The sequence below is a fragment of the Bacillus sp. CCNWLW194 genome (genome assembly GCF_037120585.1).
Classification (GTDB): domain Bacteria; phylum Bacillota; class Bacilli; order Bacillales; family Bacillaceae_G; genus Bacillus_A; species Bacillus_A basilensis.
In genome coordinates this window covers 1-57671 of the sequence record NZ_JBBBBL010000007.1, presented here as the reverse complement: position 1 = coordinate 57671, position 57671 = coordinate 1, and the positions used below count along the sequence as shown (strand labels likewise).

Annotated in this window: 48 protein-coding genes, 3 pseudogenes and 1 riboswitch; of the genes and pseudogenes, 37 read left to right on the top strand and 14 right to left on the bottom strand. The window is 35.0% G+C overall.

The genetic code is table 11. The features are described 5' to 3' along the window. The first annotated feature begins 14 nt into the window (after positions 1-14). Positions 15-1451: an MBL fold metallo-hydrolase gene (locus V7S50_RS17055; protein ID WP_242254409.1), complete on the top strand. Its 1437-nt coding sequence runs from the start codon at positions 15-17 to the stop codon at positions 1449-1451. A 655-nt stretch (positions 1452-2106) separates the two neighbouring features. Further along, positions 2107-2532, top strand: coding sequence for a DUF4879 domain-containing protein (locus V7S50_RS17050; RefSeq protein ID WP_048530324.1), 426 nt, complete (start codon positions 2107-2109; stop codon positions 2530-2532). Positions 2533-2815: 283 nt separating this feature from the next. Here V7S50_RS17050 and V7S50_RS17045 read toward each other — a convergent pair whose 3' ends face one another. Next, complete coding sequence (locus V7S50_RS17045) at positions 2816-3847, bottom strand: S66 family peptidase (protein WP_242254406.1); 1032 nt, start codon at positions 3845-3847, stop codon at positions 2816-2818. Positions 3848-4136: 289 nt separating this feature from the next. Here V7S50_RS17045 and V7S50_RS17040 point away from each other — a divergent pair, with 289 nt between their 5' ends. Beyond that, positions 4137-4778, top strand: coding sequence for a hypothetical protein (locus V7S50_RS17040; protein ID WP_242254404.1), 642 nt, complete (start codon positions 4137-4139; stop codon positions 4776-4778). A gap of 193 nt (positions 4779-4971) precedes the next feature. On the opposite strand, the gene V7S50_RS17035 is transcribed toward V7S50_RS17040, so the two are convergent. Then, on the bottom strand, positions 4972-5226 hold the full coding sequence (locus V7S50_RS17035; RefSeq protein WP_242254402.1) for a SunI/YnzG family protein: 255 nt from the start codon (positions 5224-5226) through the stop codon (positions 4972-4974). A gap of 277 nt (positions 5227-5503) precedes the next feature. Between V7S50_RS17035 and V7S50_RS17030 the strand changes: the two are divergent. The 4 genes and pseudogenes from V7S50_RS17030 to V7S50_RS17015 all read left to right on the top strand — a co-directional run. Then, positions 5504-5770: pseudogene (locus tag V7S50_RS17030) on the top strand (2TM domain-containing protein); the annotation flags it as partial. Between the two features lie 352 nt (positions 5771-6122). Continuing rightward, positions 6123-6962: a YitT family protein gene (locus tag V7S50_RS17025; protein WP_063222304.1), complete on the top strand. Its 840-nt coding sequence runs from the start codon at positions 6123-6125 to the stop codon at positions 6960-6962. A 152-nt stretch (positions 6963-7114) separates the two neighbouring features. After that, positions 7115-7792, top strand: coding sequence for a response regulator transcription factor (locus V7S50_RS17020; protein WP_000781967.1), 678 nt, complete (start codon positions 7115-7117; stop codon positions 7790-7792). A gap of 1 nt (position 7793) precedes the next feature. Next, entirely contained in the window at positions 7794-9170 is a 1377-nt protein-coding gene (locus V7S50_RS17015) for a sensor histidine kinase (RefSeq protein WP_242254398.1), read from the top strand. Between the two features lie 143 nt (positions 9171-9313). On the opposite strand, the gene V7S50_RS17010 is transcribed toward V7S50_RS17015, so the two are convergent. Further along, entirely contained in the window at positions 9314-10573 is a 1260-nt protein-coding gene (locus V7S50_RS17010; protein ID WP_336376458.1) for an MFS transporter, read from the bottom strand. Positions 10574-10642: 69 nt separating this feature from the next. Beyond that, the gene (locus V7S50_RS17005; RefSeq protein ID WP_242254394.1) at positions 10643-11269 is read right to left on the bottom strand and encodes an ArsR/SmtB family transcription factor; all 627 of its coding nucleotides are present in this window, start codon (positions 11267-11269) and stop codon (positions 10643-10645) included. Positions 11270-11450: 181 nt separating this feature from the next. Between V7S50_RS17005 and V7S50_RS17000 the strand changes: the two genes are divergently transcribed. Next, on the top strand, positions 11451-12515 hold the full coding sequence (locus V7S50_RS17000) for an ABC transporter permease (protein WP_242254392.1): 1065 nt from the start codon (positions 11451-11453) through the stop codon (positions 12513-12515). Beyond that, positions 12515-13186, top strand: a complete 672-nt coding sequence (locus V7S50_RS16995) for an ABC transporter ATP-binding protein (protein WP_242254391.1) — start codon at positions 12515-12517, stop codon at positions 13184-13186. The genes V7S50_RS17000 and V7S50_RS16995 overlap by 1 nt, the downstream gene beginning before the upstream one ends. Before the next feature lie 64 nt (positions 13187-13250). Here V7S50_RS16995 and V7S50_RS16990 read toward each other — a convergent pair whose 3' ends face one another. After that, positions 13251-14369, bottom strand: coding sequence for an LPXTG cell wall anchor domain-containing protein (locus tag V7S50_RS16990; RefSeq protein ID WP_242254390.1), 1119 nt, complete (start codon positions 14367-14369; stop codon positions 13251-13253). A 150-nt stretch (positions 14370-14519) separates the two neighbouring features. Beyond that, on the bottom strand, positions 14520-15098 hold the full coding sequence (locus V7S50_RS16985; protein ID WP_242254388.1) for an AAA family ATPase: 579 nt from the start codon (positions 15096-15098) through the stop codon (positions 14520-14522). A 203-nt stretch (positions 15099-15301) separates the two neighbouring features. Here V7S50_RS16985 and V7S50_RS16980 point away from each other — a divergent pair, with 203 nt between their 5' ends. From V7S50_RS16980 to V7S50_RS16965, 4 genes and pseudogenes are all read left to right on the top strand, one after another. Beyond that, entirely contained in the window at positions 15302-16222 is a 921-nt protein-coding gene (locus tag V7S50_RS16980) for a class I SAM-dependent methyltransferase (protein WP_242254386.1), read from the top strand. A 211-nt stretch (positions 16223-16433) separates the two neighbouring features. Continuing rightward, complete coding sequence (locus V7S50_RS16975; protein WP_242254385.1) at positions 16434-17975, top strand: serine hydrolase domain-containing protein; 1542 nt, start codon at positions 16434-16436, stop codon at positions 17973-17975. Between the two features lie 195 nt (positions 17976-18170). Further along, a pseudogene (locus tag V7S50_RS16970) lies at positions 18171-19392 on the top strand (DUF4073 domain-containing protein). A gap of 299 nt (positions 19393-19691) precedes the next feature. Further along, positions 19692-20687 carry a D-cysteine desulfhydrase gene (locus tag V7S50_RS16965; RefSeq protein WP_242254381.1) on the top strand — a complete coding sequence of 332 codons (996 nt, stop codon included), beginning with the start codon at positions 19692-19694 and terminating at the stop codon, positions 20685-20687. A 175-nt stretch (positions 20688-20862) separates the two neighbouring features. On the opposite strand, the gene V7S50_RS16960 is transcribed toward V7S50_RS16965, so the two are convergent. Further along, positions 20863-21153, bottom strand: coding sequence for a hypothetical protein (locus V7S50_RS16960; RefSeq protein ID WP_242254380.1), 291 nt, complete (start codon positions 21151-21153; stop codon positions 20863-20865). A gap of 100 nt (positions 21154-21253) precedes the next feature. Between V7S50_RS16960 and V7S50_RS16955 the strand changes: the two genes are divergently transcribed. The 3 genes from V7S50_RS16955 (at position 21254) to V7S50_RS16945 (ending at position 24632) form a co-directional block, all read left to right on the top strand. Continuing rightward, positions 21254-21673 carry a hypothetical protein gene (locus tag V7S50_RS16955; protein WP_242254378.1) on the top strand — a complete coding sequence of 140 codons (420 nt, stop codon included), beginning with the start codon at positions 21254-21256 and terminating at the stop codon, positions 21671-21673. Between the two features lie 933 nt (positions 21674-22606). Beyond that, positions 22607-24052, top strand: a complete 1446-nt coding sequence (locus V7S50_RS16950; RefSeq protein ID WP_242254376.1) for a L,D-transpeptidase family protein — start codon at positions 22607-22609, stop codon at positions 24050-24052. Between the two features lie 364 nt (positions 24053-24416). Next, the gene (locus V7S50_RS16945) at positions 24417-24632 is read left to right on the top strand and encodes a hypothetical protein (protein WP_063222288.1); all 216 of its coding nucleotides are present in this window, start codon (positions 24417-24419) and stop codon (positions 24630-24632) included. Between the two features lie 192 nt (positions 24633-24824). Here V7S50_RS16945 and V7S50_RS16940 read toward each other — a convergent pair whose 3' ends face one another. Both V7S50_RS16940 and V7S50_RS16935 read right to left on the bottom strand, forming a co-directional pair. Further along, complete coding sequence (locus V7S50_RS16940; protein WP_242254374.1) at positions 24825-26198, bottom strand: sensor histidine kinase; 1374 nt, start codon at positions 26196-26198, stop codon at positions 24825-24827. Next, positions 26195-26869, bottom strand: a complete 675-nt coding sequence (locus V7S50_RS16935; RefSeq protein WP_242254372.1) for a response regulator transcription factor — start codon at positions 26867-26869, stop codon at positions 26195-26197. The genes V7S50_RS16940 and V7S50_RS16935 overlap by 4 nt, the downstream gene beginning before the upstream one ends. 176 nt (positions 26870-27045) lie before the next feature. Between V7S50_RS16935 and V7S50_RS16930 the strand changes: the two genes are divergently transcribed. The 7 genes and pseudogenes from V7S50_RS16930 (at position 27046) to V7S50_RS16900 (ending at position 34184) form a co-directional block, all read left to right on the top strand. Continuing rightward, positions 27046-27516 (top strand): hypothetical protein, encoded by a 471-nt coding sequence (locus V7S50_RS16930; protein WP_242254370.1) that lies wholly within the window; start codon positions 27046-27048, stop codon positions 27514-27516. A 20-nt stretch (positions 27517-27536) separates the two neighbouring features. Further along, positions 27537-27860 carry a PepSY domain-containing protein gene (locus tag V7S50_RS16925; protein ID WP_242254369.1) on the top strand — a complete coding sequence of 108 codons (324 nt, stop codon included), beginning with the start codon at positions 27537-27539 and terminating at the stop codon, positions 27858-27860. 881 nt (positions 27861-28741) lie between these two features. Further along, positions 28742-28998: pseudogene (locus V7S50_RS16920) on the top strand (serine hydrolase domain-containing protein); the annotation flags it as partial. Between the two features lie 90 nt (positions 28999-29088). Continuing rightward, complete coding sequence (locus V7S50_RS16915; protein ID WP_242254367.1) at positions 29089-31164, top strand: serine hydrolase domain-containing protein; 2076 nt, start codon at positions 29089-29091, stop codon at positions 31162-31164. Positions 31165-31579: 415 nt separating this feature from the next. Beyond that, on the top strand, positions 31580-32866 hold the full coding sequence (locus tag V7S50_RS16910) for an APC family permease (RefSeq protein ID WP_242254357.1): 1287 nt from the start codon (positions 31580-31582) through the stop codon (positions 32864-32866). Next, positions 32850-33446, top strand: coding sequence for a bifunctional transcriptional activator/DNA repair enzyme AdaA (locus V7S50_RS16905; protein WP_242254355.1), 597 nt, complete (start codon positions 32850-32852; stop codon positions 33444-33446). Before V7S50_RS16910 ends, V7S50_RS16905 begins: the two co-directional genes overlap by 17 nt. Before the next feature lie 264 nt (positions 33447-33710). Then, a complete protein-coding gene (locus V7S50_RS16900) occupies positions 33711-34184 on the top strand; it encodes a DUF1203 domain-containing protein (RefSeq protein ID WP_242254353.1) in 474 nt (157 codons plus the stop codon). Positions 34185-34515: 331 nt separating this feature from the next. Here V7S50_RS16900 and V7S50_RS16890 read toward each other — a convergent pair whose 3' ends face one another. After that, positions 34516-34893, bottom strand: a complete 378-nt coding sequence (locus V7S50_RS16890) for a hypothetical protein (RefSeq protein ID WP_063222280.1) — start codon at positions 34891-34893, stop codon at positions 34516-34518. Between the two features lie 284 nt (positions 34894-35177). Here V7S50_RS16890 and V7S50_RS16885 point away from each other — a divergent pair, with 284 nt between their 5' ends. Next, positions 35178-35564, top strand: coding sequence for a DUF1259 domain-containing protein (locus V7S50_RS16885; RefSeq protein WP_242254351.1), 387 nt, complete (start codon positions 35178-35180; stop codon positions 35562-35564). Positions 35565-35805: 241 nt separating this feature from the next. Here the strand turns inward: V7S50_RS16885 and V7S50_RS16880 are convergent, their stop codons facing one another. Continuing rightward, complete coding sequence (locus V7S50_RS16880) at positions 35806-36408, bottom strand: hypothetical protein (protein WP_242254349.1); 603 nt, start codon at positions 36406-36408, stop codon at positions 35806-35808. A 440-nt stretch (positions 36409-36848) separates the two neighbouring features. On the opposite strand from V7S50_RS16880, the gene V7S50_RS16875 reads away from it, so the two are divergent. From V7S50_RS16875 to V7S50_RS16845, 7 genes are all read left to right on the top strand, one after another. Then, positions 36849-38327, top strand: coding sequence for a DHA2 family efflux MFS transporter permease subunit (locus V7S50_RS16875; protein WP_242254347.1), 1479 nt, complete (start codon positions 36849-36851; stop codon positions 38325-38327). 496 nt (positions 38328-38823) lie between these two features. After that, entirely contained in the window at positions 38824-42021 is a 3198-nt protein-coding gene (gene cypD / locus V7S50_RS16870) for a bifunctional P-450/NADPH--P450 reductase (protein ID WP_242254344.1), read from the top strand. A gap of 295 nt (positions 42022-42316) precedes the next feature. Continuing rightward, positions 42317-42736 carry a MarR family winged helix-turn-helix transcriptional regulator gene (locus tag V7S50_RS16865; protein WP_242254342.1) on the top strand — a complete coding sequence of 140 codons (420 nt, stop codon included), beginning with the start codon at positions 42317-42319 and terminating at the stop codon, positions 42734-42736. Positions 42737-43058: 322 nt separating this feature from the next. Next, positions 43059-43409, top strand: coding sequence for a DoxX family protein (locus tag V7S50_RS16860; protein ID WP_071757969.1), 351 nt, complete (start codon positions 43059-43061; stop codon positions 43407-43409). A gap of 188 nt (positions 43410-43597) precedes the next feature. Then, positions 43598-43903 carry a monooxygenase gene (locus tag V7S50_RS16855; RefSeq protein WP_000323771.1) on the top strand — a complete coding sequence of 102 codons (306 nt, stop codon included), beginning with the start codon at positions 43598-43600 and terminating at the stop codon, positions 43901-43903. 653 nt (positions 43904-44556) lie between these two features. Then, positions 44557-44961: a BlaI/MecI/CopY family transcriptional regulator gene (locus V7S50_RS16850; protein ID WP_375296232.1), complete on the top strand. Its 405-nt coding sequence runs from the start codon at positions 44557-44559 to the stop codon at positions 44959-44961. Beyond that, the gene (locus V7S50_RS16845; RefSeq protein WP_242254338.1) at positions 44961-46820 is read left to right on the top strand and encodes a M56 family metallopeptidase; all 1860 of its coding nucleotides are present in this window, start codon (positions 44961-44963) and stop codon (positions 46818-46820) included. Before V7S50_RS16850 ends, V7S50_RS16845 begins: the two co-directional genes overlap by 1 nt. A 145-nt stretch (positions 46821-46965) precedes the next feature. Here V7S50_RS16845 and V7S50_RS16840 read toward each other — a convergent pair whose 3' ends face one another. Together V7S50_RS16840 and V7S50_RS16835 are read right to left on the bottom strand one after the other, a co-directional pair. Beyond that, positions 46966-47163 (bottom strand): hypothetical protein, encoded by a 198-nt coding sequence (locus V7S50_RS16840; RefSeq protein WP_242254336.1) that lies wholly within the window; start codon positions 47161-47163, stop codon positions 46966-46968. Positions 47164-47298: 135 nt separating this feature from the next. Further along, positions 47299-47691 carry a VOC family protein gene (locus V7S50_RS16835; RefSeq protein ID WP_242254334.1) on the bottom strand — a complete coding sequence of 131 codons (393 nt, stop codon included), beginning with the start codon at positions 47689-47691 and terminating at the stop codon, positions 47299-47301. A 113-nt stretch (positions 47692-47804) separates the two neighbouring features. Here V7S50_RS16835 and V7S50_RS16830 point away from each other — a divergent pair, with 113 nt between their 5' ends. After that, positions 47805-50114: an AAA domain-containing protein gene (locus V7S50_RS16830; protein WP_242254326.1), complete on the top strand. Its 2310-nt coding sequence runs from the start codon at positions 47805-47807 to the stop codon at positions 50112-50114. Between the two features lie 75 nt (positions 50115-50189). After that, a riboswitch (SAM riboswitch) is annotated at positions 50190-50291 on the top strand. A gap of 88 nt (positions 50292-50379) precedes the next feature. Further along, positions 50380-51585: a M20 family metallopeptidase gene (locus tag V7S50_RS16825; RefSeq protein ID WP_242254325.1), complete on the top strand. Its 1206-nt coding sequence runs from the start codon at positions 50380-50382 to the stop codon at positions 51583-51585. Between the two features lie 168 nt (positions 51586-51753). Here the strand turns inward: V7S50_RS16825 and V7S50_RS16820 are convergent, their stop codons facing one another. Next, entirely contained in the window at positions 51754-52194 is a 441-nt protein-coding gene (locus V7S50_RS16820) for an Lrp/AsnC family transcriptional regulator (RefSeq protein WP_001178571.1), read from the bottom strand. A 168-nt stretch (positions 52195-52362) separates the two neighbouring features. On the opposite strand from V7S50_RS16820, the gene V7S50_RS16815 reads away from it, so the two are divergent. The 4 genes from V7S50_RS16815 to V7S50_RS16800 all read left to right on the top strand — a co-directional run bounded on the left by V7S50_RS16815 (position 52363) and on the right by V7S50_RS16800 (position 57516). Continuing rightward, positions 52363-53127, top strand: a complete 765-nt coding sequence (locus tag V7S50_RS16815) for an SDR family oxidoreductase (RefSeq protein ID WP_242254324.1) — start codon at positions 52363-52365, stop codon at positions 53125-53127. A gap of 374 nt (positions 53128-53501) precedes the next feature. Further along, complete coding sequence (locus V7S50_RS16810; protein ID WP_213744444.1) at positions 53502-54068, top strand: TetR/AcrR family transcriptional regulator; 567 nt, start codon at positions 53502-53504, stop codon at positions 54066-54068. 58 nt (positions 54069-54126) lie between these two features. After that, a complete protein-coding gene (locus V7S50_RS16805) occupies positions 54127-55983 on the top strand; it encodes an alpha/beta fold hydrolase (protein WP_242254323.1) in 1857 nt (618 codons plus the stop codon). Positions 55984-56301: 318 nt separating this feature from the next. Next, positions 56302-57516, top strand: coding sequence for an MFS transporter (locus V7S50_RS16800; protein ID WP_242254320.1), 1215 nt, complete (start codon positions 56302-56304; stop codon positions 57514-57516). The last annotated feature ends 155 nt before the right edge of the window (positions 57517-57671 follow it).

The following is a 57671-nucleotide window of genomic DNA, read 5'->3' as shown; positions in this document are numbered from 1 at the left end:
TGGAGGGAATAGCTATGCTTTTAAAATATTTTTATGATGAAAAATTAGCACATGCTTCCTATTTAGTCGGTTGTCAAAAGGAAGGTGTAGCAATTGTAATTGATCCGGGTCGCTATATAGAACAATATATAGAATTTGCTAAGAAAGAGGGGATGGAAGTAATTGCTGTGGCTGAAACTCACATTCATGCAGATTTTCTTTCTGGGTCTAGAGAACTTTCTACTCTTTATCATGCCAATTTATATGTATCTGATGAAGGTGATTGTGATTGGAAATATCAATATCTTAACGAAGGTCGATATAATTTGGTTAGAGAGGGGACAGAGTTTAAAGTAGGTCATATAAAATTTAATGTAATTCACACACCAGGGCATACACCTGAAAGTATTTCTTTTTTAGTAACTGATACAAGTCAAAATAACTATACGAATGATAAGCCAATAGGAATATTCACAGGTGATTTTATATTTGTTGGAGATATAGGAAGACCCGATTTATTAGAAACTGCTGTAGGTATGAAAGATACCGCAAAAATAGGAGCGAAACAATTATTTGATTCTATACAAAAAATAAAAATACTCCCTGATTATTTGCAAATATGGCCATCACATGGTGCAGGAAGCGCATGTGGAAAAGCATTAGGAGCAATTCCGACTTCTACTTTAGGTTATGAAAAGATGTTCAATTGGGCATTTCAGTGTAATGAAGAAAGTGATTTTGTATCGACTTTATTGACGGGGCAGCCAGAGCCTCCAAGTTATTTTTCTTTAATGAAGAATTTAAATAAGTATGGTCCTCCAATTCGTAAGAAAAAAGAAGTTTTTGCTATTAAAACAGTAGAAGAACTTCAAGAAGTTATGAGAAGTGTTCAGCAAATAGTTGATATAAGAGAGGTAGAGAGTTTTGCTTCTGGTCACATCGAGAAATCAATTAACATACCGTATAACAATTCCTTCACAACCTGGTGTGGATGGTTACTAGATTATAAAACAGAAACTTTAATCATTCTAGATGAGGAAAAGGTTAGAGTGGAGGAGGTTATTAGGGACTTTGAATCTATTGGGCTAGATAATATTATTGCTTTTGCACCCTTACAAGTAATACAAAGACTTGATAGATTTGAAAGTTACAAAGAAAAAACATCGATTGAATTATATCCGCATATAAAGGATGGTAGCGTTAAGATTATCGATGTACGTAGTAAAAAAGAGTGGGAGGACGGTCATCTTCAAGATGCAATACATATCCCCCTAGGAAATTTATTTAAGCAGCTAGATTGCATACCAAAAGATTGCCCATTAGTTTTACAATGTCGAACCGGATTGCGTTCCGCTATAGCAGCTAGTATTTTACAAAGAGCTGGTATAAAGGAAGTGGTGAATCTAAAGGGAGGATTTCTTGCATGGAAAAAAGAAGAGCTTCCTTATACAACTTGTAGTATCAATGTGTAGGGAAATGATTCTTACTAATTTAAAATGGGTCATGATACACTTTACAATCAAGGAGAAGAAATAGAATTGAAGTGAAATGAAATTCAAGCCACATTTTACAGTTGAAATAGAAGAATTTTAAAGAGCTGAAATATAAAAAACACCTTATAGCTATAAGGTGTTTTTTATACCTCTTAAAATGACTTAAGATATGTTTACTTGAGTTCATTAGGTAGTTAGAGTTAGAGGTTAATAGACTATCTTTAACGAAAAATGTTGAGTAGTTCCCTTTTATTATACATTAATATATATAAATGAAAATGAATTCTTGCATCTTCAATCCTTTTCTTATTTAATACAACCTTGAATTTTATTTTTTCTCTCGTTTCTTTTCTTCATCTTGTAGTATGCCCCTAGTGATGATGTTCATACTAAGGCATGGACAGATGAATCAAAATAAAAATCATATAGATTCATAGGTTAGAAGCGTATAGGAACAAACAATATGATCTGTTCCTATTTTTTATTAATAAATAATTGGATGTCATATAATTGCAGAAACATAAGATAGAATATTCTCATTAATATTTCTACAGTTTTAAACTATATACATATAAAGGTAATAGGATTATATTTGCAATGAAAGAGAAAACAATAGATGGAAGGGGATGTTTTTATGTTTAAAAAAGCAGCGCTTGGTATTTCATCTTTGGCAATTACTGCGTTTGTCGGATTAGGAATGGCACCAGAAGCTTCTGCTGGACCTGCAGCACCACTTACTTCACTAAACGTTGTACAAGTAGAATCTGAGCAGGGCGGAGTAGAAACGATTAATCCAAACAGTTTTAGCACAACACGTGACCACGGGGGAAAATACTTATATATTACTACGAAGGAAATGGGATATGGTCAAAATCCATTTGCGAAAATGAATGGTTTTAATGTGAAAAGTATTGGCTCTACTATAATTGGTGGAAAACCAATTGTTGGTTGGTATTATAAGTGGGATGCCTCAGGACATCAGCAAGGAACATTTGAATATCAAAAAACATCTATTAACGCTCCATTTAATACAATGCGAACATCAATCTATATCAAATAAATATTGTGCACAGCTATAGGGTTATGACACGCAACATGAAATTTATAAAATTGAATTCATTTATATGATAAGTAAGAGTCTTCCTTAATGGAAAGACTCTTATTTTATTGTAATGATTATGTGAAGGGGGGAAGACAGAAATTCTAAAGCGATATTTAACATAAAAAAATAAACTAAATTTTCTTGAATACCTATGAAAAGAATAAATTTTCGTTCTGGGAGAACTTCAAAATGTTAGCTTGATAGCGATGTGAATGGAACCCTCACTGATTAAAGTTTCACTTTATTCCACGCCACTTTCCAAAATAGAGAAAGCTCCATTTCCACAATTAATTTCTGCCATCGCACCGTAAGGTAAAATAAACTTCGGTTCAGTATGGCCAAAATTTAAATTATAAAGAATTGGCAAATTTTCTAAATGATGTTCCTTCATAACCTGCAGTATTTCATGTTTATATTCTTCATAATACATTTCGTCTTGTGGCTTACCAAAAATAATTCCTTTTGCTTTTTGCAGAATGCCTTGCGCTGCATAATTTCGTAACCAATATTTTATATAACTTGGTTCTGGATGATCTTCAGAAGTTTCAAAGAAGAGAATACTATCCTCCCAATGTTTTTTCTCAGGCCAAAGCTCCGTTCCTTTTGCAAATTCCAATACTTCTATACACCCACCAATTAAACGCCCATGTACAGTGGTAGAGCCTTGAAGTACCTCATATCCATTGTTTTGCTGCATCGTACGCCTTGTATCCTTATTTATTTCTATCCATTCTAAACGCTCACTCGTCCATTCATGAGCTGGTTGAATCTCGCCAATCGTTTCAGTTGAAAAGAGAGTTCGATTTATCATTTCAACTGTATATGGATCCATCTCTACATTTTCGGCAAAGTCGGTCAAAATTGCCGGACCGTATAAAGAGGAAAGACCTGCTTTATGACAAAATAAATGTGAAATAGTAACGTCAGAGTATCCCATAAAAATTTTCGGGTTTTCACGTATTACATTAAAATCTATATAGGGAAGTAGGCGAATGCTATCTTCACCGCCAATATTCGCAATAATTGCTTTCACGCGGGAATCTTTAAATGCTGTCATTAAGTCTTCTGTACGAGCTTGTGGGTTGTTATAAATGAATTCACTACCTTTTAAACTATTTGGCATAGGAACAACCGTAAGACCAAAAACTTCTTCTAATCTTTTTACTCCTTGCTCATATCGCCATCTTATTTCAGAATCACCTGCACCGCCCCATGAAGGACTTACTGTCGCCACAATATCTCCTGCTTGTAACCTCTTTGGTTTTATTAACATGTGAACACCGCTCCTACATAATGTAATGGACTACGATTATACAACCTGTAGTATTGAAAAATATGATGCATGACATTAGTTTCTTCATCATCAATCCGTTTACCTGCTGGGATTCAAGAATTCAGTCTTAGTGTTGAATATAGGAATAATCGATTTATATTTGAAAATTACAGTATGCAACATTGCATAAGAAAGATGGTTGCTATTTTGACCAACCTGTAACTATAATAGTTACAGGTTGGTCGTATCCAATCAAAAATAAAATCATCATGAATGGAGATGTTTCATAATGGGTATGAAAAAAATAATTTTAGCAGGTGCTTTAGGAATTGCAGCATTATCAGGAACAAATTTACCAGGATTAGAAGTAACAAAAGCGAGTGCAGCTTCTATTGAATCGAATTTCTCGACGTTAGAAGGACGAGTAGTAGAAGTAGATAACGGTGTGATTGTAGTAAAATCTAAGCAATACGAAGAACCTGTTAGTGTATATATAGATTCTCTTTCAAACGTGAAAGTAGGAGATGAAGTAAAAGCTACTGGATCTATGATGCGTAATTTTACAGAATATATGGTTGCAACTGCAATTGAAAATACAACAAACAAGTTAGGTATGCACATGAAAGAAGATGGCTCACCTGATTATGTAATTGGAGAAGTATCAAAAGTAGGAACGATGGAAGATGAGGGAGAAGGTGCTACTAAATATGTCGTAGTGGAGTATCCATCCCTAAACGGGAAGAAAGTGATTATTGATGTTTTCTTAACGAAGGGACAAGTATTTAATGCGGGTGAGAAAGTGAAAATTGATATGAAGTATGTGGGCTGGGGCGGAAGTTCTATTAACTGGAACACAACGGATCATATCGAAAAAGTGCATGAAGTAAAGAGCAACGTTGAAAATAATGATGATGTTTGGATTTGGTCTTAATTAGAGTTCTGTAAATAACAAATGTATCATGCAGTACCCATCGAATTATCATATGTATGATAATTCGATGGGTACTTTTTCTTTATTTTATATTCGGGGCTAAGGTACATCATTGTATCTATAATAATTTTAAAAATGCGGGTATACAGTTGAATTGAACAACCTCATACAGACAAGTGTTTTAGCCTACTGCTTATGCATCGATTTTATTCAAAATTGCGACTCTGTTCGTCGTAAATAATAGATAATTTTGTTTTACTGTTCTGATTAAAATCCGGTCTGTTGTAGCGTATGCTGTTCCAATTCGGATTACGTTTTCTTCTTCTACACCAGCATAGGTTTCATCTTCTGTAACTTCAATAATTTCACTTAATGGAATTTGAACCTTAGCTAGTTGCCATGAAATAATTAATTCTTCATCTGTTTTTTTAACATCGATACCTAGCATGTTACCAAAACCTTTCTGTATTAAAATGTCACTATTAATTTTATTATACAGATTTAAAGGTTTTATTTCTATTATGAAATTTGATTTTTCAATTTTTTCACAAGGTATCGTACTACGAACAAAAAAAGGTATCCACTGGCATCTGCAATCTTTCTACAATGAAGACGATCTTTTTTATTTTGTAAATTTTTGAGAATAAGGGATTTCCGATTAGAATATGATGTTTAAATCGGAGCGAATTTAAAAAATACAATAATGAAAGAGGTGTTTATATAAGGAGCGAGATGAGAATTATTTACGAGCTAAAAAAAGAGTGGAGAATTTGAAAGCGTTTTATATTCATTTAGCGGTATATACACTAGTTAACTTAATGCTTTTTTTTATAAATATAAGCTCTGATTCAAGTAAATTATGGTTTTTATATCCACTTGCAGGTTGGGGGATCGGTATCGTTATACATGGTTTGACAACTTTTCCATTTGGGATATTCGGAAAAGAGTGGGAAGAACGAAAGATTAAAGAATATATGGAGAAAGATAAGTGAATTTATTTCTGGAATGTATGAATATAAAATCTCATATAAATTTCTATGATCAAACGCTTGATGCGAAGTCTATTTTATAGCTTCGCTTATTTGCTTTGTATTCGAAGTTTTTGCGAGTGAGAGTATTTATATTCATTTTTTAGGCTGAATTGCATGTGAAATCAAAACTTTATTTGTAGCGCATAATAAATACAGTTGTTATCCTTTTTTAATTACATGTCGATATAGGATAAAGTTGATTTATCATTCTATATTAAAATAAAAATAAACCACTGTTCGATTTGAATATTCCACGATATAATGGTGAGAGTTTATATCTGAAGAAATATTTGCATAAGAAGTGAGGTACTGTATGAAAAAAAGAACGACAGACATTATTTTTATTATTATTGGTGCATTCCTTTTTGCTTTAGGTGTCAATTTGTTTGTTATCCCGAATGAGTTCGGTGAAGGCGGGGTAACAGGTATCACGATTATTACTTACTACTTATTTGAGTGGTCACCAGGTTTAGTCAACTTAATATTAAATGCGATTTTGTTAATAGCTGGTTATAAATTTTTAAATAAGATTACAACAATTTATACGATTATCGCTGTAGTTACAAACTCGCTATTTCTTCATTTAACAGAAGGATGGACGATTGCTTCTGATGAAATGCTCGTAAATGCCATTTTCGGTGGAATATTTATCGGTTGCGGGATTGGTCTCATCATTCGCGTTGGTGGAACGACAGCAGGTACTACCATCTTAGCGAGGATGACACATAAATACTTAGGCTGGAGCATTAGTTATGGTCTACTGTTCTTCGATCTAATCGTTGCGTTTTCATCTTATTTCATCATTGGTGCAGAAAAACTGATGCTGACAATTATTATGTTATATGTAGGAACGAAAGTGATGGAATTTGTAATTGAAGGGTTAAATCCGAAAAAGGCCATTACGATTATTTCTGATAATCCGGATGAAATTGCCGGGAAGGTGACAACCTTAATGGGCAGAGGGGTTACCGTGTATTCTGGTCATGGCTATTACACGAAAACGCCGAAGGACATTCTTTATGTTGTTATTAATAAGCAAGAAGTAGTGAAGCTAAAGAGGATTGTTCAAACTACGGATCCGGCTGCGTTCATCGCTATACACGATGTTCGTGATGTGTTCGGAGAAGGATTTGTTGATATTTCGAAGGCTTAAAAATTGTTTTTGATTAAAATAATCTAAATACTAAAACGTGAGAATCTATTTTGAATCATCTTTTTTCAAAATAGATTCTTTTTCTTTTTCTTGCAAAAAATCCAATTGTTTCTTAATGTAGTGATGTAGAAGGATGAACAAGAGAGGGTTTAATGAAGATGATACATATTTTATTAGCTGATGATGATAAGCATATTAGAGAATTATTACATTATCATTTACAAAAAGAGGGGTTTAAAGTTTTTGAGGCTGAAGATGGAAAGGTAGCGCAAGAAGTATTAGAGAAGGAAAATATTCATCTTGCGATCGTAGACATAATGATGCCTTTTGTTGATGGCTATACGTTATGTGAAGAAATACGGAAGTATCATGATATTCCTGTTATTTTATTAACGGCGAAAGATCAGTTAGTGGATAAAGAAAAAGGATTCATTTCTGGTACGGACGATTATATTGTAAAACCATTTGAACCGGCTGAAGTAATTTTTCGTATGAAAGCTTTATTACGTCGTTATCAAATGTTGAGTGCTGACATGATTACACTCCACGGAACGACTATTGATCGTAAAGGTGTTGAAGTAAAGTGTAACGGTCAGACAATTTTGCTTCCATTAAAGGAATTTGAATTATTATCACAATTAGCTAGCTATCCTGGGAGAACATTTTCAAGAGAAGAATTAATTGAGTTAGTATGGGGAATGGATTTTGAAGGGGATGAACGAACGGTTGATGTTCATGTGAAGCGACTAAGAGATCGTTTCTCCAAACGAACGGATGATTTCCAAATTACAACGGTGCGCGGACTCGGGTATAAGTTGGAGTTGAAATAAAATGAAATCACTATATTCTAGATTTGTTTTTATGACAGTCGGTATTATGCTACTTAGTAGTATTATTGGATTTTTATTAACGAACGTATATTATCAGGTGAAGTTAAAACCGTACAATAGCGAAAAGATTTTAAAGTATGCGAAAGAAGTTAAATCGTTATATGAAAAGCAAAGTGAAGAAAATCAAGAGGCGTACTTACATTCTATTGCAAAGTTAGGGTATGAAATTTATATTGTCGATGATCAAAAGAATGGAAAGCGTATCGGCAATGCGTTTCGTAAGACGACGATAAGTGATGATACCGTCCGTAAAGTATTGCGAGGGGAGACGTTTAATGGTGTCTCTACGTATCCAACGCGTCTCTTTATTACAGGATTTTTCGATAACGAATTAATTAATAGTGTCGGTGTACCGGTAAAACACGGTGATAAACAGTACGCATTATTTATTCGTCCTGACATTCAGAATCAATTTGGTGAAATGCGAATTTTTCTAGCGGTATTACTTGGGTTTATCGTTTTATTAAGTATCATTTTTATAGCGATTGCAGCAGGGTATATTGTTCGTCCAATTCGTAAATTTACGAACGCTACGCAAAAAATTGCGAGTGGGGAATATGAAATTGAATTAGACGTAAAACGAAAAGATGAGATTGGTACGTTATCTACAAGCTTCCAAAAGATGACGAAAAGTATTAAAGAACTAGATGAAATGAGACAAGAATTCGTTTCGAACGTTTCACATGAATTCCAGTCACCGCTTTCTTCCATACAAGGTTTTTCGAAGACGTTGCAAACAGAAAAGATGAGCGTGGAAGAAAGAAACCATTACTTACAAATTATTGAGGGTGAAAGTAAGCGGATGTCTAGTTTATGTAAACAGTTACTTACGCTAGCTTCTTTAGATAAAGAGGAAAAGGTTCTACAAATAAGAGAATTCAATCTACAGAAGCAAATTAAAGACGTCATTTTTATGCTCGAATGGAAATGGCGCGAGAAAGATATCGCCGTTGAATTTGATGTGCCAGATATCACTATAAAAGGTGATGAAAACTTACTTCATCAAGTATGGAGTAATATTTTCACGAATAGTATTAAGTTTTCAAACGATGCTGGGACGATTGAGTTTTTCGTCGAAGAGTTAGAGTCTAGTGTCATTATCTCTATATCTGATAACGGAATCGGTATGGAAAAAGAAGAAATGGATCGTATTTTTGACCGTTTTTACAAAGTAGATATAGCAAGGGCAAGAAACGTAGAAGGTAGCGGTTTAGGGTTATCGATTGTGCAGAAGATTGTTGAACTGCATAAGGGAACTGTTTCAGTATATAGCACAAAAGGGGAAGGGACGACTGTTCGGGTGGAACTTCCGAAATAGATGGAAGAGGCTGTTTGGGAACAGCCTCTTTTTTGTCGTTTTTTGTTGGTAAGTCGATATAATCGAAAAATCGCTGATATAATTCGAGTTACGCTGATATATTTAAAAAATCGCTGATATTAATTTCATGTACTGTATTTCTGCTATAAAGCCGCACCTTTCCCGCGCTCTTCCTTAAACCGAACTCCAAAAGTATCCGCTGTAATTTCATCAGCTTTCGGCAATGAACGTAATTTCGGATGAAGTAGCCATACTAGAGAAATGAATAAAATCCCGATGCTAGCGAGCGCGAAAATGAGTTGGCTACTAAATACATTTGCGGTGTATCCGCCAATTAAAGAACCGAACGGCATAGCAATTGTGCCCATACTTCGCATGACTGAATTGATCCGTCCAATATATTGATTTGGAATTACAATTTGACTAATTGTCGCAAATAAGATGTTCGTGGCTCCAATTGGAATCCAAGCTAGGCCGAATAAGAAAATAGATAGCCATTGAAACGGTACGATCGTAGAGAGAAACCAAAAGAAAGCGCCAGCCGCAAAGCTAATAATGGAGACGTGGCCAACATTACGTTTGCCAACCCATGAACTGAAGAGTGCTCCAATTAAACTGCCGGCGGATATAGCTGCTAAAAAGAAGCCATATAATTTCACGCCTCCTAAAGAATCAGCGAAAGAAGAGAGTATCGCCATCGTCATACCGATAGAAAAATTAGCGACAACTGAGCTGATTAAGAAGACGCCCATTAAGGAACGAAAGACGATTGAAAAGCCTTCTTTTAAATCTGAGAAATATTGTTTAGTTGAAAGTGATGTGCCCGTTTCGGTTTGCGTTGGCATTTTTAATGAAAAGAACAAAAGGGCAGTAATCGCGAATGTTAAGGAGTCGACCACATATAAAGTAATGGCACCAAGTAGTGCTACTAATATTCCAGAAAGAGTCGTACAAATTAAATCAATACCTTGATACGCAAATGAAAAGAGAGAGTTTCCTTTTAATAATTGTGTTTTATGCAGTAGAAGTGGTAAAGCTTTCGATTGTGCGGGATAGGCGAATTGTTCGATAAAGGCTACGATGGGCATAATGATGAGTAGTAGTTGGACTGTTAATAGGTCGAAGTAGTGTGTAATAGGGATGATTAAAATAAGAATGCATTGCAAAACTTGTGTGATGACGAGGGTGTTTTTGATTGACCATCTATCAACGAATGGACCGGTAAGAAATTGTAATGCAGAAGGTAATAACGTAAGGAAACCAGCTAATCCAGAATAAAAAGGATTACCACTCAGCTTATATACGAGCCACATCGCTGCTACATAATACAAGCTATCTCCTATGTTTGTAAAAATTCTCCCTAAAAATAATAAGAGGAAATTCCGGTTTTTCAATATGTCCATTTAATCTACTCCTTTATAATAAATTTATTCGGTAAAATAAATTTGACCGTTTATGTAAAAAAAATCGTGTTACGATTTTTCTTCTTCTTTCACAAATCGTTGCATTGCTCGTTCATCGATTTGTAGTGCAGTGGTAGAAATGTAATACGATTTACTATTTGGATCGTTTTCCGCGTCTTTTGTGATTTCATTTAATTCAGCCATCAATTCATAAAACTTTTTCACCCACACTTGAAATTGTTCCGGCGTAGCATCAAACTCCCAGCAGGATGAAACGTAATTCCACTCAGCCGGGTCTTCGCTTACTTTTCGTAATGTAAAAGCTTCTTCTGGTGCAGCGAGAATATGGCTTTTCGTCATTTCTGTCATTTGTAAAAAGATTTGGCGACCTGACTCGCTTAACATTTCTAAATGAGGTAATAGATCTGCAGCAGGTGTGAAGCCTTTCGCGACAGATTGATAAAACTTTTGAACGATGCCATTTTTTTCTTCTGTATATACGATTTCTATAAAACCATTTTTCTCTAATTCTTTTAAATGATAATGAATTTTCGCCCTTGGAATGCCGAATTTCTCAGATAGTAATTGTCCTGTATAAGGACGTTCGCATAGACGCATCATCATTTCGACACGTAGTGGGTCGCTTATTGCTTTTAGTTGGCTATAAGTAGTTAGTGTGAACATGGGCTTCAACATAATCAACTCCTCAAATGAAATTACTCGGTCAAGATTATTTGACTGAATTGTATCAAGGATTTTGTTTATTTTCAATACTTTCTGAAAATTTAATCTTTCTTCTGTAATCTTCTGTTCATATTCCGTTCATATTTCTTTTTTATGATAAGTGCATAGAAAGAAAGAGGAAGGAGCGAGCGAAATGTTTTTAGCTCTGCGTGAATTGAAACAATCAAAATTAAGATACGGATTAATCGGACTGATTATGGTGTTATTATCATTTTTAGTCCTTGTTATTTCAGGATTAGCAAATGGATTATCATATGATAATGCTTCATCGATTCAAAATATGGAGGCAAATAAGTTCGTTTTAGCAGATGATGCGGAAAATAAATTACTCCGTTCACAAATTAAGAAAGACGATGTAGATAACGTAGTCAATCAAGTAGGCGAGAAAGAGGCAGTTCCGTTTCGCGTGAAAGTTTCAACGTACGAAAAGAAAGATAGTTCGAAAAAGGTTGATATTGCCATTTTCTCAAGTGAACGCGATACATTTTTAGAACCGAACATTGTAAAAGGTGAGAAATTAAGTACAGCAAACAATGAAATGGTTGCTGACGAATCCATTAAAGAAAAAGGAATCGATATTGGGGATACAATTATTGATCCTGTTTCAAAGAAAGAATTTAAAATCGTTGGATTTACGAAAGACCAAATGTTTAGCCATACACCAGTCGTATATGTAAATGAAGATGTATGGGGGGCTATCTCACAACCAAACCAAAAAGATTATAGTGCAATTGCGCTTAATACAGATAAAGAGATTAAAAATGCTCATGTTATTGATAAAAAAGAAGTACTACAAAGTATTCCAGGGTTTAAAGAAGAGCAAGGAACATTAACGATGATTATTGCGTTCTTACTTGTAATCGCTGCGTTATTAATCGGTGTATTTTTCTACGTTATTACACTACAAAAAACACAGCAATTAGGCGTATTAAAAGCAATTGGTACAAAGAATTCTTATTTAGCAAATAGCTTAGTCGTACAGGCGTTATTTTTATCAGTCGTTGCGATGGTAATTAGTATTGTTCTTGTACAAGGGTTAGAAACAATTTTACCAGCAGGTATGCCGTTCTTATTAACAACACCGATGATTGCACAATATGCAGCAATCTTTATCGTCATTAGTATTTTAGGAACACTTATTTCGTTATACCAAGTATTAAAAGTTGATGCGCTAGAAGCAATTGGAGGCGGGATGTAATGACTTCATTATTAAAATTAGACAAAGTAAGTAAAGTGTACGGAGAAGGGGATACAGAAGTAACAGCCCTTCATCCGATATCGCTTGATGTGAAAGCCGGAGAATTTATCGGAATCGTCGGTCCTTCTGGATCAGGGAAAAGTACGTTATTATCAATCGCGGGTGCTTTATTATCACCGTCAAAAGGGGATATTTACATTCGTGAGCAAAATATTACGCAGTTATCGGAAAAGGAAATGACAGACATTCGTTTGAAAAAAATCGGATTCATTTTCCAATTTGCAAATCTTGTTCCATATTTAAATGTGAAAGAACAATTGCTTTACATTGCAAAGCTGAAAAAAGAAAGTAAACAAGAATCAGAAAAGCGTGCGGATCATTTATTAACGGCATTTGGATTAGGAGAAAGAAAAAATCATTATCCAAATCAACTATCTGGTGGGGAAAAACAAAGGGTGGCAATCGCTCGAGCTTTCATGAACAACCCAGATTTAATATTAGCAGATGAACCAACGGCAAGCTTAGACTCAAAACGCGCACGTGAAGTCGTTGAAATGATGAAACGCGAAGTGAAAGAGAGCCAAAAAGCAGCCATTATGATTACACATGATGAAAGAATGCTTGATGTATGTGATCGTATATTGACGCTTCGAGATGGACAGTTAATATAAAGAAAAAGGCCAACCGTACATGCGGTTGGCCTTTGTATAATTGTTTTTAAGAAGTATAATGGCTTTATTTTGAGAATAACGTTTTAATTCTATTTCGTGTTACTAATAAAATCCCGCCTAATACAGATAACATACCTAAAGTCATATTATTTGATTGCTCACTACCAGCGTTAGGAAGTTCTCTAGCATTGTTGTTTGCATTTGTAGTACCAGTCTTTGTTTCTGTTTGTTTCGATTGAGATACTTCATTGATCTTGTTATCTACATTTTGCTTCGTTGTATGTATCTCAGCTAATTTGTCATCAATTTTTTTCTCAGTATGTTTAAAGTCGTTAATTTTAATGTCTAAGTCTTGTTTTTTCTTTGATAGATCGTCTGAAACAGTTTGTTTCGCTTGTTTAATTTCATTGATTTTATTGATTAAGTCTTGTCTAGCCTTTTGTAATTCAGCAAGTTTGTTTTTCACATCTTGTTTAGCTAGTTCTAAGTTAGCGGAAAGACTATCTAAATTGCCTTTAATTTTCTTAAGTTCTTCTAACGTGTTACCAGTATTCGGCTTGTTTTCTTTTAGCTCAGCAAGTTTGTCCTCAGCAGTTTGTTTCGCTTTCTTTAACTCAGCTAATTTTTCATCTACTTGTTTTTTAACTTCCTTAAGTTCAGTAACTTTCTGATCGATGTTTTCTTTATGTTGCTTAATTTCATTCACTTTTTCATCGACAGTTTGTTTATGTTCTTTAATCTCATTAACTTTATTATCGATATTTTGCTTATGCTCTTTTACTTCAGCAACTTTATCATCTACTTGTTTTTTATGCTCTTTCATTTCAGCGATTTTATCTTCGGCGATTTGTTTATCTTGCTGAAGTTTTGCATCTAGCTCTTGTTTATGTTGTTTAATTTCGTTGATTTTTTCATCGGCAACTTGTTTACGTTCATGTAGTTCATTCACCTTCGTATCAACATTTTCCTTAACCTTGTTAAGTTCATTCAATGTTTGATCCGCGTTTTCTTTGTGTTGCTGCAATTTCGCATCTAACTCTTGTTTATGTTGCTTAATTTCAGCTAATCGATCTCCCGTACTTTGCTGAGGAGTAGCATCAGTTACTTCTGCATGAGCAGAGTTTGCGCCAGCAATCATTGCTAAAGCTAGTGTAGACGCAGCGATTGTTTGTTTTGTTTTCATATTTTTGTACCTCTTTTCTTTCATATGCATGAGCTGTTTTGTGTAAAAATGAGCATATAGAAGTAGATTATCTTATCATTATATACCATGTTAGGCGCTTAGAGGAAGGATTTGCATAATAATCTATGATTATGTAATTTTAAAATTCTTTTATTTTGGGGTAGGGGACAAATCTTTAGCTAGATGAACAATTTCTTCTATAGTAAAGTTTACATCTTTACTATTGCGAATAACAAACAAATAATCAGCCTCGTTTTCTACAGGATCCACCACATCTTCATGTAGTGATTCAGCCTGTTGTCGATCGAGTACTTCTTTGAAACTAGAATAACCACCTCTAAAAATATTCGTACTTCGCGTGCTTCGAGCCACTCTTTCATAAAGTACATCATTTGGAATGTCAAAATGAACGAGTATGCGTACGTATTCCTCTTTCTGAAACAATTCATTTAGCAAATACATCCGGCCGTTTCGGCTTCTATTTGAATTGCAAATAATAAAGTGTAAACTCGTATGTTCTTTTGCATAATCAACAATGAATTTTGAAAGACCGTGCTTAAATGTATTAGCGCCTTCAGTTGGCTGTAATTTTTCATAATGCGTGTTAACAAATTCTGCTTGGTTATCTTGATCCATAACGAAAGAGTGGGGTAACTCTTTTTCTAAAGCTTTTGCAAATGTAGTTTTTCCTACTGTAATAATGACGAATCGTTTCATATTGGCTTCCATAAGTATTGTTATAATCAGGAATGTTCGTTGTGAATCGACCATTTTCCTGCCAGATAATATACAAAGTGTCGGAGTGATAGTAGGCTGGAAACTTTACAAAAAAACTTATTTATGCTATAATTTACCAATATAAAAATAACGTGTATAATAGGGTTCTCCTGGCCAGGGGATCCTATTTTTATTGTGAAAATGAAGGAGAGTGTATGTGCGTGAAACAAGGTGAAGCAAGTGTAACGTCGTTAGTATCAGCTTTCGGAAGGGCATATCATAGTGAATTTGATAATCCGAAAATCTTTGATGATTACATCGCTAAAGAATTCATATCGCCAAAAGAACGAATTAATATTGAAACGAATATGGTTCAAGGGATACATTTTTTCAATACAGACATTGCTGAGCAGTTTCAAGATAATCCGAAAGAAATATTAAAATGGATTACACAAGTTCAGTTATCACCAACACCTTTAGCACGTGCGGCATATTGTGAAAGAGTATTGTTACATGAAATTGCATTAGGCGCAAAACAATACGTCATACTCGGTGCAGGCTTAGACACATTTAGTTTTAGACACCGAGAGTTAGAGGATAAAATAGAAATATTTGAAATAGATCATCCTTCTACGCAAAGATTTAAGAAGGAGAGAATAAAAGAAGCAGAATTTGAAATTCCAAACAACCTTCATTTTGTTTCAATGGATTTTACGAAAGGATTTTCCAATGAACAGTTACGGAATGAAGCATTTGAAAATAAAAAGACTTTCTTTAGTCTTTTAGGTGTTACGTACTATTTAACGAAAGAGGAACTTTCTAGTTTAATAGAATACTTATTCGAGATGGTTCCGGTAGGGAGTTCTATCGTTTTCGATTATCCGGATGAAAACTTATTTACGGAAAAGGGATTGTCCAATCGAGTTGAAAACATGGTAAAAATGGCTGCGGTAGGTGGAGAACCGATGAAATCATGTTTTTCTTATGCCGAAATGGAAGCACTGTTAGAGAAAGCGGGCTTACTCATTTATGAGCATTTATCACCAGAAGACATAAATAAATTATATTTTGAAGGACGAAACGATTATTTAGAAGCTTTTGAAACAGTGCATTATGTACATGCGGTGAAGAAGTAGAGGATTAGTAGGCATGGGGAGGAATCTCTGTGTCTTTTTTTCGTATTAAATTCATTGCCCTTGGATAAAGAACAGTAAAACACCTAAGTATTTAACTTTTTGATTTTTATTACAATTTTGTAAGGTTAAGTAATAAAAATCGATAGAACGGGATATTAGAATGGGATACTCTGATTGATGGGTAGAATATTCTGAAAAAAGGGTGGAGCAAATGAAGGATAGACAAAAAGCATTGATAATATGCAAAGGTATTTTATGTTTAATTATTTGTATGCTAATTACGAATGAAGTGTGGTTTATGAAAGTAGCGAGGGCAGAATCGGGTACATTGACTGATAGGAATATAGAAAACTTTAAAAAAAAGATGGATGAACAGGTACCAAAATGGCAAGAAAATTATAATGTACCAGGGGTTGCAATAGGGATTGTACATGAGGGGCGTATTGCTTATACACTTAACTACGGTTATGTAGACAAAAAGACAAAAAAAGCGGTTAGTGATGATACGTTGTTTCAAGCTGGTTCCATATCTAAAAACCTTACAGCGTGGGGAATCTTGCATCTTGTAGATGAAGGACATTTATTACTAGATGATCCCGTTGGAAAATATCTGACCAAATGGAAATTACCTAATTCAGAGTTTAATAATAAAGAAGTAACCATAAGAAGATTGTTAAGTCATACTGCAGGGCTATCTGCACATAAAGGATACCTTGGGGTTGCACCGGGGAAGCATCTTGATTCTATCGAGGAATCTCTGTCTGGAAAAGGATGGCTTAATGAACCAGTGGAGGTTACCGATAAACCAGGTTCAGAAACAAATTACTCTGGTGGTGGATATACAATTTTACAACTTGTAATTGAAGAAGTTACCGGAATACCGTTTGATCGTTATATGGAAGAACAAATTATGAAACCTTTAGGAATGAAATCTAGTTCATTCTTACAACGTCCTGAAAACCATAACCTTTCGAAAGCTTATGGATATTTTGGAGAGGAGCTCCCTAGTTACCAATTTACCGAACAGGCTGCTGCAGGTCTTAAGACAAATGTTACCGATATGATGACATTGATACTTGCAAGTATGGATGCAAATAATAAAGGTAATGGTGTCATCAAAAGTGAACGTGTTGAGGAAATGCAAAAGCCGGTATTAGGGGAGAATGGTTTAGGTATATTTGAAAAAAAACTATCTAATCAATGGAAATTAATTTATCATTCTGGTGACAATCGAGGTTGGCATTCTTTTTATGGTTTCATTCCTAATACAAAGGATGGATTGGTAATTCATACGAATAGTGAAGGGGGTATAGACTTACGACAGGATATATACCACGCATGGATTGAATATGAAACTGGAAAATTACCTGAAAGTTACTTCGCTCTAGCTGAGCAGAGAAAAAACAACTCTATTACATCAATTGTTATTGGAGCCACACTTGGTTTATATTTGCTGCTGTTTGTGATTAGATTGTACAAAGGTAGAAGAACTTTCATTCTTAAGCAAGAGAGGAAATCTTACATCGGATTAGTAGTTAGGACATTTTTACTTGTTATTACTGCTGTTCTCGTTTTTTGTGCTGCCTATTTGTGGAGAGTTTTCAGTTTGAATTCCGGTAATACAATAAATTTTATTCTAATAATGGCTTGGATTATAACTCTATTAATTAGTGGATTTTTCCCGAAAATTAAAAGTAATAAAAAACAACGTATGAAACTAAGAGATTTAACATCAAAATTTACATTTATGTAATGTTGAAAGCTAGAAAGCTAGATTGGCGCGAATCGTTAATTGCGGAGTGCAAAAAACGACAAAATCTCTTAAAAAACACTTAACTTTTAATGCCATCTATCTTTACAATCCCTCCTTATAATGTGAATTGGACAAGCACCTAAGAGAAAGCAGAACATGTCAGTTTGTACATTCTATTATTAGGGGAGAATTTGTATGAAAAAGGCAGTTGCTTCGTTAGCAGTTATGGCGGTATTATTGCCGACGTTTTCAGTGCATGCGGAAGGGAAAGAGCAAGTTCGAAAGTCAGCTACAACTTTTAACGTTATTAGTGACATTCAAGGGGATTTAGGAGATTTTGATCACGTATTAAAAGATATGAACAAAGTGACGCCACTTTCTAGAGCGCTTATTATGAATGGGGATATAACGTCAACTGGACAACAGTCCCAATATGATGATGTGAAGCGTGTATTAAACAAAAATAAGCATCCAGAGAATGTATGGTCAACTGTTGGGAATCATGAGTTTTATGCTGGTAAATGGACAGCTGATGGGAAGCTCTCTCAAAGTACATGGCCAAATGGTGTAACGGAAGAAACGCTATTTGGTCGCTACTTACAATTTAGCGGACAAGAAAAGGTATATCATAAAAAAGAATTAGACGGTTATCCGCTTTTATTTTTAGGAACTGAAAAATATATGAAATACCACGATTCAAAAATGTGGGATGAAGTATATATGAGTGATGAGCAATTAGGTTGGTTAAAACAAAATTTAGAAGAATATATTCAAAAAGATAAAAATAAGCCAATCTTCATTTTCTCTCATCACGTTTTACCTGATACAGTATCTGGATCAAGACAAAATCCGTATTTACAAGATTATTTAAACGTTGATAAGTTGTACGATATATTAAAAGACTATCCGCAAGTTGTTTTCTTCACGAGTCACACGCATTGGGATTTAAACTTACCAGACTGGGCTGGTAAAAAGAAAATTACAGGCGGAGATAATAAAGGATTTACGGTTGTAAATACGGGCGGGATTGAAACGGGCTGGACCAAATGGCGGAGAGAAGACTGCTCCTGATCGCTATTCATTTAAACAAGGGTTGCAAGTGAAAGCATATGGTAGCGATGTAATGGTGACAGCTTACGATTACAAACGTGATAAGGAAATAAAAAAATTATTAATTAGTGATTCGAAAATTGCACAAATGGCACCAAATGTAACCGCTGATGATAGTAAAAACGTAGTTGTCGGTGCAACAGAATACATGGAGTACTCTATAGAAGGAACGAACGAGTGGCTGACGTATAATCCAGGGAATCCTCCGAAATTTGATGGGAATAAGATTGTATACGTACGCCATAAAGGCGAAATGAATTTAGAGCCAGGATTAACGCAGCTTCTTCGTTTTTCGGAAAATAAGTGATTGGAGGGAGCCCACATTTAAATGTTTGGGCTCTTTTGGTTTTGTCACTTTTTGTCGGTAAGTCGATATATTTGAAAAATCGCTGATATAAATTAAGAATCGCTGATATATTTGAAAAATCAATGATATAAATTTCATGCACCGTATTGAAGTCTAAAGTACTCGTATAATTTCATGTACCGCAATGAAAATTGAAAATCCAATACATTTTTCCCCTAGAAAGATGACTTCACCATTTTTACATGCAATAATAGTAACGTTACATACATTGTGAAAGAAGTACAAAAGGAGCGTTATTTATGAATTTAGCTAAATTCCCGAGAAAAAAATATACAGAATCATATACACCAATTGAAAAAATAAATAATTTTTCTGAAGCACTTGGTGGGCCGACTATTTATTTTAAACGAGATGATTTACTTGGTTTAACAGCTGGTGGAAATAAGACGAGAAAGTTAGAGTTTCTAGTTGCAGATGCACAGGAAAAAGGTGCGGATACGTTAATTACAGCTGGTGGTATTCAGTCGAATCATTGCCGCCTGACACTGGCAGCTGCGGTGAAAGAAAAAATGAAATGTATTCTTGTATTAGAAGAAGGGCTTGAGCCAGAAGAGAAGCCAGATTTTAACGGAAACTATTTCTTATATCATTTATTAGGTGCTGAAAATGTAATTATTGTACCAAACGGAGCAGATCTTATGGAAGAGATGCAAAAAGTAGCGAAAGAAGTAAGTGAGAAAGGTAGTACACCATATGTAATACCAGTTGGTGGATCAAATCCTACTGGTGCATTGGGATACGTTGCTTGTGCGCAAGAAATTATGGCGCAATCATTTGATCAAGGAATTGATTTCAGTTCAGTTGTTTGCGTAAGTGGTAGCGCTGGTATGCACGCTGGTTTAATTACTGGATTTGCAGGAACACAAAGTAACATCCCAGTAATCGGAATTAACGTAAGTAGAGGAAAAGCAGAGCAAGAGGAGAAAGTAGCAAAACTTGTAGAGGAAACGTCGGCTCACGTTGGTATTCCAAACTTTATCCCGCGCGAAGCGGTTACATGCTTTGATGAATATGTAGGGCCAGGTTACGCGTTACCAACGCCAGAAATGGTGGAAGCAGTTCAATTACTTGCGAAAACAGAAGGTATTTTACTTGATCCAGTGTATACAGGTAAAGCGGTAGCGGGACTAATCGACTTAATTAGAAAAGGTACATTTAATAAAGAAGACAACATTTTATTCGTACATTCAGGTGGTTCACCAGCGTTATATGCGAATACGTCTTTATTTGCGTAAGTGTGAAAAAGCATTGGGTATCCAATGTTTTTTTGTTATATAATGGAATTGTTATGAAGTGAGAAGGGGGAGTATATGAGTTCAAATGTAAAATGGATTATATACACAGTACTCGGCATTTCTATTCTATTCTATTCATTTTATTTGTGGCTTATGGAGTTTATTTATATTTCACTTAAGCGAAATGGTAACCAAACCAAAGGAAAAATAAAATAATTACTGTGTTAAATAGAGTAAAACATAAACCGATAATTGATAAAACTTTCTTTTCAGTACGGCTACAGAGTGAAATAACAGCCAATATAAGCGTTATAACAGCAGAAGCTAATATGAAGTAGGCGAAAGGCAAGACATATTCTACTCCAACTCTTTCTAAAATAGGTGTGAAGAGAAAGAGATTAATAGTAACGAATATACTTACAATAAGAAACGTATAACTTTTCCAAGTGTATGTTTTTAACTGCATGAATGGTGCTCCTTTCCTGATATTTTTTATATTTCTAACCATAAAGTAATTACCTTTATTTTAAAATAATCTGAATTTTTATGAAATGAGGTAGATGAATATGAAGGGTAGAAATTTATCTGTGGTTTTTATTGCCATAGTTATATTCATAGTAACGGGCTGTTCGAATATGCTAGGAAATGAAGAACAAACAATCAAAGTGCAAAAACATGTTGATGATAAATATGAAGACTTGAAGGTAGTTACAGATAATAAGCAAGTTCGGCAAGTAAAGAAAATATTAAATGATACTAATTTTGAGAATAAAAAAGTGGAAATGTCTCGTCCGGCTGATTATCACTTTATTTTTCAATCTAAAAATCCGAAAATAGAGGCGAAAGCTGTGCTATATCAAATTTGGGTAATTCCTAATAAGGATAAAATAGAAATCATAGCGGGGAATAGTCAGTACGTTCAATTAGAAGGGAAGAATGCAGCCACGTTGTTTCGGATTGTTACGGGAGATAAGTTAGCTGAATAAAGATATATGGTTATAGAAATTCAGTTCGTATTTTTCATTTTGAGAGGTAATTAGTTTTCAACAAAATAGCTATCTTTTTATATTGGAATAAATATTGAGAATCGGATAAAATGGAAATTGGACATTGCCGGATTAAGGCACTTTAAGGTGCCTATTAATCCGCTAATGTATAATAAAAACAGAAAATATATTGTTTTTACAAAGGTTCGATGTTATGTTTAATTTTCTTAATATAATATTTCGCTTATGTAGGAGTGGCTATTTGAATAAATTAATGTTATTGGTTTTATTGGCTACATGCTGTCTCATGATTGCAGGATGTTCTAATAATATAATTACACCAAAGAATGAGTCTAAAACCTCAACACCTGTAAAGATTAGTCGTATCAACAAAGCGTGGTACAAACATATATAATAGTTTAAAGAAACTTAAAATTGTTGATGATAAAGATCATAAGGTGAAATTAGTTAGGCTGATAGTAGATGTTGTGAAACGTGGCGAAAAGCGGGAAGCATTTATATGTAGTGAACTAGGGGATTATAACTTTATAAAATATGCTACATTAAAATATTCACAAAAAAGAGTCTAAAATTAGAACCTTTTTTGTGGATATTTTTCATAAAAGAAATTCTACGGTGCCTTCCTCTAACTTGAAACTTCTAAAAAATATTTCACTAAGTTAAAGTGTTCATTGAGAGTATAACCCTTCAAAATTTGGGGAATGCAAGGGGGCTGTAATAGTTCGATTGGTGGCTCCCTTTTTCACTTTATCTACCATCTTTATATATCTTTCTATTAAAAAATCTAACTTTAATCGATTAAATGAGATAAAATCTTGTTAAAAACAATGAAATTTCAGGAAAAATAAGGTACACTAGTCAATGGTTTTGGTTTAAAATCAATTGACGTTAATGTATACGGGGGAAAGATTGATGAACAACAATACAGTAAATGAATCTGTTGAAGAAGTTGAGAAAAAACGGGTAAGATCGAAAAAACGTTTTACAAATTGGAAGCTTATCGCAGCGGGTGGCGGTGTAATTGCACTTCTCATTGGGGGAATGAGTTATTACCAGGCAACTCACTTCAATTCAAATGTTACGATTAACGATACAAAAGTCGGTGGTATGAGCGCTGATGAGGCAATACAGAAATTAAAAACATCTGGACTAGCAAACAAAGTCTATATTGATCAACAACAAATTTTAGATGAAAAAGAGACGAAAACGGAACTGACGGAAAAAGATTCGCCGCAAGTTAAGAAACTATTAAAAAGCCAGTGGACATTTTTCCCTTCTGCAAAGGAAAAAAATTATTCACTACTACCAGAAAAGGCAGAGAAGTACCGTAGTGAAACGATGAAAAAACTTGTAGAAGAAAAGCTCGTCTCTATGAATGAAAAATTAAAAGCACCTCAAGATGCTATGGCGAAGCTTGAACAAGGGAAAGTTATTATTTCGAAGAGCGTTGATGGAAAACAGTATGACGTTACGAGTTTACTAAAAGATTATGATAAGCAGAAGCATAAAAGCGAAATTCATCTAAAGTCTGCATACATACAGCCTATTAAAGAAGACGATCCGATTATTAAAAAAGAAGAAAAAGCATTACAGAATCTTCTTGGGCAGTCTGTTGATTATAAAGTGCAAAATGAAGTGTATTCATTAAAAGCGAAAGATTTAATTCAAAATGCCTCTATGTCAAAGGATATGAAAGTGACAATCGATGCGAGCGATATTAAGAATAAGATTACTGAAATTAATAAGGCTAAATCTACATTACATAAAGACTTCGCTTTTAAAACACATTCTGGTTCGGTCATATCAGTAAAAGGACAAGGATACGGCTGGGCATTAGATGTTGAAAAAGAGACAAAACAAGTTCAACAAGCCTTTGAGAAAGGCGAAAAAACACTTTCTGCTTCTAATATTCACGGAAATGGTTGGGAGAAGGAAGGTATCGGTTATAAAACAACATCGAATAATGGTATCGGAGACACATATGCAGAAGTTTCAATTGCAGATCAGCAAATTTGGATTTATAAAGATGGGAAATTAGTCGTTACAACAAATGTAGTAACGGGTAAACATAGCACGGGTGAAGATACATCACCAGGTGTGTGGTACGTCCTATACAAACGAACACCATACACGCTAAGAGGTAGCGCAGTAGGTAAAGCTGATTATGCAGTTAAAGTAGATTACTGGGTTCCATTCACAAATAGCGGTCAAGGATTCCACGATGCCGGCTGGCGAAAAGACTGGGGAAATAATGCTTATGTAACAGGGGGATCAGGCGGGTGTGTGAACCTTCTTCCTAATGTTGCAAAAACTGTGTATGATAGTTTGAACACGTATGATCCAGTTATTGTGTACTAGAAAATAGCTACGTATCAAAAACTTAAACGAATAAACAAAGCAGGAAATCTTATCTAATGGTACATGAAAAAAACACCTCTTGAATTCGCATACTAAGTGTGGGAATTCAATGGAGGTGTTTTTTGTTAGAATACAAGAGTTAATTGCTTATAAAAAACAAATTAAAAAGAGATTAAAATAAAGAATAAGTATTCAAATAGTCAATAAAATTGACAATGAATATCATTTTCACTTATTATAGAATCGTCGTATTTAATTAGACATGACTTTTTTGTTAATATAATAGATTTCTATTAAGGTATCACATTCAAGAACTATTACTAAATCTTTTAAGAACTTAAAAGCAGGAAAGGGTAATATAAAAATGAACTGGAAAAAAGGCGGATTATGGGTTATTATTTTTTTCGTTGTAAAAGGCACGATTTCTACGCTTTTAATAGTTACAGGTGCTAAATATTTTGATTTGTCATTTATGCAACTTATCGTATTGATCCTGACTTTATTAGTGATTTCTCTAATAAGTCGAAAATTGCTGTATAAACATAAACAAAACAAAAAGCAAAAAGAGCTAAATATATAATGCAGCCCCAGAGACCTTTGGATTTCTGGGGTTTTATTTCGATCGTTTTTTCCACATGTATATTAACTTAACGGAACAGGTTGTCCAAAACGATAAAATCGATGATGCTTAAAATGCGTCAATTACTTTTATATAAGGGTTGAAGAGAGCTTTTGAATCAATCTTTATTCTGAAGCTACAGACGTGCATAAATTATGCTTGTTTTTCAATTGGTAGTTTAAATGTAAAAGTACTGCCTTCTCCTAATTCACTTTCAACCGTAATGTCTCCTCCGTGTAGTTCGACAATCCATTTTACCATCGACAATCCTAAACCTGTGTTTCCGATGTTTGAAGATGTTCGTGCTGCGTCAACTCGATAAAATCTGTCCCATATTTTCGTAATATGTTGCTCGCTGATGCCTATGCCATTATCGGAGACTTTACCTATTATGTTGGCTTCATCGCGGAACAGTTGCATATGAACAGTTCCGTTCGCTTTGCTATAAGCAATCGCATTCGTTAGTAAATTCATTAATAAACGCATCATCAATGTTTGATCTGCTTTCATAAACAGGTCTTCCTCTATATTAGTTGTTATATCAATTGAAGCTTCTTGAACCATTAGTGAAAGCTCTTCTACAACGATTTCCGTTAATTCACTCATATTAATACATTCAAATTGGAAAGTATTATGGTTTCCTTGGTCAGCTCTTGCTAATAGTAAGAGTTGTGAGATTAGCGAGGACATCTTACGTGATTGCTTTAAAATTACTTCTAACGATTCTTCCATTTCTTTCGAATTATTTCTCTGCGATAAAGCGTATTCGCATTGCGAAATAATAACAGATGTTGGTGTTCTTAATTCATGAGATGCGTCAGATGTAAATTGTTTTTCACTTTCAAATGATGTCTCCAATCGCTCAAACATTTTGTCAAAAGTTTGTGCTAAATGATACATTTCGTCTTTCGGTGAACCTTTTAAATTAATTCTCTTCGAAAGGTCTTTACCATCACCAATTTTACTGGCTGAATCACTCATTTGTTGCACAGGTCGAAACGCTCTTTGCGTAATAAAATATCCTCCCACTGCCGCAATGAGAATAAGTAATGGAAATGAGATGAGTGTTACTATGATAAGTGTATTCATCGTTGATGATAATTGGCTCATGGTCATTATCCCACGAACCCAGACTTGCTCATCGCCGCCTGTATTATGGAGAAAATCATATACGATCCATTCTTTATTACCATCTTTAATGGTTTGTATTTCATCGGATTTAAGCGATATCTTTTTATTAAAGCTTGTTGGACTATTTCCTACCAGCAGCTCACCTTGTTTACTATAAATGATGATATTTACTCCATCTTCTAAGGTTTCAAAATCATCGTCCATCTTTAATTTTCCATGCTTATACTCGATATCCTCAATGCTTTCTTTTACTGTGCTCTTCAATTGATCTTTCATATTAAAAAGCAAAACTTTATCTGAAGAAGTTAAAATAAAAGCTAACACGAGTGCCATAATAATTACAATTAGCCCCGTATACCACAGGGTTACTCTCATTTTTATTGATAGTCTTTTCATGATTCTACTCGCAATACGTAACCAGTTCCTCGTACTGTATGAATTAACTTCGTTTCAAACTGGCTATCAATTTTTTTACGAAGATAGCGGACGTAAACATCAATAATATTCGATCCACCTTCATAGTCGTAATTCCACACATGTTGCTCAATTTTATCTCGTGTCAACACAACTTCTTTATTACGAATCATATATTCTAAAATAGCAAATTCTTTACTGGAAAGAGTGATAACTTGGTCTCCTCTTGTTACTTTATGCATTTTGCAATCTACTACTAGGTCAGCGATTTCAAACACATTAGATGCATTACCTGTTTTTCTTCGCATTAACACTCGAATTCTTGCTAACAGTTCGTCAAAAGCAAACGGCTTTACTAAATAATCGTCCGCACCTAAGTCGAGTCCTGTTACGCGATCATCAATTGTATCTTTAGCTGTAAGAAGCAAGACCGGAGTTGTATGATTGTCCGCGCGTAATCTTTGTAATACTTGTAAACCATCTATGCGGGGAATCATAATGTCAAGCACAATCAAATCGTAGGTAGCCATGTTTATATAATCCAGGGCATCTTCTCCATTCCCACATGCATCGACACTATAATGTTCTGCATTTAATCGTTTTACCAATATATTTTGTAAATCTTGTTCATCTTCGACAATAAGAACTCGCATTAACATTCTCCTTTTCTTCTTATTAATATGTATCACTATAATTCCAAAACATTAAAGAAAGATTAGAAACGATTTAATTATATCATTTTATTTTTTGTTATATTAATCTTCCTTTAATGTTTGTTCAGTAATATAAAGGCAAGGTTAAGGTGCACATGTAAAGGGAGGAAAACAGAATGAGAAAGTGGATGTTGATTGGAGCAATGTCTTGTTTATTCTTAACAGCTTGTTCTACTCAAGCTGATAACAATACAGAAGTACAACAACTGAAAGTGGAAAATGATACATTACAAAAAGAAGTTGCTCAACTGCAGCAAGAACCAAACAAAACAGGGCCTGCTACGAATGATACGAAGCAAATACAGGATTTCAAAAACGAAGTCACATCTATCGTTGAAAAGGCAAATAACACGAACCCAGTTGGAGTAAAAGAAGAAAACTTAAATACGTACTTAGCAGCAAAAAAAGAAATTGATCAATTAGATGACAAGATAGACCTATCTGATAATCAGCTTGAAGCAGATTATCGCGCTGGAACGATAACGATTGAACAATATAAAGCGCAAGAAAGAGAACACGATATACTGGAAGATCAATTAGAGCAAGCAGAAAATGCACTTGAAGCAAGATTTGGAATAGAGGATTAATCATTAAGGAGTGGATGGAAATGTTAAAACATAAAAAGAAAATAATGATAAGTGTAATTGCTATTTTAGTAAGTGGTATTGCTATTGTTGGTGGATATTATGGTATGGGTTACAATTATGCCAAAAAGAATGAAAACTACACAGAGAAACAAGTTCGTGAAATTGCTTTAGCGCATACAAATGGAGAAATTATGAATGTGAAAAAAGAATTTGAATTAGAAGATGACAACTTAACACAATCTACATTTGAATATGAAGTGGAAATCAAGACACCTGATAATCTGTTAAATATTTTAAAGGTTAGTGCTAGAACAGGTACAATAGAAATCAATAATGAGGATTAAAAAAATATCAACAAATAAAATATCGTATATTTGAAAAAATCCAGGCTAAGCAAACATAAAATAAGCCGCCCATATGGAAAGCTTATTTACACAATTCTTGTTATCGGTAGCGAAGAAAAAGACGAATCCCTAATTTCACAAGGGAATCGTCTTTTTTGTTCTATGGATACATGCATTTTCTTATACATTTCGATCCTGCTGCGATTTTAGGTTTCTTGTCTGTTATTGGATTAACCGAAAAACTGTATAAAATCTTGTATACTCTTAGTGTGGTTTTTCCGAAATACTGACGGTACTCCATCGCTATCAAGCTAAGCTCATACAACGTCAATTATATTAGAGGTTGTTTCTTTTTTCTAAAAGCTAGGTGTAGAAAATTTGCATGCCCATCAAGCTAAGAAAACAGATTAACCCCAAAACAAAAAAATCCTTCGTATAATATGTGAGAGAAAAGGAGAGATAAAGGTATTTTAACCTTATCTCTCTTTTTCTATATTCATTTATTTTCAGGTAAGGAGTTGATTAGTTATTACTATTTATAAGAACGTGAAGAAGTGTTGATGCCGGTTGGAACTGTTGTAAAGGTTGAGGGGGGAATCCAAGGAAATATGAGAGATGTGCATGATGATTTGGCGCATGGTTATTAATCCATCTTCTATGAAATCGTGGGATTATATAAGCATTTATTATCCTGGAGATTTTAAAATAAAACCTACCTAATTATAGAAGTGATTTGAACGTAAGGAAATTGTAAGAAATGGATAAGAAAAAAGAAATTTTTATTGTATAGGATACAAATATAGAGAAGCGTAAAAGAGGGAGGGTAAATAGGATACATTTATACGAAAAATAAACTAGTAATAAGAGCATTCTATTGGTGGCAATTACTGAAGGAACAGCAACTAAAACAAATACTCACTACAGTTCCTGCAGGAAAGGGAGGAATCAATGGATATGGTCTAGGAATCTATGAAATAAAACTTCCTAACGTTGTCTTGATATGGGGACATACAGGTGTTATTCCAGGATTTGATACTTTTGCTGGAGGGCATATGTTGACGGCAATTTGAACAGTATGGGTAGAGCCGAGAATACTGGTCTTTTTAAAAGTATTTTACTTGTTGAATATAGACAGTAGGGATAAAGCTAGAATAGTAGTTTGTGTGATGTTTGTAATTGAACAAATAAAAGATGAAATCGATCATTTGTCTAAGGAGGAATTTTTCTTATGGAAAATAAATTATCTGGAGTGTTAGCCGCTACCTTAGCTCTAACGATGAGTCTACCAACAGGAGCGATAGCGTCTTCTAGCAGTAAGGCTCCGGTTGTATCTAGCCAAGAAGTTGCTAGCAAAGATTTGGAGAAGATTGCTGCAGAGAACGCCACGCTGCTCACGAAGTCCTATGAGACGACTAGTGTACAGTATGCACTGATTGATAATGGTAAACTTATTTTGTCAGGGCAGACAGGTAAGAACGACATAGAAGGGAAAGAGCCACTAACCAAAGATACTCTATACGGAATTGGTTCAACCAGTAAAGTATATACAGCTGCGGCTGTTATGAAACTAGTAGACGAAGGAAAAGTTGATTTGGATGCTCCTGTTGCCCGCTATATTCCTGATTTCAAAATGAAAGATAAACGATATAAGCGTATTACACCGCGTATGCTGTTGAATCACTCCTCGGGTTTGCAAGGTTCGACGTTCAATAATGCATTTTTATTTAAAGATAATGATGCGTATGCCCATGATATATTGTTGCAACAATTGTCCAACCAAAACTTGAAGGCAGACCCTGGTGCGTTCTCAGTATACTGTAATGACGGTTTTACACTGGCTGAGATCTTGGTAGAAAGAGTCAGCGGTATGAGTTTTACTGAATTTCTACATCAAAAGTTTACAGAGCCATTAAAACTGAATCATACGATAACATCGCAAGATAAATGGGAAGACGAAAAGCGGGCTGGACTGTATTCTCCGACATACCAGGGACAGCTACCAAGTGAAATGGTGAATCTGATTGGTACGGGAGGAATCTCTTCTACTGCAGAAGATGTGGTGCGATTCTCACAAATATTTATGGGACAGGGAAAAGAAATTCTCTCTAATAAAGCAGTCAAGGCGATGGAACAAGAAGAATATAAAAAAGGAATGTGGCCGGGAGATAGCGGAAATATGTTCAACTATGGTCTTGGCTGGGATAGTGTGAAACTATACCCATTCAGTGAATATGGGATAAAAGCGTTGACTAAGGGTGGGGATACGATACTGCAACATGCTACATTGGTCGTGCTTCCAGAACAGAAGATGGCAGCAGCTGTATTGTCCTCCGGCGGCTCCAGCATGACAAATCAACTGTTGGCAAACAAATTACTGCTAGCCAGGCTTAAAGAGAAAGGGACAATTAAGGATATAAAACCAGATAAATCCTTCGGCAAGCCAGTCAAGGCTAAAGTGCCCCAAGACGTGGTAAAAAAAGCAGGATTTTATGGAAATAGCTACAGCCATTTCAAAATAGAAATTACGAAGAAGGGAGAACTGTTTTTACCAACTAAACCGGAAGAAAAATATGTATATACGGCGGATGGAAGCTTTATAAATGAGAAGGGTACTTCCAAGCTTAACTTTGTCACTGAGAAGAATGGAAAAGTTTATTTGAGAGAGAGCACATATGAATTATCACCGGGATTAGGGCAAAATGTGCTGACTCACTATTTAGCCCAGAAATTAGAAAACAATGTGTTACCGAAGAAAACAGCTGCTGCATGGGCGAAGCGCGAGGGTGGAAAGTTCTACCTCGTTAACGAAAAATTTAATTCTATGAACTATCTAGGACAACTAATGCCTCTTAACACAAAAATTACGATCAAGGATGGGTATTGGGACGGCAAAAAAATTACAGGTCCGAATACGGCGACGCATCAAATTCAGATTCCTGTGATGAATGGGCGGGATACAAAGGAAGCCCATTTCTATACAGAGGATGGTACTGAATATATGGAGATGGCCAGCTTTTTATACGTCAGTGAATCTAACGTAAAACCCCTTGATACAGGTCAATTATCGAAAGTTACATTGCAAAAAAATGGGCATGCGAAATGGTTTACGATCCCGCAAGAGGCAGCAGGGAAAACGATGAATGTGGAGTTGACATCAGGAAGTTCATTCGCGGTGTATGATGAGAATGGAGTATGCGTCAATTTTACCGTTGTTAGTGACAATCACAAAGTGAAACTACCAGAGAACGGAACGGTTGTATTTGCTGGCGCACCGAACTCAGAATTTACAGTCGCATTGAATTAGCTACAACTCGGGGTAGACTTTAATAAAACAGTACGACATGGAAAAGCTATTTTATTTGTATCTTAAGTATTCCCTTAAATGATATTACACTTAAATTCTTAGCTTAATAGCAATGGGATCCCGCCCACGTTTTAACGAAAATATACGCTAAGCAAATCCCAACATAAAGCGAGCCGAATTTTCTACTCTTAAGAAAAATTTCGGTTCGTTTTATGGTTTCATGACAAGTTGTTTACTGAACATTAAAGTTCTTTATTGGAACAGGCTACTTTCTTCAACAATCGGGCCAGATTGTTGAAGAAGAAATATAATAAAAATGCTTTTGATTGTTTTATTAAACGAATTAAACCGCAAAAAACAAGAAGAATTCTCCCCTTTTTACTAGTACACTAAATCCTATAAAAGGGGGGAGATCATGAACAATAAAGCCATTGGATTATTTCAAGGAATTGCGTTATACATTTCAGCTATTCTAGGATCAGGTGTCCTTTTTTTATCGGGGGTAACGGCCTCAATAGCGGGCCCTGCATCTATTGTATCCTGGTTTATCGTTATTATAATTAGTTTTCCGCTTGCTTATTCCTTTGCTAGTTTGGCACGGATATATCCTGATTCCGGTGGAGCAGCAACCTTTGTTAGAAATTCTTTTGGATATCATCTTGGCAATATCGTTGGGTGGTTTTATTTTGTAACAGCAGCAGTTGGTCAAACGATTGTATCTTTAACTGGTGCTTTTTATGTCAGTCAGGCATTTGGATTTTCGCATTTTGAAACAATTTTAATTGCCGTCTTTATTTTGGTAATTGCAGGTGTTTCCAATTATTACGGCGCAAATGTTAGTGGTAAAGTTGCATTGATTTTAAGTTCTTTATTACTGATTCTTTTAGCGTCAGCTGTATTTGTGGCGTTTCCAAGAATACAATGGGGAAATTTTAATCCCTTTGTTCCAAATGGATGGTTTTCTGTCGGGAACGCTATAACGGTTATCTTTTGGGCATTTTTCGGTTGGGAGGCGATTTGCAATCTGGCTGAGCACTTTAAAAGGCCAGAAAAAGATATTGTCAAAGGAGCAGTTATTAGTGCAGTTGTCATTGGACTATTATTTTTAGCGCTAAGCCTTGTCACTATTGGAACGGCCACGTATGGCAGTCAAGAAAGCAACCTGTCTCCTATTGGTGTTATAATGGGAGATACAGTAGGCGGAGGTGCCAAAGTCGTTACAGCTGTTTTAGCTTTAATTATTTGTACAGGGACAGCGAATGCTTTTGTAGCCAGCCTAACGCAATTAGGATATTCATTAAGCAGAGATGGTGCTTTCCCAAAATTTTTCTCAAAGCTGCATGCAACTACTCAAATTCCAAGACAGATGGTATTGTTTGTTATCTGTTTTTCGGTAGCAGGTGTGTTAGTGACAAAAGCTTTGTCACTAACGTTTGATGATATTTTGTTTATACCGACTTCTCTTGGGATTCTAGTTTATGTTCTTTCAATGGCAGCAGGCGTTAAATTATTTAGGAAGAACACACCGGCATGGTGGGCATCGTTAATCTCTTTCATTTTATGTTTGCTGGTGATTCCATTTTTTCAATTGTATATATTTGTTCCGTTAATTGTCGTGGCTATATATGCGATTTATATGATTTTGAGTGATAAGATTTTCGCCTACAAGGGAGGATTAAAATCTAATGAAGGATCAAAATAACCTTTCCAGAGATACCATGTGGAAAGCAACAGTATCATGTGATTCAGCGTATGACGGGATATTCTTTTACGCAGTCAAGACAACTGGAATTTTCTGTCGGCCTTCTTGCAAGTCTAAGGTTCCTAATTATGAAAATGTATCCTTTTTTTCAAATGCGCAAGAAGCTCAAAGGGCAGGCTATCGCCCATGCAAAAGATGCCGATCAGATCTAAATATAAAAATATACGATCCGTTCGAATGCGTTTTGGAAGATACTATGCGATTGATAAAAAATAATTATGTTCAAAACATGCCATTAAATGAAATTGCATCAAGGGTAGGAGTTAGTCGTTTTCATTTAAATCGGATTTTCAAAGAAAGAACAGGGTATACTCCTCGAATATATTTAGAAAGAATCAGAGTTAAGAAAGCAAAGGAACTTCTCTTAACAACGGTCTTTAATAGTACAGAGATTGGTTATCAAACAGGCTATCAAAGTGTATCTAGCTTTTATAATGCATTTAAAAGAAATACAGGATTTTCACCGAGTCAATTCCGTGCTTTCCATAGTGGAAATACCGTAAACCAAGAACTTGACTGAGTTCACGTTCTTTAACAAAAGATAGCATGAATTAACAAGAGTGGTTTGTACTCATCGTATTTTTCGATAAATCATTACTGATTGATTAAAAGTAAACAACTTTGTATTGAACAATAATAAGCCATTTTTTCTCTGTTATAGAATTGTAAGCTTTTTAATTCAATCCTCAACAAACGGGCAAGATTATTGAACAAGTTTTATGAACTTTAGTGGTAGCATTATTAGTGAAATGCTTTATAACAACTAATTAAGGAGGGATAGAATATGAGAAATAACTTTCAAATCGTTGCGTTGCAAGAGAAGGAGTTTAATAACCTATTTCTAATGAATGAAGAAGTATTAAAAAGTATCGGGGCAGCCAAAATAATAGCAAATAAAAATCCTGGATATCCTTGCAGGATAAGTTTGAAGGATGCAGAGGTAGGAGAAGAGGTAATTTTACTGAATTACCAATATCATAGTATTAATTCGCCTTATAAAGCAAGTGGTCCTATATTTATACGAAAGGGAGCAACTACTGCTAAGCTAGATGTAAATGAAATTCCGCATATGTTACATCATAGGTATCTATCTGTACGCGGCTACAATACTGACTCAATGATTGTAGAAGCAAGGGTTACAGAAGGTGTAAATTTAAGAGAAAATATAGATGAAATTTTTGATAATAAAGAAGTAGAATATATTCACATTCTTAACGCTAAACCAGGATGCTATAACTGCCTTGTTAATAGAGTGTGAAAAAATTAAAAATGCAAACTTCTATTATCCTATAAGGGATACCACCAATCGCTATCAAGCTAATTCAACAAAACCCCCCTAAATTGAAAAAAATACGCTATTCTTTTTGTAGAATCATAGGAAAGGATAGCGTTTTTGTATGCCTATTTCTGTATCTGATGAATTACAACTATTTGCTCAAGAGATTCAAAGTTTTTTATCTCCAAATACCTTACGGGATCTTGCTAGAGATGTTGGTTTCGCAAGAATTGATGCGTTCTTTGAGCTCTGTATGGTTATACAGTGTGGTTTTACTCACTCCGGCTTCTTTCTGTCACACTCTTGAAGTTAATTATATTTTTCTACGTACTAAATAAAAAGATAAGGCCCCCATAATAACAGGTACAACGAAATCAAAGAAATGGGAAAAATTAAAAGGAAAAAGAAAAAGAAATGGTATAAGTGTATAGATAACTGCTTGTCCTATAAATACAGGAATTCCGAATTGAAATTCTCTACATCGTTTGATTTTCCTGTATAACACTTCCCCAATTAGACAAGCTACAAGAGCTGGTATACTACCATAAGTGATGATCGTTTTAATGAATCCTAATACAACGTTCGGGTGAATAAAGCTAGGATGAGAAATATATGAAATCAAGAACCATCCAAAAATAAAAGCAAACAGACTTGCAGCATAACTAATTGCAAATTTTATCAACGTAATCATCCTCACAGTTTTCTAATATTAACTCCATTGTATGACATAACGTCCTATTAACAGTAGTCAATGATGCATATAATTTTCGTTTTTGGGGGTAGGTGCCTTTCTTAGCTTGATAACGATTGGATGAGTCCTCAATAGTCGCAAATATCCATACTTCTATTAACTCGTTAGTTAAAGAAGAATTTCTTCCACAACTCTTAAGTTATTATAAATAGAATAGATTCATTACCGTTTCAGACCTAAGTATTCATTCATAACCTAACAGTAAAAGTGGGATGATTCAAGGTATGGCGTTTAATGATGAATTAATTTGTCAACAGTTTGCAAGAATTATCGGTGGCCAAGAAGGATTCGCCGGTGGGAAATGCGTGGCAACAATAAATCGAGATGAAATACAAGCGACAATCTTAGGAAAACGTTTCAGAGTAACAACTTCCTTCTCATTCGAATCACGAGATAATAAAACTGAACGAGCATTATGTCTAGGCCGGGTAGCGCTATTGCAAAAAGAAGTCAATGGATTTGTTGCTACGATTATTAAACAAGGAATAATCGTTTCGTCTATACACAATGAGTGGTTATGTGATGAACCAAATTTGATTTACGTTAATATTGAAGACGTTGATGATCCACTAAATTTCGCAAGGAAAGTTAGAAGTGCATTATGTAATTAACCGATTTTTTAGTTAAATGAGTGAGTATGTCGGTTAGAATATTTTAGATTGTTGAATGGTTTTATAAAGTGAAAGAAGACGTTCCATATTTGGAATGTCTTTTCTTGATGTTTTTATAATTTGAAAGACGAGGAAACGAACTTGGAGGGAGTATTGGGGCCGTGTTTGAGAAGAGTAAATCAATGAAAAAGGAAATTGTTTTTAAGTTTGGGCTACGGATCTATCCTCCCGTTCTAATTAACTAAAAGAAGAACTTCCCCATACCGATTAGACTACTAATCATTCCTATTCCATTCATGCTGCTTTTTCCTACTGCAAGTAAGTTTCCAAGCATTCCTGGCTGACCGATCCCTCCGTTATTCCCCCATCCCATGGGATTTACCTGTCCTCCCCATCCTTGAGAGTTTCCGAAAGCACCCCAGTTATTGGTACTAAATTTAAAAGCTTTAGCTGGCGGCGATAGTAAAGCGGCAAGATGACCTTGTGCGAACATCCCTGCATGATTGAATGGTTGGGCCCAGGGGAAGGGAGGTTTTTGAAAATGAAAACCTGCATGGCCTGGGAATGGAGTCCAATTAGCAGGCTGTCCTTGTGGTATCATCCCTGCATAATGGATTGGATGACCTGAAGAGAAAGGGAGAGTTTGGGGATTGAAACCCGTATAATTGGCCCGTGAATCCCAACCAACTGGATAGAAGCGCCAACTCCAATTCTCAGAAATATTCAAACCATTCATTCCCTCAGCTTTAGTTATTTGGGGCTGTACATATAATGATGACATTGAAATTTGGTTATTATATTGTTCCCCGTTTCCCTTTGAATTCAAATGCCAATATTGGTACATAAGCTTATTCCCCTCACTTTAAAAATGTAATGTTAGACTTAGCCTATGTAATATTCCTTGTTATGGATGGTTACATAACTAGATTTACAAGCCTGTATTTAAAGGAATGGGTGTGTGGTCTTGTTGATTTATCCCGCTATTTTTTGTGGGCTACCTGTAAAAGCTCCACAGATTAAAATTTCACTTTATTTTAGAAGGGTATGTTCAGTTGCTCCTTTTATTTATTTCAGCCTAATTTAATGTCGATTAACAAACGTGTTTATAAAGGTTTAATCAATAAAAAGATTTTAAAGTGTTATGTTGAGCAAGTAGAATTGCTAAAAAGAGAATATCCATTCGAAGAGTTTGGCAAAATACTGCAAGGATAATGTATTTTTGTGCAAATATGCAAACGATTTAAACGAATCAATGGAATTTATAATGAAGGGGCAAATAAATATATGAATGAAACATTACATAAAAGAAAACCACCATATTTAATGCTTGTAATCCTTTTTATTGGGGCATTTGTTTCATTTCTAAATAACTCCCTTTTAAATGTAGCCTTGCCATCAATAATGAAGGATTTAGACATTAAAGATTATTCAACGATCCAGTGGCTTTCTACAGGGTATATGCTTGTAAGTGGTATATTAATTCCGGCATCAGCATTTTTAATAACCCGTTTCTCCAATAGGAGCTTATTTATTATATCTATGTTGATTTTTATTCTTGGTACGGCCTTAGCGGCTGTAGCACCGAATTTTGGTTTATTACTTACTGGTCGGATGGTTCAAGCAGCAGGTTCTTCAGTCATGGGACCTTTGTTAATGAATATTATGCTAGTAAGCTTTCCAAGAGAAAAAAGGGGAACAGCAATGGGGATTTTTGGTTTAGTTATGATTACAGCTCCAGCAATTGGACCGACACTATCAGGTTATATTGTAGAGTACTATGACTGGCGTTTGCTTTTTGAAATGATTTTACCGCTAGCAATCATTAGCTTACTGTTAGGGATTTGGAAATCGGAGAATGTCATGAGACAAAACAAAAATGCAAAGCTTGATTATCTCTCATTACTATTATCTTCTGTCGGTTTTGGCGGTTTGTTATATGGATTCAGTTCTGCAAGCTCCGATGGTTGGACGAATAAAGTTGTCTTAACAACCTTAATCATAGGCGCTATTTCCCTAATTGCTTTCATTATCCGTCAATTAAAAATGAATGAGCCTTTATTGGATTTACGTGTTTACAAGTACCCAATGTTTGCACTTGCGTCTGTAATTGCAATTGTCAATGCGGTGGCTATGTTTTCGGGGATGATTTTAACACCAGCTTATGTACAAAATGTCCGCGGTATTTCGCCGCTGAGCTCTGGGCTGATGATGCTTCCAGGCGCGGTAATAATGGGGGTTATGTCACCAATTACAGGTAAATTATTTGATAAATATGGCCCTAGAATTCTTGGCATAGTAGGACTTTCCATTACAGCTGTTTCAACTTATATGCTAGCAAACCTGCAACTCGACTCTAGTCACACACATATTATTCTTATTTACACACTGCGGATGTTTGGGATGGCGATGGTGATGATGCCACTTATGACAAATGGCCTTAATCAATTGCCAACTCGTTTAAATCCACACGGTACAGCTGTTAATAATACAGCTCAACAAGTATCCGGTTCAATTGGTACTGCTATTCTTGTTACGATTATGAATACTGTAACAAAAACAAAAGCTGAAAGTCTAATGTCTGAATTAGATCCAACAACCTTCACAGAAGCTACGAAGACAATAGTAACTCAGAAGGCTTTATTATCCGGAATCCAATATTCATTCTATGTAGCGCTTGGGATGAATGTTGTTGCACTACTATTAGTTTTTTTCGTTAAACGTGTAGATACAAGCCCGGAAGCAGTCGAGAGGTTAAATCGGTAGAGCAAAATAAAACTCTAGATGATGATTCCTACAAGTTTTTTGCTGATTAGTTAGACTGTGAAGAAATGTAAATTTCTATTGCTAAGAAGCTGGTATTTAAAACGGCAAAAGAACTGAAAGAAACAGTGAAATAATTATATATAGTAAAAAGGATCTGATATTCATATCAGATCCTTTTTCATTCGTAACACAGTATACTTGCTTATCGTATTTGTTGGCATAGACATTAGAAACTACTGGATTTCCCAATACTACAATCTTTAGCTTTCAATTTCTGATAGACATTATAATAATACGCTTCATTTTAATTTAGTATTTTTTCTACAAGTTATAAATCTAATTACCAACCTTATAAGCAATATCATAATCATGAATAGTTAGGGAAAAGATAAAATAAGGTAATCAATTACATATCTTTATCCCAGGCGATTCATTGCTATCTTCTTTTTATTGAATGGGATATTTTATTTCATGCTTTTTTGAAAGGGTGTTTTTAATGGATAAAAAAGTATCTGCCATTCCTCAACCGAAAACATATGGACCGCTGGGTAATCTCCCATTAATCGATAAAGATAAACCGACCTTATCCTTTATCAAGATAGCGGAAGAGTATGGTCCCATTTTTCGAATTCAAACTTTAAGTGATACCATCATTGTCGTTTCTGGACATGAACTGGTAGCAGAAGTCTGTGATGAAACACGGTTCGATAAAAGTATAGAGGGTGCTTTAGCAAAGGTTCGTGCCTTTGCTGGAGACGGATTATTTACAAGCGAGACTCACGAGCCTAACTGGAAAAAAGCTCATAATATTTTGATGCCTACATTCAGCCAACGGGCAATGAAAGATTACCATGCCATGATGGTCGATATTGCCGTACAACTCGTTCAGAAATGGGCAAGACTGAATCCAAATGAAAACGTGGATGTTCCAGAGGATATGACTCGCCTTACATTAGATACAATTGGTCTATGTGGTTTTAATTACCGATTTAATAGCTTTTATCGTGAGACCTCTCATCCTTTTATCACTAGCATGACCCGTGCTCTAGACGAGGCGATGCACCAATTACAGCGATTGGATATAGAAGACAAACTCATGTGGAGAACGAAACGTCAATTTCAGCATGATATTCAATCCATGTTTTCTTTAGTAGATAATATTATTGCTGAACGTAAAAGTAATGGAAATCAGGAAGAAAATGATTTACTTTCCCGTATGTTAAATGTGCAGGATCCGGAAACTGGTGAAAAATTAGATGATGAAAATATTCGTTTCCAAATTATTACCTTTTTAATAGCTGGACATGAAACAACAAGTGGCTTGTTATCTTTTGCAATCTATTTTTTATTAAAAAATCCGGATAAGTTGAAAAAAGCCTATGAAGAAGTAGATCGGGTATTGACAGATCCTACTCCAACATACCAGCAAGTTATGAAACTTAAGTATATCCGGATGATTTTAAATGAATCGCTACGTCTATGGCCTACTGCTCCAGCATTCAGTCTCTATGCAAAAGAAGATACAGTGATTGGTGGGAAATATCCAATTAAGAAAGGAGAAGATCGCATTTCTGTTCTTATTCCACAGCTACATAGGGATAAAGATGCGTGGGGAGACAATGTGGAAGAATTCCAACCTGAACGATTTGAAGAGCTGGATAAGATCCCACATCATGCTTATAAGCCATTTGGAAATGGTCAGAGAGCATGTATCGGTATGCAGTTTGCACTTCATGAAGCCACACTCGTAATGGGAATGCTGCTTCAACATTTTGAATTCATCGATTATCAAGACTATCAGCTGAACGTAAAACAAACATTAACGCTAAAGCCTGGTGATTTTAAAATTAGGATTCTACCCCGAAATCAAACTATTAGCCATACTACTGTTCTTGCACCTATAGAGGAGAAACTGAAAAACCATGAAATTAAGCAGCAAGTTCAGAAGACTCCTTCTATTATTGGAGCCGATAATCTTTCGCTGCTTGTTCTGTATGGTTCGGATACAGGGGTAGCAGAAGGTATTGCAAGAGAACTAGCAGATACAGCTAGTTTAGAAGGTGTTCAAACGGAAGTGGCAGCTCTTAACGATCGAATTGGAAGTCTGCCAAAAGAAGGAGCGGTTCTTATTGTAACTTCTTCTTATAATGGAAAGCCGCCAAGTAATGCAGGACAGTTTGTGCAATGGTTGGAGGAATTAAAACCGGACGAGCTAAAAGGTGTTCAATACGCAGTTTTTGGTTGTGGAGATCATAATTGGGCTAGTACTTATCAGAGAATTCCAAGATACATTGATGAGCAAATGGCGCAAAAAGGAGCAACAAGATTTTCTACACGTGGAGAAGCGGATGCAAGTGGTGATTTCGAGGAACAACTCGAGCAATGGAAACAAAGCATGTGGTCTGATGCGATGAAGGCATTTGGATTGGAACTTAACAAAAACATGGAGAAAGAACGCAGTACATTAAGTTTACAATTTGTCAGTCGTCTTGGAGGATCTCCTCTTGCGCGAACATATGAAGCAGTTTATGCGTCTGTATTAGAAAATCGTGAACTCCAATCATCCAGCAGTGATAGAAGCACTCGACATATCGAGATATCCTTGCCAGAAGGCGCTACGTATCAAGAAGGAGACCACCTTGGGGTGCTGCCAATTAATAGTCAGAAAAATGTCAACCGAGTTTTAAAACGCTTTGGATTAAACGGGAAGGATCAAGTCATACTGAGCGCAAGTGGGCGCAGTGTAAATCACATACCTTTAGACAGTCCTGTTAGTTTATTTGACCTTCTTAGTTATAGTGTCGAAGTTCAAGAAGCAGCTACTCGAGCACAAATACGAGAAATGGTGACATTCACAGCATGCCCTCCTCATAAAAAGGAATTGGAATCATTATTGGAAGACGGAGTTTATCATGAACAAATATTAAAGAAACGTATTTCAATGTTGGATCTTCTTGAAAAGTATGAGGCTTGTGAAATCCGATTTGAACGTTTTTTAGAACTTCTTCCTGCGCTCAAACCGCGTTACTATTCTATTTCAAGTTCTCCACTCGTTGCACAGGATCGTCTGAGCATTACGGTTGGTGTTGTTAATGCGCCTGCATGGAGTGGAGAAGGGACATATGAAGGAGTCGCTTCTAATTATTTAGCTCAGCGTCATAATAAAGATGAGATTATCTGTTTCATTCGAACGCCACAATCAAACTTTCAATTACCTGAAAATCCAGAAACACCAATTATCATGGTTGGACCAGGTACTGGAATTGCACCATTCCGTGGATTCTTGCAAGCGCGTCGTGTTCAAAAGCAAAAAGGTATTAACTTAGGACAAGCACATCTATACTTTGGTTGTCGTCATCCTGAAAAGGATTATCTCTATCGTACAGAACTAGAAAATGATGAAAGAGATGGATTAATCTCTTTACACACAGCTTTTTCTCGCCTAGAAGGATATCCAAAAACATATGTACAGCATTTAATAAAACAAGATAGAATCAATTTAATTTCATTATTAGATAATGGAGCTCACCTTTATATATGTGGGGATGGAAGTAAAATGGCTCCTGATGTAGAAGATACCCTGTGTCAAGCATATCAAGAAATTCATGAAGTCAGTGAACAAGAAGCAAGGAATTGGTTGGATCGTGTGCAAGATGAAGGGCGATATGGAAAAGATGTTTGGGCTGGTATATGAATTTTTCTTAATTAGATATGTAATATGTAACGAATGAATTGCTTTCGAGTAAGTGTTAATTTAAAAAATAAACTTATTGATAAAAATCCCGTATTTTTATTGAATACGGGATTTTCTTATTTTTAAATAAGCTGGACTGATACTGTAGAAAAATAATAGGTAATTCATTTGACAATTAAAATGACCTAATTTAATATATATGTCATAGCATATAATTAGTGAAACAAATATATTCACTGTGAATAATTGACTGGTATGCTATATCCTTTTATATCCTAATTTATAGAGGTGATACATGAACTTACATGATTTAATAGGCTATCTTGTTCATCGTACTGATGTGAAAATGACTAATTATTTTACTAAGAAATTAAAGCCTTATGGAGTTACGCCAGAGCAGTGGGGGATTATTAGTGTTCTTTGTAGCCACAGGGCTACTACTCAAAAAGAGTTAGCAGAAGCTATTGATAAAGATCAAACTACTGTCGTAAGAATGATACAGTCGATGGAGAGAAAAGGGATTGTAAAGAAGGCTTTGAATGACCAAGATAGACGTTCACACAACCTTTTTTTAACTGAAAAAGGTGACGAATTAAAGAAAACAATCTTGCCTGTAGTGACAGACGCTCACCATTTCGTTACGAGTAATTTGAGCGAAGAAGAGATTAAAGTATTACAATCATTATTAAACAAATTGTATGATACACGCTATTAATACTTGTTCCTTATTGATTCTATTCATAAGGAACAAACTTTATTTTATGTATTATATATGCTATAGCATATAGTTTTATTTCGAGGAATGATGGAGATAGCTTTATTTTGGATGATATCTGATTCAAGGTCACTTTTTTGCCTAGTACCAGTCAAATTTTTTGTATTATATATGCTATGGCATGTAATTTTAATCCCTTTCATATGGAAAAGGGTAATGTAAAGTGAAGCAACTTCTATAAGGGCAATATCAGGAAATAGGGTAAAGGTAGTGACTATTACCTGAACAATACTGAGTTTTATCAAATAATAAGAAAGGTGTGATGACTATTTTAATTTTCATCAATATTGTAAAAGTAGTGTTGTTTCTGTTCTTTTTAATGACAGGAACGAAAATTATATCTGGGAAAATGGCAGATGAGTTTAAGCGATTTGGTTTACCTTCGTTTTTTAATTTCTTAACTGGAGCTTTTGAGATTGTAGGAGCAATTGGAATGTTAATAGGAATTTGGGTTCCAATGGCAGCTTTATTGGCAGGATTGTTGTTAGGCGGTACGATGCTTGCAGCTGCATTAACTCTTATTGTATTAGCGAGAGATCCCTTTAAGAAAGCAATACCTGCGCTTGTTTTGTTTGTCCTTAGTTTTGGGATAAGTTTGTATCACATTTTTTAAACATAATTTAAAACTGTTTGCGTTCAAATTGCTACCGTTTTATGAGTATTTTACAAATAGTAGGATTTTTAAATTAGTGGTGGAATAATAGCAATACGAATGTAAACAGTATCATCATTAGAATCAAAAAAATTATAATTAGTAAAAGAATGGCAAGAATTTTATATTAAAAATAGGAGTGAGTGAAGATGGCATATTTATTACAAGTTGATTTTCCGTTTGAAGGTCCTTTTGGTGAAGAAATGGAAAAAGGATTTTGGGATTTAGCAAACAGTATTAACGAAGAAGAAGGATTCCATTGGAAAATATGGACTGAGAATCAAGAAACAAAAGAAGCTGGAGGCATCTATGTATTTGAAGAAAAACAAGATGCTGAAAAATACGCTGAAATGCACAAGAACAGACTGGAAGCAGCTGGTGTTAAAGATATTAGAGTAAGAATTTTTAATATCAATGAAAAGTTAACGGAACTGAATCGTGGGTACATTAAATAATTTCGACAGTCGGAGCAAGCGTAAAAGGAGGGGATATTCCCCTTCTTTTTTAATTCTTAAATTGATGGTGAGGGGACTCGTACAAAAAAATCCCTATATAAATAGGGATTTGTGTATCGGTATATTGTTCATTGGAAAAGGTTGTATGAAGTCTAATATATGAGAATTTTTACATTTGTGAAAATGATGTGGGGAAAATTGTATTGAAATAATATTTATAAAAGGGCACGCTCCTTACTGGGAGGTAAGGGGCACAGGAAATGCAAATTTATTTGTAATTTGCTAAGTTGATTATAACATATATACCTGTCTATACATATTGCGAAATTGTGAACATAACTAATATTTAGTAACTAAGAATAGCGAATTTTGTTTGAGTTATGATTTTTTAAAGGAGTTTAACAAAAAAAAGAATTGATAACAAGTCCATTTTTGTTATTGTTTTGGAGAATAATAATTAATGTTGTTTCTCGCGCATCGATATGGGATGAATAGAGGAATATTTGCTATGATTCTACAGAAAGAATAGCTTATTGTATTATTTCTGAATATTACCTTTATATTGATTGTTCTAAAAATAGTTGACGTTTTAGGATTACACTTGTAATATTGAGTTGTAGATTACAAGTGTAATATAAAAGGTGGGATTTTAAATAATGAAAGAATTACCTAAAATATCGGAAGCTGAGTTAGAAGTTATGAAAGTTCTTTGGTCAAGATCTCCTCAAACAGCAAATGAAGTGATTGAAGCGCTAGAAGTAACGATGGACTGGAGGCCGAAAACGATTCGAACGCTTATTAATCGATTAGTCCAAAAAGAAGCTGTTTCTTACCATCAGGATAAAGGGCGTATGTATGCTTATTATCCTTTAGTGTCGCAAGATAGTTATCTACATGTAGAAACAAAATCGCTTCTCAAACGTTTCTATGGTGCAGCATTTAAACCTTTACTTGTGAATTTCTTAAAAGAAGAAAAGCTGTCCTCAGAGGATATTAACGAACTCAAACGTATTTTAGATGAGAAGAATGAGGAAAATCAAAGGAAGGATAAATCATAATGATAGATATGTTTGTAAACGTCTATCTACCTGGCTTTTTTGATTGGGTGGTAGAAACCTCCATTATGGCAAGTATATTAGTTGGTCTAATCTTATGTATCAAAATCTTTCTTAGAGATAAGTTACCCCCACGATGGCAGTATCTATTATGGATAATATTAATTGTAAGACTTTTATTACCATGGTCACCAGATAGTTCCTACAGTATCTATTCTATTCTTTCGTACAGTAATGGAATTCCAGTTACTTCTCACCAAGACTTCGCAGATCGTCGTATACAAGAATCGACAGCTATAGGTGGTACAAAGACCTATACATATGGTTCTACACAAACAGCTAAAAAAGATAAGAAACAAACGCATAATAATGAAAAGCAAAATGACAAATCGGTTTCATTTTATACAATCGTTTTATATATTTGGCTTGCTGGGGTTATCATTCTATGTTTTGCCACCATCATTATGAATAAGCGTTTACTTTTCTATATAAAAAAGCAACCCGTTATTACAGATGAAAAGATTAGTGAAATCTTTGAGAGCTGTAAGGAATCTATGTCCGTTAAGCGAGATATCCCACTTCTCTCAGCTGGGAAAATTGCGAGTCCAACTGTTTTCGGATTCCTTAGACCAAGGTTGTTATTGTCAAGTGCACATATGAAAGTATTAGATGAGCAACAGTTACGATATATCTTTCATCATGAACTAGCTCATATTAAACGAAGAGATGTTGGTGTAAATTGGCTTATGCATATGTTACTAATTCTAAATTGGTTTAATCCAATTCTTTGGTATGCCTACTCATGCATGCGTGAAGATCAGGAACTGGCGTGTGATGCATTAGCTCTTACATATATAGATTCAGAGGAAAAACTTGCATATGGTCATACTATTATTACCCTTTTAGAACACTACTCAAGTTATTATCAAGTACCAAGCTTAGCGAACTTAAGTAGAAATAAAAGAACATTAAAAAGGAGAATTCTTATGATTAAAAAATTTAAAAAGAACTCGTATCGTTGGTCTGCATTTGGAGTTGTTGCTATTCTTGCTGTATCATCTGTATCTTTATTAAATGCACATGCTGATATACCAACTAACCAGCAGAAAGAAACAACAGAAGTGAAAAATAATTTTAAAACAGCAAAAGCACAAACTGAAGTTCCTATTCAGCAAATTGTAGAGAAGATGATTGGTACAAAAGAACAAGCATTTGCAGAATTTCATGTTTCAGAAGGGCGATATGAATATTTACTTGAAGAAATGGAAGTGGCACAGAGTCTGTTAACAAAAGAAGAATTTGATAAATTCATCAAATTGCAAACAGAGGGATATATTATAGACAAGAAGATAAGGTCAGTAGGGAAACCTGAATATTTAGAACGAGACGATCAAAAAAAAATAGAGGAGAATAGTAAAGCTATTGAACCATTATGGGGGAAAATTTATTCGCATTTCACATCTCGTCCATTTGATTTTCCAATTAAGAAACCTAATTATGTAGCAAAAGGTTATGAACTGAAGAGGGAAAAAGTTGAACCAGTCGTTACAACAAAAAAGCTGGATCCTATCATGAGCTCAGAATATAGAGCTGGGGAGTTTGGTTATACAATTTATCAATCTTCCATTTTAGAAAGAGTAAGAGATCCATTTTATCAATGGATTAATGACAATGACAAGATAGAAAATTATGAACTGGAAGGAGCACAATTCACCTTTGGTAAAATGACTGGAAGTAATATAAAGGGCATGAAAATGATTGTTCCTGCAAAAGGAAAGGACAGTTCTTATCAAGTTGTAATTATTGATGATGTGTTAAATAAGGCTGAACTAGAGAAAATTATGATTTCTTTTTTGAAATAAAAACAAAGCCTCAAGAAAAGAAATAGGGAAACATCCCACTTCTTTTTATTTATATAATTAAATGTAGTTAGTAAGTCAAAAATGACGATCATACTAAAAAGTAATACTTCTATAAGCGCATCAGTTTTCTCATGTTGCAAAGACTTTATAAAGAAATCCCATTTTGTTTCATAGGGAAGGTTCTACCTAACACCATTCCATTTATAAAATAGACAATACTTAATAGAATTCTTCCAACAAATAAGGCAGCTGTTTTTATATTCCAATCCTTTATCTTGATTACATAAAGGATTGGAAATAGTATAGGTATCCCAAAAACAATAATAAAGACTGTATTTACCATTCTCTCCTCCTAACAAAATGATTATGTTTTTAACCTTGGTGAATTCTCAGGTTGGAGGTATGTTTCATTGTTACTGGTTAAAAACAAGGGCCGGAATTCCGGCTCCTTTTCTATCCCGCAACATAAAGGTTTACTTTATCTCTTGGTTTCAAAAAACTCAATCCATTCCCCATCAGGACCCGCGAAGAATATGTAACGTGTTCCATCCGGTAATGTTTCGATTTCTTCTCCTAGTAAAAAGGTTACTCCATGTTTCTTGAGTCTTTCAATTTCTTCTTTTAATGAATCCACTTTAAAGCAAATGTGATGTACTTTTCCTTCTGCCGGAAGAGAGGAGTTGTAACCTTCAATGAGTTCCAGTATCGTTTCCTTCGATTCTTCCACACCTAAAAAAGCGAGTTTTAAGTCTGGGTTTGGATGTCCCATTCGCTTAATAAGCTGTAAGCCAACTACTTTTTCATAAAAAGTTATAGATGTTTCTAATTTAGCAACCATAAGTCCAACGTGTTCTATTCTTCTAATTGGCATGTAGATTCCTTCTTTCTGAAAATTTTATATGTAAAATAATATTGAAAATTAAGAAAATAAGCAAGATAAAAACCTTACAAATTTTAGCGTGTTATATGGTATAGTGAGAAAGTATGTTTGGGGAGAAGGAAGGAGATTATACGATGAATACACCTACTCAAACTCCTTCATTATCGGAAACGATGAAAGAGTGGCATTATGCATTAGCGTATGAAATTAAACATTGGAAAACGATAGGTGGTAGTAAAATTTCTATCATGAACGGTCGTTTTTTATATACAGATTATGAAAGTACAGTATATGTATTTCAGCTTATTTCGGAAGTAAGCTTACCTGAAGGTTCACCTATTCGAATTGAGTTCGATGGTGAGGAAGCGACAGGAGAAGTATTATCTGTACATGGATTAGAAATAGAACTGAAGTTAAATGATTATATACAAGGCGAAATAAGAGAGGCTGTTTTATATAGTGAACCGTGGCAGCTTTTAGAGCAACTGCAAGAGCGATTGAAAGAGGCGCATAAAGATAAGCTAAAACGTAATCGTATAAAGCGTCTTGTTGATGGGACGAGCAGTCCGAAACATATTGAGAAGATGAAAAATCCGAAAAATGAATTGGCGTATCGTTCGTTTTACAATCCGACAACGTACGTGTGGGGACCGCCTGGAACAGGGAAGTCTTACAATTTATCACGTATTATTTCGGCTCATTATCAAAAAGGAAAATCGGTACTTGTGTTAGCTCATAGTAACGCAGCAGTGGACGTATTAATGAGTGAAGTAACGAAGCAAATTGAAAAGAAAAAGAAATGGACGCCTGGCGAAATTGTTCGTTACGGTTATAGTCAACATGAACATATAAGAAATCATGAAACGCTACTTGCGTCGAAGTTAGTTGAAACGACGAACGGATCTTGGGGAGAAGAAAGACTCTATTTAGAAGAGACACGACAAGATCTTCGTGAAAAGATTTTATCGTATAAAGCAACATCTGCTGATAAGAAGCGTATACAAGAGATTGAAAGTGATCTTCGAAAGCAAAAAGCGAAAATTAAAGAAGTAGAAAAAGAATACATTGAAAATGCGAAAGTAATCGGCGCAACTTTATCGAAATGTGCCATTGATTCACTTATTTACGAGCGTACATTTGATTTAGTTGTTGTAGATGAAGTGAGTATGGCATATGTTCCGCAAATTGCATTAGCTGCTTCACTTGGAAAACGTATCGTCGTTTGTGGAGACTTTTTACAGTTACCTCCAATTGCGATGGCAAACCATGAACTCGTTCGCAAATGGCTCGGCGAAGATATGTTTTACCATGCTGGGATTGTTGAGTCTGTTAATAAATCAGAAGCACATCCAAACCTGTTTATGTTGCAGGAACAAAGACGTATGCATGCGGATATATCTAAGTTTACAAACTCATTTATTTATAAAAATAGAGTATACGATCATCCGTCAGTTTCAGAACGTAAAGAACTTGCGAAACTACAACCGTTCGCAAATGAAGCGAGTATTTTATTTGATACGAGCTTAATGGGAGCTTTTTCGTTAAAGGATGCTGCTTCAGGATCGCGTTTTAATATTATGTCTGGTTTAGTAGCGATGCAAATGATGTTAATCGGACTGTTAGATGGTGTGCAATCGATCGGTGTTGTGACACCTTACAGGGCACAATCCCGCTTTTTATCAACGTGTATTAGAGAAATGTTACAGAGAACGAAATATCAACACATACCTGTTTTAGCAGCGACAGTTCATAAGTTTCAAGGTTCTGAAAGAGATATGATGATTTTTGATACGGTTGATAGTTATCCGCAAGAACGCCCTGGCGTGTTATTCTTTGACCATAAAAACCATCGTCTCGTCAATGTAGCAGTGACAAGAGCGAGAGGGAAGTTCATTCAATTATCGGATTGCCATTATATGCGTAAAAATCTTTCAAGAAAACAAGCGTTATCACAATTAACAGCTCATATAGAACGTCATGGAGATGTGTATGATCGTACGACATCAAGGCAATTGTGGGAACGAAAAATATCGAAACGATTACGCTGGTTTATGGAAATGAATCTTGAGGAAACGAAAGGGCTATTAAAAGATATTTTAGCTGCAAAACGAAAAATCATTATTTCACTTCCAAGTACAAAACAAGTAGATAAACGAGTATGGCAAGCGTTAATGCGTACAAATGCGCAAATAACAGTGTATAGTGATGGACCAGTTCCACTGAAAAATGTAAAGTTACAAAGGCAAAATAAAGCCTTCCCATTTATCGTAATCGATGATGAAATCTTTTGGGCAGGGGCACCGCTTACATCTCAAATGATGTTTGAAGGTAGTATAGAATTTCCGTACGTATGTGCAAGACTGCAAGCACCTGAGGCAATTGGTGTATTAAAAGGATTTTTAGATATTCGGTAAATTCGGATAGGAATTCCTTGACTTTTATTTGAAATGAACTTAGAATGAATGTAATTTAATATAATTTTATGAAAATTCTTATCACGAGAGGTGGAGGGACTGGCCCTACGATACCTCGGCAGCGGATTCTTTATGAATACTGTGCCAATTCCAGCAAGGTAACTTGAAAGATAAGAAAGAAGCTCATTTTGACTGTATATACAGAAGCCTCTTTCTATCTTTTAGAAAGAGGCTTTTTTACGTGAAAATAAAAGGGGGAAGACAAATGGGAGCGACTGGAGTAACGTCACAAAGAAAAACAATTGAAGAGAGTATCGAAAGAAATAAGGAAAAGTACATAGAAACAAGTCATGATATTCATGCGAATCCGGAGATTGGTAACCAAGAATTTTACGCATCTAGAACGTTAAGTTTATTGCTAGGTAGTGCAGGATTCCAGTTGCAGCACAATATAGCTGGACATGAAACAGGTTTTATCGCACGAAAAAGTTCAGGGAAACAAGGACCAGTTATCGCATTTTTAGCTGAGTATGATGCTTTACCAGGACTTGGCCATGCGTGTGGTCACAATTTAATCGGCACAATTAGTGTTGCAGCAGCAATTGCATTATCAGAAACGCTTGAAGAAATAGGCGGAGAGGTTGTCGTTTTCGGAACACCGGCAGAAGAAGGTGGGCCAAACGGTAGCGCAAAATCGAGTTATGTAAAGGCAGGTTTATTTAAAGATATTGATGCGGCGCTTATGATTCATCCGAGCGGAAAAACAGCAACAACGAGTCCTTCACTAGCAGTTGATCCACTTGATTTTCATTTTTACGGAAAAACAGCTCATGCTGCAGCTTCACCTGAAGAAGGGATTAACGCATTAGATGCGGTTATTCAGCTGTATAACAGTATTAATGCACTTCGTCAACAACTTCCGTCAGATGTGAAGATTCATGGCGTTATTACAGAAGGAGGAAAAGCACCTAACATTATTCCTGACTACGCCGCAGCAAGGTTCTTCATTCGTGCAGCAACGCGAAAAAGATGTGCGGAAGTAACAGAGAAAGTGAAAAACATCGCACAAGGGGCAGCGCTAGCAACAGGTACGAAAGTAAAAATCCATCAATTCCAAAATGAGATCGATGAATTACTCGTAACAAAAACATATAACGACATCGTAGCGGAAGAACTAGAATTACTAGGTGAAGAAGTAAATCGTAAAGAAAGACTTGGCATTGGTTCAACCGACGCAGGAAACGTAAGCCAAGTCGTACCGACCATTCACCCGTACATTAAAATCGGCCCAGATGACTTAATTGCACATACGAATGAATTTAGAGAAGCAGCACGCTCAGAATTAGGAGATAAAGCATTAATTACATCCGCAAAAGCATTAGCAAATACAGCGTATCGATTAATTACGGAAGAAGGGCTGTTAGAGAGGGTGAAGGAGGAGTTTAGAGAGGCGCAGAGGAATCAGGGATAAGGGGATTAAGGTGCTCTTTTCGAAGCACAATCTAATTAATAAGTAGAGATATAAAAAAGAACATTGAAATATCAATGTTCTTTTTTGTTTACTAATCATTGGTTTTGTTGGTTTTTCTCATAAAGGAAAAACTTTTACTGTTAGCGGGGGATAATACGTATCCCTTTATCAGAACGACAATTTTTCCTCAAATTCACTCTTTAATACAATTAAAGGAGATGATAAGCCAAATTGCATTAAAGAGTCTAAAAATGTAGCGAGAGAATCCATCGAATCGCTCATGACCTTCATCATATAATTAAACTCTCCGCTAATTCGATATAAATCTGTTACTTCAGGAGCGGCATTACAATATTGGATAAAATCAGAGCATTGGCTCGTTTTAAACATGATGAATGCTTGAATGTTCTTATTAATTTTGGAAGGCTCAAATTTCGTTCGGTAAGCCGCTATAACTCCTTGATCTTCAAGTTTATTAATACGCTCTTTTACAGCAGGCTGCGTCATGGATATAATTCGTCCTATTTCTGAAACGGAAATTCTCGCATTTTCATACAACAAGTTCATTATTTTATGATCAATTTCATCCAGTTTTACAGCGTTTTGCATTGTGTAGCCTCCTTATTTTGTTTTCTAAAGTAAATCATGAATTATAACTATAATATCATAAGCTAACGAATTGAATTACCTATAAATATATATTTAAAATTATTGGTGTTTACATGAAAATATAAGTATAGGTTTTTATCAAACGGAAATTTAGGAAGGATGGAAGAAATGAAGAATCTTGATGGGAAAATCGCGTTAGTAACAGGGGCAAGTCGCGGTATTGGTCGTGCGATTGCGATGAGATTGGCAAACGACGGTGCATTAGTAGCGATTCACTACGGCCGAAATAAAATAGCTGCAGATGCAACAATTAGTGAGATTGAATCGAATGGAGGAAAGGCATTCTTAATTGAAGCAGATCTCAATTCAATGGATGGTGTCAAAAAGATAGTAGAACAATTGAAGAATGAATTACAAATAAGAGTTGGTACATCAGAGATTGATATTTTAGTAAACAATGCAGGGATAGGTACACAAGGAACGATTGAAGATACGACAGAAGAAGTTTTTGATGAAATTATGGCAGTAAATATGAAGGCACCGTTCTTTTTAATTCAGCAAACATTACCATTACTACGAGCAGAAGGGCGAATTATCAACATTTCATCAGCTGAAGTACGACTTGGTTTTACAGGCTCAATTGCATATGGTTTAAGTAAAGGTGCACTAAATACGATGACACTGCCTCTTGCTAAACATCTCGGAGAAAGAGGTATAACAGTGAATACAATCATGCCTGGATACACGAAGACAGATATGAATGCGAAATTGCTAGATGATCCGGAAATACGAAATTTTGCTACGAATTCATCTGTGTTCGGACGAATAGGGCAAGTTGAAGAGATTGCAGATGTAGTAGCATTCCTTGCTTCTTCTGATAGTCGCTGGGTAACAGGGCAAATTTTAGATGTTTCTGGTGGGTTTTGTTTATAGGGGCACTACTCCATACCCATCAAGCTAATCAAGTAAATTACTAGATATGAAACGATCCTTGTTTCATATCTGGTAATTTATAGAAAGGTATGCATGATAAAGAAGTCTATTAAAACGTGATTTTTTCGCTAGACAACTTGAATCAGGGGGCATTTCTTTTTCTTAAGTTGATGGGCATGTATGGTGACCCCTATTAGACGATAGTGAATTAACAATTTCGGGGTTCAGTTCAACTTTATTCAAAATAAGATTTTTTTGCAGTAAAATCAATGTTAGTGGAACTTTTTTAATCAAACTTTTTTAAAAATTAACATAAATACTTGCAATATTTAAATTAGTACTATATAGTTCTAGTTATGACAAAGGTAAAATTAATGAATCAAAAACGTGTGATTGAAGTAGCTGCAACATTATTTTTAGAAAAAGGGTTTGCTTATACAAGTATGGATGAATTAGTACGTGTAAGCAAAGTTTCAAAGTCTAATGTGTATTATCACTTTTCTAATAAGGAAGTATTATTAGAAGGGGTCGTTGATTATTGGATTGAAATGTATCAATCTGCAATTGATGACGTACTTTCTCAGAACCAATTTTTAGTTGAAGATCGTATCCAACTGTTTTTAAAGCAATTATCACAAGGAGTTCAGTCGAGAGAGTATAAGGGGAGCTGTCCATTTATCACTCTTTATATTCAAAGTCCTAAACAGGCCACGCAAATAAAAGAAAAAATAGGTCTTTTTTTTACAGGATTACAAGAGAAAGTTTCTCTATTACTTAAACAAGGGGTAGAGAATGGAGAATTCAGAAATACGATTAATATTGATGAGGTTGCATCACTTTTTATTACAAATCTTGAAGGAGCGTTATTTATTTCAGAAACATTGAAGGATGCAACTGTAATCACGAAAACAGCAGATCATTTTTTAAAATTGCTTCGATAAAAGAAGCTTTTTTTTTACATCAAATTAGTACTGATTAGTACTACAAAGGGGATTTTATATGAGAACAGTATTTTTAACTGGTGGAACAGGCTTTATTGGAAAACAATTAGTGAAAGAATTAGCCAAAGAGGATGTTAAAATTCTTCTTTTAGTAAGGTCGAAAAGTAAAGCAATACGCATTTTTCAAGAAAGAGGCATCTTAAAAAAGGCATTTATGCACTTTATTGAAGGTGATTTGACGAAAATAGATTTAGGTCTAAGTGCTGAAGATAAGGAGAGGGTATTGAAAGCGGATGTGATTATTCACGCAGGAGGCCCCATGGATATTCAAGCGACAAGTAAAGAGGCAGCTTCCGTATTTTTAAATGGCGCCAAACATATTAGTGAATTAGCTAAAAGTATTCATCAATTGAAGGGCTTGCAACAATTTATTCATGTTGTAGGTTATATGAGTCCCTTTAATGATAAAAATAGTAAGATTGCAATTGATGTGTTTAAAGAAGGAAACAATTATTTGAAAATAAAAAACCCATATGAGAGAACAAAATTTTTAGCAGATCTTTATATCCGTCACCAGGCATCAGCAGTAGGTTATCCGCTTTCTGTAATTAATCCGCCAACTGTAGTCGGTAGTAGTAAAACAGGGAGTACAGAGCAGATAGCAGGATTAGGTTTGCTTGTTATGAGTATGCGAAGAGGGCTCATGCCAGTGATTCCTGGAGGTAAGGGATATAGGTTACCTCTTATTTCAAACGATGAGCTTGCGAAGTTTATTGTGCAGGTTTTCAAATTGGAGCAACCGACTATTCAAACATATACACTTGTTGAAGACAAACCGCACGATCAGAACATTGCTGAATTATTAAGTATTATGTCGGAAAGTATGAATTTGAGGGCACCAAAAATCTCTGTTCCAATGCCACTTATGAAAGCAATTATGAATAGTGGAGTAAGTAAAATAACAAAAATTCCTTCTGATGGACTGAATTTTATTACAAAACGAAAATTTTCAAATGTTTCAGCGAAAAAAATTATGGGAGGAGATTGGTTTAAGAAGACGAGTGTAATGAAATTTTCCCCTGCCGTAGTAGCTGATTTGGATTATCGAATGATGTATCAAAATGGCCAGCATAATCATTTATTTAAACGAACATTATGCGATAACAATACCCTTTACCAATTACAAGGAGAGGGTAAAACGTTTATTTTATTACATGGTTTATTGAGTGATGGAGAGGATTTATTTCCTTTAGCACAAGAGCTTCATGAAAAAACTGGTCAACCTGTATGGATTTTGGATCTTCCAGGTTTGGGACGTTCTCCTTTTAAACAAGAGAAAAATCTTCTAGATATCTATTTGAATGTAGTGAAAAAGTTATTGGAGAAAGCTACTAATGGTGCACATCTAATTGGCCATTCATTTGGTGCGTTTATTCTTCTGGAAGCATTAGTAAAAGAGTACATAGATAAGAAGTATTCAATCACTTTACTTCAGCCACCTGTTGCTAAAAAAAATGCTAAATCGCTAAATGTTCCTCAATTTATGAACAAATGGACATTAAAATTAGCAACTACTAATTTGATAGGGCGTTATTTATTAAGTAATGGTTTGTTTGAAAGTATGGAGAGCATCCCTGAACATTATATTGAAAAAATAAGTACCAGTTTTACTTCTCCTAGAATTTTAAATACTACGGTTCAGCTTAACAGTTTACTACTGAAAAACGATCAAGGTGATTTCAATGAAGTAACAAAGTATAATCTTCACATTATTTGGGGGGATTATGACAGAGCCTATTCTGCTCCATCGCATCTTGGTAAGGTTGATTTTGTTCCATATGGCCATCATTTTCCTCTTAGCCATCCGAGTGAAACGGCAACATTAGTAATAAAAAATAATAATACTAGCATATGAGAGTGTGGGATAAATAAAAAGTGCGTAGTAAGATCGTTGTGTCTTTGAAATAAAATCGTACTATTTTTTGCCCCACCCCATCACCATCAAGTTAAAATTTTATAATGCTCCAAAACGAAAAATTTGAGTCTTTTATAGCAATGAAGTTCATTTTATCGTTTTGGGGCAACCTGATTTGGTGGTACGCCTTATAGATATTTTTACGTTTTTAATTTTTGTATTGACCTTAAAGTTACTTTAAGGTTTATCCTAAAGACAATTACATAAAAAAGTTTTTTTATGTCTATATATAATTAATCATAAGGTGAGGAAAGTCATATGGGTATATACAATAGGAAAAATTTAGCTTTAGTTTTAGCATTATTTAATGTATTTATCGTATTTTTAGGAATTGGTCTTGTAGTTCCTGTAATGCCATCTTATATGAGGGCATTACATTTAGGCACTGACACTATGGGATATTTAATTGCTATGTTTGCATTTTTTCAACTATTAACATCTCCTATTGCCGGAATATGGGTAGATATATTTGGTCGAAAAAAAATGATCATAGCAGGGTTAATTCTATTTTCCTTTTCTGAATTTTTATTTGGAGTTGGAAATCAAATATGGGTATTATTTCTTTCTAGAGCACTAGGAGGTGTTAGTGCTGCATGTATGATGCCGGCAGTCACTGCTTTTATAGCTGATACAACATCATTAGAAAACAGAGCAAAAGCATTAGGGTATTTATCAGCAGCTATTAGTACAGGATTCATTATTGGACCTGGTATTGGTGGCTTTATATCTGATTTTGGCATACGTGCACCGTTCTTTTTTGCAGCAGTAATTTCTGGTATCGCTGCGTGTTTTTCAGTATTCATTTTGAAAGAACCTGTATCTAAAGAACAACGAATTAAAATGCAAGATAACAAAATACAAGTTAGTTTTTTAAAAGAAATTAAACAATCTTTTCACCCTTTATATTTTATCCCATTATTACTTGTTTTTGTTTTAGGATGTGGTTTATCAGCTTATGAACATATGTTTAGCTTTGTTGTTGATAAAAAGTTTGGTTTTACACCTAAAGATATATCAATAATTATTTCAGTAAGCGCCATATTAGGAGTAATAGCACAAATCATGTTCTTTGAAAAATTAGTAAAAAAATTTGGTGAAAAAGGAATCATTAAATATAGCTTATTTATAGCCGCTATAATTATAGTTGTATCTACATTTGTCGGTAATTATTGGATGGTCGCGATTTTAACGTTTATCATCTTTTTGGCATTTGATTTACTTCGACCAGCAATTACAACATTACTTTCTAAAATAGCTGGAGAAAATCAAGGATTTATCGGAGGGATGAATTCTACTTATACAAGTCTCGGGAATATAATAGGGCCAGCAACGGGAGGCATTTTACTTAATGTAAATGTTAATCTACCATATATCTTTGCAGGATTAATTCTTACTATTGGATTTGGCATAACTGTATACTGGTCCAAATATATAACAAAAAACAACAGAAATACATTTCCAATGCAATCCTAATTTTATTGACAGGTTTCTATTTAAACCCAAACCAGAAAGCTTACGTTTTTGTTTAATAAATCCCTTAAGTTGATGGGCATGGGGTACCGCCACACATCCATCAACTTAAGGTATATTTTTATACAAAATGCGGTCTTTCCATATAGTTTTTTATT

Coding starts and splice junctions, on each gene's coding strand:
- V7S50_RS17055 (WP_242254409.1), top strand. CDS start 15: ATGCTTTTAAAATATTTTTATGATGAAAAATTAGCACATGCTTCCTAT.
- V7S50_RS17050 (WP_048530324.1), top strand. CDS start 2,107: ATGTTTAAAAAAGCAGCGCTTGGTATTTCATCTTTGGCAATTACTGCG.
- V7S50_RS17045 (WP_242254406.1), bottom strand. CDS start 3,847: ATGTTAATAAAACCAAAGAGGTTACAAGCAGGAGATATTGTGGCGACA.
- V7S50_RS17040 (WP_242254404.1), top strand. CDS start 4,137: ATGGGTATGAAAAAAATAATTTTAGCAGGTGCTTTAGGAATTGCAGCA.
- V7S50_RS17035 (WP_242254402.1), bottom strand. CDS start 5,226: ATGCTAGGTATCGATGTTAAAAAAACAGATGAAGAATTAATTATTTCA.
- V7S50_RS17025 (WP_063222304.1), top strand. CDS start 6,123: ATGAAAAAAAGAACGACAGACATTATTTTTATTATTATTGGTGCATTC.
- V7S50_RS17020 (WP_000781967.1), top strand. CDS start 7,115: ATGAAGATGATACATATTTTATTAGCTGATGATGATAAGCATATTAGA.
- V7S50_RS17015 (WP_242254398.1), top strand. CDS start 7,794: ATGAAATCACTATATTCTAGATTTGTTTTTATGACAGTCGGTATTATG.
- V7S50_RS17010 (WP_336376458.1), bottom strand. CDS start 10,573: ATGGACATATTGAAAAACCGGAATTTCCTCTTATTATTTTTAGGGAGA.
- V7S50_RS17005 (WP_242254394.1), bottom strand. CDS start 11,269: ATGTTGAAGCCCATGTTCACACTAACTACTTATAGCCAACTAAAAGCA.
- V7S50_RS17000 (WP_242254392.1), top strand. CDS start 11,451: ATGTTTTTAGCTCTGCGTGAATTGAAACAATCAAAATTAAGATACGGA.
- V7S50_RS16995 (WP_242254391.1), top strand. CDS start 12,515: ATGACTTCATTATTAAAATTAGACAAAGTAAGTAAAGTGTACGGAGAA.
- V7S50_RS16990 (WP_242254390.1), bottom strand. CDS start 14,369: ATGAAAACAAAACAAACAATCGCTGCGTCTACACTAGCTTTAGCAATG.
- V7S50_RS16985 (WP_242254388.1), bottom strand. CDS start 15,098: ATGGAAGCCAATATGAAACGATTCGTCATTATTACAGTAGGAAAAACT.
- V7S50_RS16980 (WP_242254386.1), top strand. CDS start 15,302: ATGTGCGTGAAACAAGGTGAAGCAAGTGTAACGTCGTTAGTATCAGCT.
- V7S50_RS16975 (WP_242254385.1), top strand. CDS start 16,434: ATGAAGGATAGACAAAAAGCATTGATAATATGCAAAGGTATTTTATGT.
- V7S50_RS16965 (WP_242254381.1), top strand. CDS start 19,692: ATGAATTTAGCTAAATTCCCGAGAAAAAAATATACAGAATCATATACA.
- V7S50_RS16960 (WP_242254380.1), bottom strand. CDS start 21,153: ATGCAGTTAAAAACATACACTTGGAAAAGTTATACGTTTCTTATTGTA.
- V7S50_RS16955 (WP_242254378.1), top strand. CDS start 21,254: ATGAAGGGTAGAAATTTATCTGTGGTTTTTATTGCCATAGTTATATTC.
- V7S50_RS16950 (WP_242254376.1), top strand. CDS start 22,607: ATGAACAACAATACAGTAAATGAATCTGTTGAAGAAGTTGAGAAAAAA.
- V7S50_RS16945 (WP_063222288.1), top strand. CDS start 24,417: ATGAACTGGAAAAAAGGCGGATTATGGGTTATTATTTTTTTCGTTGTA.
- V7S50_RS16940 (WP_242254374.1), bottom strand. CDS start 26,198: ATGAAAAGACTATCAATAAAAATGAGAGTAACCCTGTGGTATACGGGG.
- V7S50_RS16935 (WP_242254372.1), bottom strand. CDS start 26,869: ATGCGAGTTCTTATTGTCGAAGATGAACAAGATTTACAAAATATATTG.
- V7S50_RS16930 (WP_242254370.1), top strand. CDS start 27,046: ATGAGAAAGTGGATGTTGATTGGAGCAATGTCTTGTTTATTCTTAACA.
- V7S50_RS16925 (WP_242254369.1), top strand. CDS start 27,537: ATGTTAAAACATAAAAAGAAAATAATGATAAGTGTAATTGCTATTTTA.
- V7S50_RS16915 (WP_242254367.1), top strand. CDS start 29,089: ATGGAAAATAAATTATCTGGAGTGTTAGCCGCTACCTTAGCTCTAACG.
- V7S50_RS16910 (WP_242254357.1), top strand. CDS start 31,580: ATGAACAATAAAGCCATTGGATTATTTCAAGGAATTGCGTTATACATT.
- V7S50_RS16905 (WP_242254355.1), top strand. CDS start 32,850: ATGAAGGATCAAAATAACCTTTCCAGAGATACCATGTGGAAAGCAACA.
- V7S50_RS16900 (WP_242254353.1), top strand. CDS start 33,711: ATGAGAAATAACTTTCAAATCGTTGCGTTGCAAGAGAAGGAGTTTAAT.
- V7S50_RS16890 (WP_063222280.1), bottom strand. CDS start 34,893: ATGATTACGTTGATAAAATTTGCAATTAGTTATGCTGCAAGTCTGTTT.
- V7S50_RS16885 (WP_242254351.1), top strand. CDS start 35,178: ATGGCGTTTAATGATGAATTAATTTGTCAACAGTTTGCAAGAATTATC.
- V7S50_RS16880 (WP_242254349.1), bottom strand. CDS start 36,408: ATGTACCAATATTGGCATTTGAATTCAAAGGGAAACGGGGAACAATAT.
- V7S50_RS16875 (WP_242254347.1), top strand. CDS start 36,849: ATGAATGAAACATTACATAAAAGAAAACCACCATATTTAATGCTTGTA.
- cypD (WP_242254344.1), top strand. CDS start 38,824: ATGGATAAAAAAGTATCTGCCATTCCTCAACCGAAAACATATGGACCG.
- V7S50_RS16865 (WP_242254342.1), top strand. CDS start 42,317: ATGAACTTACATGATTTAATAGGCTATCTTGTTCATCGTACTGATGTG.
- V7S50_RS16860 (WP_071757969.1), top strand. CDS start 43,059: ATGACTATTTTAATTTTCATCAATATTGTAAAAGTAGTGTTGTTTCTG.
- V7S50_RS16855 (WP_000323771.1), top strand. CDS start 43,598: ATGGCATATTTATTACAAGTTGATTTTCCGTTTGAAGGTCCTTTTGGT.
- V7S50_RS16845 (WP_242254338.1), top strand. CDS start 44,961: ATGATAGATATGTTTGTAAACGTCTATCTACCTGGCTTTTTTGATTGG.
- V7S50_RS16840 (WP_242254336.1), bottom strand. CDS start 47,163: ATGGTAAATACAGTCTTTATTATTGTTTTTGGGATACCTATACTATTT.
- V7S50_RS16835 (WP_242254334.1), bottom strand. CDS start 47,691: ATGCCAATTAGAAGAATAGAACACGTTGGACTTATGGTTGCTAAATTA.
- V7S50_RS16830 (WP_242254326.1), top strand. CDS start 47,805: ATGTTTGGGGAGAAGGAAGGAGATTATACGATGAATACACCTACTCAA.
- V7S50_RS16825 (WP_242254325.1), top strand. CDS start 50,380: ATGGGAGCGACTGGAGTAACGTCACAAAGAAAAACAATTGAAGAGAGT.
- V7S50_RS16820 (WP_001178571.1), bottom strand. CDS start 52,194: ATGCAAAACGCTGTAAAACTGGATGAAATTGATCATAAAATAATGAAC.
- V7S50_RS16815 (WP_242254324.1), top strand. CDS start 52,363: ATGAAGAATCTTGATGGGAAAATCGCGTTAGTAACAGGGGCAAGTCGC.
- V7S50_RS16810 (WP_213744444.1), top strand. CDS start 53,502: ATGAATCAAAAACGTGTGATTGAAGTAGCTGCAACATTATTTTTAGAA.
- V7S50_RS16805 (WP_242254323.1), top strand. CDS start 54,127: ATGAGAACAGTATTTTTAACTGGTGGAACAGGCTTTATTGGAAAACAA.
- V7S50_RS16800 (WP_242254320.1), top strand. CDS start 56,302: ATGGGTATATACAATAGGAAAAATTTAGCTTTAGTTTTAGCATTATTT.